The 49,364-nt window shown below is 41.0% G+C and carries 42 protein-coding genes and 2 pseudogenes (1 of these 44 cut by a window edge); 15 read left to right on the top strand and 29 right to left on the bottom strand.

The window, feature by feature from the left end; genetic code table 11:
• The 9 genes and pseudogenes from PG766_RS02465 to PG766_RS02425 all read left to right on the top strand — a co-directional run.
• Positions 1-1,350, top strand: a 1,350-nt coding sequence (locus PG766_RS02465) for an Rrf2 family transcriptional regulator (protein ID WP_270590339.1), incomplete at its 5' end; no start/stop codon positions are given.
• Positions 1,351-1,386: 36 nt separating this feature from the next.
• Positions 1,387-9,540 (top strand): Cna B-type domain-containing protein, encoded by an 8,154-nt coding sequence (locus PG766_RS02460; protein WP_270590337.1) that lies wholly within the window; start codon positions 1,387-1,389, stop codon positions 9,538-9,540.
• A complete protein-coding gene (locus PG766_RS02455; RefSeq protein WP_118199240.1) occupies positions 9,537-11,096 on the top strand; it encodes a SpaH/EbpB family LPXTG-anchored major pilin in 1,560 nt (519 codons plus the stop codon). Before PG766_RS02460 ends, PG766_RS02455 begins: the two co-directional genes overlap by 4 nt.
• Before the next feature lie 100 nt (positions 11,097-11,196).
• On the top strand, positions 11,197-12,063 hold the full coding sequence (locus PG766_RS02450) for a class C sortase (protein WP_118199239.1): 867 nt from the start codon (positions 11,197-11,199) through the stop codon (positions 12,061-12,063).
• Complete coding sequence (locus PG766_RS02445; RefSeq protein WP_118199238.1) at positions 12,060-12,791, top strand: hypothetical protein; 732 nt, start codon at positions 12,060-12,062, stop codon at positions 12,789-12,791. The genes PG766_RS02450 and PG766_RS02445 overlap by 4 nt, the downstream gene beginning before the upstream one ends.
• Positions 12,792-13,133: 342 nt before the next feature.
• Positions 13,134-13,286 (top strand): annotated as a pseudogene (locus tag PG766_RS17040) (DUF3427 domain-containing protein); the annotation flags it as partial.
• A gap of 44 nt (positions 13,287-13,330) precedes the next feature.
• A complete protein-coding gene (locus tag PG766_RS02435) occupies positions 13,331-13,729 on the top strand; it encodes a (deoxy)nucleoside triphosphate pyrophosphohydrolase (RefSeq protein ID WP_118199236.1) in 399 nt (132 codons plus the stop codon).
• 2 nt (positions 13,730-13,731) lie between these two features.
• A complete protein-coding gene (locus tag PG766_RS02430; RefSeq protein ID WP_118199235.1) occupies positions 13,732-14,742 on the top strand; it encodes an O-acetyl-ADP-ribose deacetylase in 1,011 nt (336 codons plus the stop codon).
• 169 nt (positions 14,743-14,911) lie between these two features.
• Complete coding sequence (locus PG766_RS02425; protein WP_118199234.1) at positions 14,912-15,574, top strand: vWA domain-containing protein; 663 nt, start codon at positions 14,912-14,914, stop codon at positions 15,572-15,574.
• A 62-nt stretch (positions 15,575-15,636) separates the two neighbouring features.
• Here PG766_RS02425 and PG766_RS02420 read toward each other — a convergent pair whose 3' ends face one another.
• Positions 15,637-17,523: an ATP-binding response regulator gene (locus tag PG766_RS02420; RefSeq protein WP_118199233.1), complete on the bottom strand. Its 1,887-nt coding sequence runs from the start codon at positions 17,521-17,523 to the stop codon at positions 15,637-15,639.
• 125 nt (positions 17,524-17,648) lie between these two features.
• On the opposite strand from PG766_RS02420, the gene PG766_RS02415 reads away from it, so the two are divergent.
• Positions 17,649-18,542 carry a NifB/NifX family molybdenum-iron cluster-binding protein gene (locus tag PG766_RS02415; RefSeq protein WP_117558367.1) on the top strand — a complete coding sequence of 298 codons (894 nt, stop codon included), beginning with the start codon at positions 17,649-17,651 and terminating at the stop codon, positions 18,540-18,542.
• A gap of 115 nt (positions 18,543-18,657) precedes the next feature.
• Positions 18,658-20,190 (top strand): hypothetical protein, encoded by a 1,533-nt coding sequence (locus PG766_RS02410; RefSeq protein ID WP_270590331.1) that lies wholly within the window; start codon positions 18,658-18,660, stop codon positions 20,188-20,190.
• Between the two features lie 89 nt (positions 20,191-20,279).
• Here PG766_RS02410 and PG766_RS02405 read toward each other — a convergent pair whose 3' ends face one another.
• On the bottom strand, positions 20,280-21,134 hold the full coding sequence (locus tag PG766_RS02405; RefSeq protein ID WP_118198268.1) for a LysR family transcriptional regulator: 855 nt from the start codon (positions 21,132-21,134) through the stop codon (positions 20,280-20,282).
• A 152-nt stretch (positions 21,135-21,286) separates the two neighbouring features.
• On the opposite strand from PG766_RS02405, the gene PG766_RS02400 reads away from it, so the two are divergent.
• Both PG766_RS02400 and PG766_RS02395 read left to right on the top strand, forming a co-directional pair.
• Positions 21,287-22,681, top strand: coding sequence for an MATE family efflux transporter (locus PG766_RS02400; RefSeq protein ID WP_118198269.1), 1,395 nt, complete (start codon positions 21,287-21,289; stop codon positions 22,679-22,681).
• A gap of 80 nt (positions 22,682-22,761) precedes the next feature.
• Complete coding sequence (locus tag PG766_RS02395; RefSeq protein WP_117834757.1) at positions 22,762-23,463, top strand: DNA alkylation repair protein; 702 nt, start codon at positions 22,762-22,764, stop codon at positions 23,461-23,463.
• Positions 23,464-23,487: 24 nt separating this feature from the next.
• Here the strand turns inward: PG766_RS02395 and PG766_RS02390 are convergent, their stop codons facing one another.
• From PG766_RS02390 to PG766_RS02375, 4 genes and pseudogenes are all read right to left on the bottom strand, one after another.
• Complete coding sequence (locus PG766_RS02390) at positions 23,488-24,564, bottom strand: tyrosine-type recombinase/integrase (protein ID WP_118198270.1); 1,077 nt, start codon at positions 24,562-24,564, stop codon at positions 23,488-23,490.
• Between the two features lie 175 nt (positions 24,565-24,739).
• A pseudogene (locus PG766_RS17035) lies at positions 24,740-25,738 on the bottom strand (Gfo/Idh/MocA family protein); the annotation flags it as partial.
• Positions 25,739-25,765: 27 nt separating this feature from the next.
• Positions 25,766-27,136: a sodium-dependent transporter gene (locus tag PG766_RS02380; protein ID WP_118198272.1), complete on the bottom strand. Its 1,371-nt coding sequence runs from the start codon at positions 27,134-27,136 to the stop codon at positions 25,766-25,768.
• A gap of 277 nt (positions 27,137-27,413) precedes the next feature.
• A complete protein-coding gene (locus tag PG766_RS02375) occupies positions 27,414-27,833 on the bottom strand; it encodes a LysM peptidoglycan-binding domain-containing protein (RefSeq protein ID WP_055157086.1) in 420 nt (139 codons plus the stop codon).
• A gap of 235 nt (positions 27,834-28,068) precedes the next feature.
• On the opposite strand from PG766_RS02375, the gene lexA reads away from it, so the two are divergent.
• Entirely contained in the window at positions 28,069-28,689 is a 621-nt protein-coding gene (lexA, locus tag PG766_RS02370) for a transcriptional repressor LexA (protein WP_055157087.1), read from the top strand.
• A gap of 272 nt (positions 28,690-28,961) precedes the next feature.
• On the opposite strand, the gene pepV is transcribed toward lexA, so the two are convergent.
• From pepV to PG766_RS02320, 10 genes are all read right to left on the bottom strand, one after another.
• The gene (gene pepV / locus PG766_RS02365; protein WP_117558351.1) at positions 28,962-30,329 is read right to left on the bottom strand and encodes a dipeptidase PepV; all 1,368 of its coding nucleotides are present in this window, start codon (positions 30,327-30,329) and stop codon (positions 28,962-28,964) included.
• Between the two features lie 78 nt (positions 30,330-30,407).
• A complete protein-coding gene (dtd, locus tag PG766_RS02360) occupies positions 30,408-30,857 on the bottom strand; it encodes a D-aminoacyl-tRNA deacylase (RefSeq protein WP_055157091.1) in 450 nt (149 codons plus the stop codon).
• Positions 30,858-31,000: 143 nt separating this feature from the next.
• A complete protein-coding gene (locus PG766_RS02355; protein ID WP_117558349.1) occupies positions 31,001-31,636 on the bottom strand; it encodes a cytidylate kinase-like family protein in 636 nt (211 codons plus the stop codon).
• A gap of 83 nt (positions 31,637-31,719) precedes the next feature.
• Positions 31,720-32,637 (bottom strand): RluA family pseudouridine synthase, encoded by a 918-nt coding sequence (locus PG766_RS02350; RefSeq protein WP_118198274.1) that lies wholly within the window; start codon positions 32,635-32,637, stop codon positions 31,720-31,722.
• A complete protein-coding gene (gene lspA, locus PG766_RS02345; protein WP_118198275.1) occupies positions 32,627-33,154 on the bottom strand; it encodes a signal peptidase II in 528 nt (175 codons plus the stop codon). Before lspA ends, PG766_RS02350 begins: the two co-directional genes overlap by 11 nt.
• A gap of 25 nt (positions 33,155-33,179) precedes the next feature.
• Complete coding sequence (locus PG766_RS02340) at positions 33,180-33,956, bottom strand: YlmH/Sll1252 family protein (RefSeq protein WP_008370265.1); 777 nt, start codon at positions 33,954-33,956, stop codon at positions 33,180-33,182.
• Between the two features lie 17 nt (positions 33,957-33,973).
• Positions 33,974-34,519 carry a cell division protein SepF gene (locus tag PG766_RS02335; protein ID WP_008370263.1) on the bottom strand — a complete coding sequence of 182 codons (546 nt, stop codon included), beginning with the start codon at positions 34,517-34,519 and terminating at the stop codon, positions 33,974-33,976.
• A 28-nt stretch (positions 34,520-34,547) separates the two neighbouring features.
• The gene (locus PG766_RS02330) at positions 34,548-35,246 is read right to left on the bottom strand and encodes a YggS family pyridoxal phosphate-dependent enzyme (RefSeq protein WP_008370261.1); all 699 of its coding nucleotides are present in this window, start codon (positions 35,244-35,246) and stop codon (positions 34,548-34,550) included.
• 17 nt (positions 35,247-35,263) lie between these two features.
• Positions 35,264-36,679, bottom strand: coding sequence for an HlyD family efflux transporter periplasmic adaptor subunit (locus PG766_RS02325; RefSeq protein ID WP_118198276.1), 1,416 nt, complete (start codon positions 36,677-36,679; stop codon positions 35,264-35,266).
• Between the two features lie 17 nt (positions 36,680-36,696).
• Positions 36,697-37,641, bottom strand: a complete 945-nt coding sequence (locus PG766_RS02320; RefSeq protein WP_118198277.1) for a TIGR01212 family radical SAM protein — start codon at positions 37,639-37,641, stop codon at positions 36,697-36,699.
• Between the two features lie 79 nt (positions 37,642-37,720).
• Between PG766_RS02320 and PG766_RS02315 the strand changes: the two genes are divergently transcribed.
• On the top strand, positions 37,721-37,927 hold the full coding sequence (locus tag PG766_RS02315) for a DUF378 domain-containing protein (protein WP_022221010.1): 207 nt from the start codon (positions 37,721-37,723) through the stop codon (positions 37,925-37,927).
• A gap of 122 nt (positions 37,928-38,049) precedes the next feature.
• Here PG766_RS02315 and PG766_RS02310 read toward each other — a convergent pair whose 3' ends face one another.
• The 13 genes from PG766_RS02310 to PG766_RS02250 form a co-directional block, all read right to left on the bottom strand.
• Complete coding sequence (locus tag PG766_RS02310) at positions 38,050-39,036, bottom strand: D-alanyl-D-alanine carboxypeptidase family protein (RefSeq protein WP_243014308.1); 987 nt, start codon at positions 39,034-39,036, stop codon at positions 38,050-38,052.
• Positions 39,020-39,415 carry a methylglyoxal synthase gene (locus PG766_RS02305; protein WP_008370250.1) on the bottom strand — a complete coding sequence of 132 codons (396 nt, stop codon included), beginning with the start codon at positions 39,413-39,415 and terminating at the stop codon, positions 39,020-39,022. The genes PG766_RS02310 and PG766_RS02305 overlap by 17 nt, the downstream gene beginning before the upstream one ends.
• A 14-nt stretch (positions 39,416-39,429) precedes the next feature.
• On the bottom strand, positions 39,430-40,554 hold the full coding sequence (locus PG766_RS02300) for an FtsW/RodA/SpoVE family cell cycle protein (protein WP_055157102.1): 1,125 nt from the start codon (positions 40,552-40,554) through the stop codon (positions 39,430-39,432).
• Positions 40,551-40,781, bottom strand: a complete 231-nt coding sequence (locus PG766_RS02295; protein ID WP_022221008.1) for a cell division topological specificity factor MinE — start codon at positions 40,779-40,781, stop codon at positions 40,551-40,553. Before PG766_RS02295 ends, PG766_RS02300 begins: the two co-directional genes overlap by 4 nt.
• 11 nt (positions 40,782-40,792) lie before the next feature.
• A complete protein-coding gene (gene minD / locus PG766_RS02290; RefSeq protein ID WP_117558341.1) occupies positions 40,793-41,584 on the bottom strand; it encodes a septum site-determining protein MinD in 792 nt (263 codons plus the stop codon).
• Positions 41,585-41,597: 13 nt separating this feature from the next.
• Complete coding sequence (locus tag PG766_RS02285; protein ID WP_242999992.1) at positions 41,598-42,242, bottom strand: septum site-determining protein MinC; 645 nt, start codon at positions 42,240-42,242, stop codon at positions 41,598-41,600.
• A gap of 19 nt (positions 42,243-42,261) precedes the next feature.
• Entirely contained in the window at positions 42,262-45,102 is a 2,841-nt protein-coding gene (locus tag PG766_RS02280; protein ID WP_416810409.1) for a penicillin-binding transpeptidase domain-containing protein, read from the bottom strand.
• Positions 45,103-45,163: 61 nt separating this feature from the next.
• Positions 45,164-45,691: a rod shape-determining protein MreD gene (gene mreD, locus PG766_RS02275; RefSeq protein ID WP_173826051.1), complete on the bottom strand. Its 528-nt coding sequence runs from the start codon at positions 45,689-45,691 to the stop codon at positions 45,164-45,166.
• Between the two features lie 2 nt (positions 45,692-45,693).
• The gene (mreC, locus tag PG766_RS02270) at positions 45,694-46,581 is read right to left on the bottom strand and encodes a rod shape-determining protein MreC (RefSeq protein ID WP_117823648.1); all 888 of its coding nucleotides are present in this window, start codon (positions 46,579-46,581) and stop codon (positions 45,694-45,696) included.
• Positions 46,582-47,604, bottom strand: a complete 1,023-nt coding sequence (locus tag PG766_RS02265; RefSeq protein ID WP_118198279.1) for a rod shape-determining protein — start codon at positions 47,602-47,604, stop codon at positions 46,582-46,584.
• Between the two features lie 21 nt (positions 47,605-47,625).
• Complete coding sequence (radC, locus tag PG766_RS02260; protein ID WP_008370231.1) at positions 47,626-48,336, bottom strand: RadC family protein; 711 nt, start codon at positions 48,334-48,336, stop codon at positions 47,626-47,628.
• A gap of 66 nt (positions 48,337-48,402) precedes the next feature.
• Positions 48,403-48,663 carry a DUF4321 domain-containing protein gene (locus tag PG766_RS02255; RefSeq protein WP_008370229.1) on the bottom strand — a complete coding sequence of 87 codons (261 nt, stop codon included), beginning with the start codon at positions 48,661-48,663 and terminating at the stop codon, positions 48,403-48,405.
• A 105-nt stretch (positions 48,664-48,768) separates the two neighbouring features.
• Positions 48,769-49,364, bottom strand: the 3' end of a protein-coding gene (locus tag PG766_RS02250; protein WP_118198280.1) for an NAD(P)/FAD-dependent oxidoreductase. It continues 1,057 nt past the right edge of the window; the window shows 596 of its 1,653 coding nt (coding positions 1,058-1,653); its start codon lies beyond the right edge, outside the window; it ends in the stop codon at positions 48,769-48,771.

Below are 49,364 nucleotides of genomic sequence, written 5' to 3'. Positions count from 1 at the left end.
CTAAGTGTTCCATCCAGTTATATTCCAAAAATAACAAAAAAGTTAAAGCAAGCAGGAATCATAAAAGCCTGTGAAGGTACAAATGGTGGCTATATGCTGGCAAAACAACCGGAGAATATTTCTCTGATGGAAATTATATCGTGTGTAGAGGAAACAATGGCAATTAATCGTTGTTTGGAAGAAGATCGTTTTTGTTCCAGAAATTTAGAAGATACCTGCAAGATACATAAAATATTGTTGAGTTTGCAGAATACATACAATAATAAATTAGAGAGCGTAAAAGTTTCAGATGTTATCCGCCCTGGAGAAGATGAATATTTTGGACGATTTTATGTTGTATTAAAACTGAACTTGAAGGAAAAAAGCTACGAGTGTGTATATTCACATATCCGTGAAGTGTATGAGAAAGTAAGGAAAACAAAAAGTTATGAAGAGTTCATAAATCAATATATAGAAAGATATGTGTATGCTTCTGATAAAAAAATGGTTCATGACTTCTTATCAAGTGAAGGATTAGAAGAAAAGCTGGTTGATGGATGTATGGAAAAAGATCTTCCATATCGCAGAATTACTGGAAAAGATAAGAATGCATATGTTTGGATGGAAGCAAAAAAATATATAGATGCAAATGAAAATACTGCAATTATTACCTTACACAATGAGAAGATTGTCCAGAACACGGTTATAAAGATGGAACAGGAACTTGTAAAGAAAGAGCAGGATATGGCAAAGCAGTATTGGGATATAGTATCACTTTTAACTACTGTATTGAATCATAATCAGCTAGTTGAAGCAGGGTATCAAGATGATATCAGCTTCTATACAAAACAGGTATATCTTCAATTGCAGAAAAAATATCCGGAATATGGGATTACAGATGAAGAAATTTCGTCAGTAGCCCATTTAGCGCCGATTCATGATATTGGAAAGATAAAAGTGCCAATTGAAATTTTAAATAAGAATGGGAAATTGACAGATGAAGAAATGAAGGTAGTAAAGCAACATCCATTAGTAGGTGCAGCGATGACCCAGAGATTCCCAGAGGGGATAACAACGGAAAAGCTGAACAAATATAGCTATGAAATATGCAGACACCACCATGAAAGATATGATGGATCAGGATATCCTGACGGTTTAAAAGGGAATGCAATTCCTATGTGCGCACAGGTCGTTGGAATTGTTGATGCTTACGATGCATTGATCAATGATCGTCCATACAAAAGAAAGTATGAACCTGAAGAAGCAATACGGATGATTTCAAATGGTGAATGTGGAGCGTTTTCCAATCAGCTGATGCAATGCTTTCAGGAGGCAGCAAAGCAGCAAAACTGGTTAAAAAAGAAAAATTAAAGTAACAAATGAAGGCAAAAGATTAGAGGTTCAGATATGAAGAAAAAAAGAAGGATAGAGAACAGAATTATCGCAGTAATACTATGTATGGCTATCTTATTTTCTCAAGTGAATATTGCGGATGCAGCAGATCTGAATCCATCAGGTACCAACACGAGTCAAGTGGTCCTTTCTGATGAAACCAATATGAGTAATGATGAAGCATCAACCGAATCTACAGTTTCAAATGAAATAAATGGCACCACGGAGTCCGAATCTTCGATATCGGAGGAAACAAATGAAAACTCGAAGAATAACGAATCGAAATCTTCCAATGAAAATGTTAAAGCAGAATCAACAGATAATATAGATGCTTATTATAAGGATAGTAAAATATGCATTTATAATTACGAGCAGTTAAAACAGATAGGTTCGGATGCCTATGTATATACAGGGGATAAGGACGGAACGATTGGTTCTGGAGATGTAGTAAAGAGTGAAGGCACAGAACTGAAATACGGTGCAGATGCTCAGTACATTTTGATGAATGACATCCAGATGAACTCGGAACAGATGTGGTTAGTACCGGATTCATTTACCGGAACTATCACAGGTACGAAACTAGAAGAAAACGAAACACCAACGCTGTATGATAAGGAAACGGATACAATCTACATATACAATCCATATCAGTTAATGGTACTTGCACAGGAAGAATCTGAAACAGAACCAGTTATGTCGCTGGATTATGATGCACCACAGTTTGGTATGGGGCAGATGATTTATCCGGATGGAGAAGATCAGGAGTATCTGACTTATAGTAAGTCTCATAATTATGTACTGTCGCAGAAATTTAATTCAGATAAGCCGGAACTGGTTGCAGATCAATTGACAGAAAAAGCGGCGGATGGAGTTCAATGGCTAGATGGTGAGCATGCGGATGGAAGAACAAAACCGGGGCAGTTATACGTGGAGGTTTCCGGGAAAAAATATATTTTGATTGGAAATGAGTCACAGCTGCGGGCGATTGGAAGCAATAAGAGCGTAACTCCGAGACTATATGTTTATTACAGACAGGGGGTAGTGAGCGGATTACTTGGTGAAAAGCCTTTCTACACACCATACTATCCAGGCGATGCGGATCTTGGACTTGATGCTGTTGCTGCAGAAGGGGCAACTACCCATCTTTCTGGATTACAACAAAAGCCAGATACAGTGAAAGGTAAGAACTCTTATCTATATTATGAAGAGAATGGTAAGTATAAGCTGGCAGATGTCGATTTGACAAGCGATGATATTGTTACGGGTCTGTTGAAGGGAGTAAGCGGACTGTTAGGGACATTATTGGGTAGTCTTACAGTAGGAACTGGTAGTTTATGTGGCGTTAACGACCAGGGGCTACCTGACAATAAAACAGCGAGTCTGACGAAGTTAAAGCAAGAATATGGTGGTTTAAAATATTCATCCAATGCAAATTACATCATTTTCCGAGATATTGACTTATCAAAGAATGGTGTGAACTCAAATAATGAAGATGATCTTTGGACGCCACTTATGGTATCTGGTGATATCGTCGGTGCCAAGCTTTCCGGCGGCGAGACGAAGTTAGCAGATGAGAACAGTATTCTGGCAACTGGAAGACCTGTAATTTCTAATGTGAATGTGAACCAGACAGAAGAAATGGATGGTTCTAAATATATAGGAATTGGTTTTTTTGGAACAGTTACGAATGAGGTTAATGTAAACAAGATTGGTGTCAGCGCCGGAACGGTCTCAGTATCAAACCTGGAATTACAAAATGTAAATGTACAAAACAATACGAATACGCATAAAAATACACAGACTATAATAAGTGGACTCACATCGGGGCTTGGATGGCTTGTAGGAGGTGTAGTTGATTTATTAGTAGGAGTTTTAACATTTGGAAACGTAAAACTGAATTTGCAAGATACATTATCAGCACTTTTAAATGCAAGAGCAAAGGATCCGACGATTTATGCAACAGGTGCATTTGCCGGAAGAATTGTTGGAGATGTTGCAATCGAAAATTGTGATGTGACCGGAACTGTTCAGGTATCGAACATCAATGACCGGACGGGTGGATTTGTAGGATATACAGAAGGAGTTACACAGTACAGTGGTTTATCAGAAGTGTTAGGTGTATCAGCAGATGCTTTATCATCTCTGTTAAATGCAATTCCAGGTCTTGGACTTGGAGATTTGATTACTATTCTTTTGAAAAACGCATTGCCAGTAAGCAAGCTTATCCCAACCGGATATAAAAATGTAAATATCAGAAACTGTAGTGTAGAGGGATTGGCAGGAACTATCGGACAAAACGATAAGAGTTATATCGGTGGTTTTGTTGGACAACAGGTTGGAACGGACATACAGAACTGTTCCGTAAAGAACAGCACTTATGCGATAACATCAAAAGAGTATGGTGGAGGTTTTTCCGGAATCTGTCGGGATGCAGATATTCAGGGAACATTGAGCGATGTAGGTATTGAACTGGTTCGTGTAACTCAGCCACAAAGTTTGCTTTTGAATTGCAATCTTACGGATAGTAATGTCACAGTAGAAGGCGAGAATTATCAGGGAGGAATTACCGGAGCACAGACGAATAGTTATGTCATTAACTGTGGAGCGACCGGAAGCATATCAGTCAAAGCAAGTGGAAATTATGCTGGTGGTGTTACCGGAATTGCAACAGTTGGATGGGTAACAAACCTTGGCAAAGATGAAGTGGCAAATACAAGTTTATTAAAGACAGTAGGAGATCTTCTGACAAAACTGTTATCCAGTAATCCGGATCAGGCAGGTATGCTGCTCTCCCTTGCAGGAATCGCTCCATCGGCAATTCTTGGATGTAATATGAATTGCCAGATGATATCAGTAGAAGCCGGTAAAAGTTATGCTGGAGGAATTCTTGGAGGTGGAGATGGCGTTTATCTTGCAGAATCCAGTGCCGATTATCTAAATAAACTGTCCTATTGGAAATACGGAGCTTTGGATACAGGAAATGTATCACAAAGAGAAAATATGTTAAATGGACTGGAGAGTGTAAAAGCAGGAGAACATCGTGTCGGAGGAGTTGCAGGAAGTGTAACAACTGCAAGTGTAACGGGTCTTTTAAATAACACATTAGGAGTTGGAAGCTTTCTGGGATTTACAGTACATAGTGTTACAGTAACGGGCGTGGATGCCGGGTATGCAGTAACAGCAACCGGTAATTATGCCGGAGGTGCTTTGGGAGAAGCGATTGGCGGCGATGTACAGAGTGTTACTTTACATCAGTTAAAGTCAGTGACAGCTAAAAACCGATGTGGAGGTTTTGTAGGCTGTGCTGGACCGGGTGATCTTGCCGGGGCAAATGGATTGACAGTGAATCTGTTAGGACTGAATCATTTATTAAATGTCAGCAATCTCCTGTCTGTTGCAGAAGGAATCCGGGTAAAAATCACAGATGCTCATGTTGATGGAATTACGGGCGGATTTACGGTACAGGCAAAAGGAAGTAATGCTGATGGAGAATCGGTTGATTATGTAGCTGGAGGATTTATTGGAAAGAGTAATAGTTGCGAAATCAGTCAGTCAGATGTAAAGAATTTAAAAGAAGTGACAGCAAATGACACAGATGGAAATGCTGGAGGTTTTATAGGAACATCTTCAACAGGTGGACTTGCTGATGTAGCAGATGAGACAGAGATAAAAGCTTTGATTAGTGCGAATGGATTATTAAATGCAGTGAAGTATTTAATCCCTTCCTATACACAATGTACAGTCAGTTATGTGTCTGGTGGTGGAGTAACTGCTGATACAGCCGGAGGATTTGCTGGGAGTTTTCAAAGTGGAACTGTAAACAATCAGGCAGCAGGCGAGGGCAATTATTACAGCGTATACAATCTGGATCACGTCAACGGACAGTCCTATGCCGGAGGATTTGGTGGAAATGTTTATTCTGGAGCACTGGCTCAGGCAGGAAAAGGAATTAGTATTCTTGGAAGTATCAACGGGCTGAATATTAACATCGGAGATCTGGTAAATCTGATCAATGCATATATTCCGTATGTTCAATATGCAGGAATACAATCAAAAGAAGGATTTACCGTTACCGCAAATACGATAAAAGCAGCTGACAGTAATTCTGGAAGTGCCGGAGGATTTATCGGATATGGAAGCGGTGTACAGGTAAGCACCTGTGATGTATCGAACCTGAAACATACAACTGTAACTACACCGAAAAATTTGGAAGATACAGATGGTTCCAGCTACTTTAATACAAAGCAGAGTGCATATGCAGTAACCGGTGCAAGATATGCCGGAGGATACATTGGCTATATGGATATCGGTTCGGCTGCATCAGTTGGAAAAGGCTTGAGTGTTCTTGGAACAGCAATCGGAATCAACGATGTACTGGATGCATTAAATGTTGTGGTTTCAACGGTAGAACATTCCAATGTTACTGGAAATGCTGGAGGCTTTGCGGTTATAGCATCTACAAAGAATACAGAGTCAGATGCAAGTGCAGATGATGTACTTGGAGATGCCGGAGGATTTGCCGGAAAGATATCAGGTGGACACATACAGGATTCAAATTCTTATAATTTCTCATATGTGATCGGGCAGATTACTTCGGGCGGTTATGTTGGAGATCTGGAACCAGGAAATGTTGCCAGCGTTCTCGGAGATGCCAGCATTTTGAATGGACTTGTCAGTGTGAAAGATAGTCTTGCATCCGTTGCACAAGATTTTGTACCGACAATCCGGAATAGTTCTACTACATGTATTCCATGTGGTGGCGCAGTAAGAGCAGAAGCAGAATCCACGAAATCTGTTCAGCGGGGATTAGCCGGTGGTTATGCAGGACATAACGAAGGCGGTCATATCTGGGGAAACAATACTAAGAACTGGAAAGGAAACAAATATACAGGACCGACAAGTACCTGTGAAGCAGTTCGTATCCGTTCGGTCTATGGTGCAGAAATTGCCGGTGGATTTACCGGATTGATGGAAGCAGCCGATACCGCAAGTGCAGGCAATCTTTCCCTTTTGTGGGGACTGGTTAAGGCAGACAATATTCTGGGAGCATTGAGTATTGTATACCCGACAGAAGAAAATACAGCCGTATATGGTCCACTTGCCAAGATGGATTACAAGACTTGGAATTCATGGGTGGAGCATGTAGGAAAATACGGTGGCTATGGAAGTGACCTTGCGAAAAATGGAACGGTGGAAAATCAGGAAGCTTTAGATGCAATTTTAAGTAAATATGCTTATGGCTATCAAGTTGTCGCAGGAAGAAGCCAGTATCGGGATGAAACAACATTAGCCAATGGAGGAGCCGCCGGAGGTTATGTTGGTTCTATGAAGACAGGCACCATTACCAACGGAAATGCTTATCAGACAAAAGCAGTAAAAGGATTACGTTGCGCTGGAGGGTTTGCCGGAGAGATGGTAAACGGAGGAGCAGCGAACCTTGGAGGAGTCAGTATCCTCGGATTAAAATTAGAACTGGGACAGATGCTGAATGTACTGGATGTGTTTGTACCCGTCATTAAGCAGTCTTCCGTGGAGGGATATCAAAGTGGTCTGTCTGTTCAGTCGAATGGAACAGATACCAGAAAAACATGCGGATATGCCGGTGGATATATCGGACGCATGATCGGTGGACAAATCTGGGGAGCTGATACAGCAACTGTCTGTCAGGTCAGCAAACTGCGACGTGTAGATGGAACCAGTTATGTAGGAGGATTTGTAGGAAGTTCCAAACCGGGAAGCGTTGCTTCTGTTAATACGACTGCGGGAGAAGACTTATTAAGTAAATTGCTGAATAGTCTGATCAGTGCACCAGCAGATTTAATTAAAGTTTTGGATGCGACAGTTTCCACCATCCGATATGCAGATGTAAATGCCTGGGATGATTGGGGAATCATCGTAAATGGTGCTTATGCGGATGGCAGTAAAAATACAGCCTATGCAACAGCCGCCGGAGGATTTGCCGGAAGCCTTTCTGGAACAGTATTGGGAAAGAAAGATACCGAAGGTTCAGGACCGGTAGTAAATGGCATTCGATCTGTAGTTGCTGGAGAATATGCCGGTGGATGCTTTGGTGTTGCTGACGTGGCTGGAGTTGCCAATATCAGTGCAGGAAATGAGACCTCGCTTCTTGATAAATTATTAAAGCTTGGAAGAACCGATGTGCTGGATGCGTTTAGAAGTTATGTATATTACGGAACTGTAAGCGGAAGTAAGGATGCTGGTTTAAGTGTCAGTGCAAACACAGCGATAAAATCCGGACAGAACAACCAGGTTACATATAGCGGAACAGCCGGAGGTTTTGGCGGCTCATTGCTAAATGCTTCTGTGAAAAACAGTAAAGTAACAGAATTAAGTAATGTAACCGGACCAAACAGTGTCGGTGGTTTCATTGGTTATTCTGGTAAGAGTGGCGTAGTAGATGTCAACAAATTAGATGTTCTGGGCGATAATATGGGACAGCTTTTAGGCGGTGCACTAGGTGTTTTGGACGTTTTTGGCTCTCATATTGATGACAGCATGGTAACTGGTATTGATGGCGGTTATACCGTACAGAGTACTGGCGGAGAAGAACAGATTGCCGGAGGATTTATCGGATATGCGAATCTGGCTCGAATGGCAGGTTGTAATGCCGGAGATCAGAAGGAGCAGACACATGGATTGAAACAGGTCGCATCCGGTGGAACAGCCGGAGGATTTGCCGGAAGAACGAGTTTTGCTTATCTGGCAGATGTAAAACTGGATTCCACAGTTGTAAAAGCAGTGGTTACGATTTTAAATCAACTTGTGAAAGCATTGTATCTGGATAAGATACAGGAGTCGGATTTATTAAATATCAATCTTGGTATTATCAAAGTACAGGCTCTATATGAAGGAAATCTTCTTCATGTGAATTTGCTGGGACTTGATATTTCCGTGGCTCTGGTAAAACAGTCGGCAGAAAATAAGCAGGAAACCGATTTTGCAGTGATTACGATCGGAGATTCTACCATCAAGCTGCCATGCAACAGTGATGGAATTATTGATAAAGACAATGATTTAGAGTCTACCATTAGTATCAACTTAATCAAGGCAAACCGGACGAAGATTACAGACAGTAATGTCTATGGTATTTCTACAGGATATGATGTCTATGCCGGTGGTGCCGGAAATGATGCTGATGGAACTGCGGAAGATGGACGAAGCGGAGGATTTGTCGGGTTCAACGATGAAGGACTTCTTCAAGATAATAACATGTATTACTGTGATGTGGTCAGGGGAACAAAAGACTTGGTTGGACCGTTCAGTGGAAAGAGTGATCTGAGTTCTGTCTACAGTTTCAATACAAAGAAAAACGTGGAAGGCGAAAATAATATTTATCGTATTTACAGAAAATTAGATGGAACACTGGATGAGATTAAGAAAAGCTCTCATATCCTGAACAGTAAATATGAAAAGGATGATGCAAGTGGATGGAATATTTATTCCATTGAGCATATGCAGACCGTCGAAAGTTATGACACTTTAAAGGATGCAGAGCTTGCCAGTGATCAGGGAACGAAAACAGCAAATCTGGACGCCTATGTGTCACCAGCAAAAGCAGTATTGATGGCAGATACTAAAACAACATTGAACACAGGAGAAAGTGATACTCCGGAGCCATCCGAGTCACAGGATCCATGTGATGAACATATCAAGCTGACAATCAATAAAGTTTGGAAGGATCTAAACAATCTGGATAAAAAACGTCCGGGTAACATTACGGTAACGATATCTCGTACATGGAAAGATAAGGCAGGAAAGGAAATGACAGAAATAGTACCAGATTACGAGAGTTACAAAATAGAAGGTTCCATCGATAAATCTAAATGGCAGGAGGTGATAAAGGAACTCCCGGCATACAAGACAGATGGAGATGAAATTTATTATTACACGTATTCCATCACAGAAGCAAAAGTGGATGGTTATACAACAACGGTAAATACATCCGATGATGGATTTACGTTCAATATAACCAACAGACATTTTCCAGGACTCCCGGATACAGGAGGTTATGGAAGCTATCTTATTTACCTGATAGGTATCCTGCTCTTACTGGTTTATCTTGCAATGCGATACAAAAAAGCAAAGGAAACCAGAAGGCAGAACAGCTATAAAAACTTTATTCTAAAGAAAAGGAGAAAACAGCTATGAAAAGAATGAAGAAAATCATGGCAATGCTGCTGGCAGCAATTATGACAATGGCTATGGCAGTAACGGCATTTGCCGCAGACACAACAGGAAAACTTACAGTAAATGTAAAATCAGGACAGACACTCACCGGACAGACAATTTACCTGTATAAATTATTTGATGTAACAGAATCTGGCAGTGGAGCCACAAAGAACTATGCTTATACGATAAATACTGCAACTGGTTACAAAGATGCAATTAAATCAGCACTTGGAAGTAGCACTATTACTGACACTTCTACAGATGCAGATTATGCGGATGAAGTAGCAAAACTTGGAAAAAATGACCCTGTTGAAGTGCAGAAGTTTGCCAATGCATTTACAACTTACGCATTAACAAATAATGTAACAGCAACAGCAAAATCTGGAAAACTCACAGATACAAACAAAGATTCTTATGATTTTTCAAACTTAGCATACGGTTATTATCTTGTATATGTAACCGGTGGAAAACAGATTCAGGCTTCATTAGTAACAGTTGACTCTGATTCAGCTACAGTTAATCTGAAAAGTGAAGCTCCAAGCATCGAGAAAAAGGCAGACAAAACTTCAGTAGAAATCGGAAATGTAGTTACCTATACAGTAACAGGTTCTATTCCGGATACTACAGGATATGCTCAGTATACATACAAAATTAACGATACATTATCAAATGGTCTTGATTTTGTGAATGATGTTAATGGAACTGCACTTGCAGAAGATGCTACAACAGTTAAGGTTGCAGTTGCTTTTAAAGATACAGATGTAACAGATGCATCTACAGCACCTACAGCAGCAACACTGGATACAGACAATCATAGAAAGATGACACTTGACCTGTCCTCATGGGTTAGAGAGAATCAGGGAAATAAAGGCAAAGAATTTACTGTAACATATTATGCAAAAGTAAATGATAAGGCTGTTGTAACAGAAAAGAACAGCGCTAAATTGGAATATGGTAATGATCCAGACAATACAACAGAGACAACACCAAGTGAAGCAAAAACACCTACATATCCACTGAACATTAAGAAAACAGATCATAAAACAACTGAATTATTAGCAGGTGCAAAATTTAGCCTTTATACAGAAACAGAATATAAAAAAGATGCGGCTACAAGACAGGCTATTAAAGTTACTGGAACAGATGGAAACTATGTAGTAGATCCAACATCTGAAAACACAGTATTTGAATCTGCGGCTACAAAAATTGGCGAGAATGAATGCAATCTTCATGTCAATGGTCTTGCAGAAGGAACATACTATTTAGTAGAGACAGAAGCTCCAGAGGGTTATAACAAACTGGCAAAAGATGTAAAAATTGTCATTACAAAGAGTACAACAGGTGATGAAACAGAATGGACTCTTTCCAAAGATGACAATGACGAAGCTGATAAGATCATCGATATCGAAAACAGCACAGGTTCTCTTCTTCCATCAACTGGTGGTAAAGGTGCAATCGCATTTGGTATTATCGCTGCAATCCTTGTATTTGGTGTAGTAGTAAGCTTTATCCGTGATAAAAGAAAAGCAGCATAATGTTAAGAATAATGGGCAAGAAACATAAGACAGAATAAATGGAATCTGCGGGTATCCTTTTGGATAGCCGCAGTTCCGATATAACGATAGGGAGAATGCAATGAAAAGTAAGAAAAAAGGTAAGATTACAATAAAAGATATTATTCGTTTACTTGTGCTTTTGGTTGCATTCGCCGTGTTATTATATCCGACATACAGCAGATACTTGAACGAAAAGAATGGTTCCAAAGTTGTATCCTATTATGATGAGGAAAGTGTAAAGTTAAGTAAGGCAGAAAAAGAGCAGATGTTGAAAGAGGCGAGAGCATATAATAAGGAAATGCTTGGAAATATTGATTTGATTGATCCATTTTCGCAAGAAGATGTGGAAATAGATGCTCGTTATGAGGGACTGTTAAACGTAGATGGTTCTGGAATGATGGGATACATTCGTATTCCTAAGATTAATATAGAACTTCCAATTTATCATGGAACAAGTGAAGCTGTGCTACAGGCAGGTGTCGGACATTTCTGGGGTACGTCTCTTCCTGTAGGTGGAGAAAGTACACATACAGTTCTGACCGGACATAGAGGTCTTCCGACAAAAACACTATTTACCAATATGGATAAACTAGAAGTAGGGGATATTTTTTACATTAAAGTTTTAGATGAAACCCTAGCATATCAGATTGATCAGATATTAACGGTTTTACCGGAAGAGACAGATGGGTTATCTATTGAATCAGGCAAGGATTATGCTACACTTGTTACTTGTACACCATTTGCAATCAACACACATAGACTTTTAGTACGTGGAGAGAGAATACCTTATGAAGAGGCAACGAAGCAAGAGCCGGATACAAATATAAAACCAGAGTTATCTTTTACTGCTAAAGTCCTGATTGTAACAATTATAGTAATTTTTATAGGGCTGATGATTGCTATAATTTATAGTATACGAGATAGAAAAAGGAGGAAAGTAAGGTGAGAAAGAAGATAAGAAGTATTCACATTATTTTATTCGTTATGCTTTTTCTTGTCGGTAGTTTTATAGATATTTCAACAATCCATGCTGAAGCAGGAAGCAGAACAGGAAGCATTCAAATTATTTACAAGGGGAGAAATAGTTCGGATAAAGAAGTGACTCTTTCCGGAGCAAAGTTCTCGATAATTCCAATTCAATATATGAAAAATAATGAGCTGGTCTGGGAAGATGGTTTTAAAGATTCAGGTATATCATTACAAGATACCAGTGCAGAAGCAAGAGAAAAACAGGCAAAACAATTGTTTGCATTTGCGAAGGAAAATGATATTTCCGGCTTAATGCAAGAAACAGATAGTTCGGGACGCACGAGTTTTGGAGAATTGGATGAAGGAATTTATCTGATTGCACAGATTGGAAATGTGGAAAGTGGTACAGATAAATTTGAATCTGCGCCATTCCTTGTTAATATTCCATCTGAAATCAATGGGAATGTAGAATATAATGTAACGATAGAGCCAAAAGCTGAATGGGTTTCACCAGAAACACCACCGAACAATCCAGACAAGCCAAAGGATCCGGCACCTTCAAAACCTGATAAGCCAAATACTATTCAGAAAATAATAAACACGGTAAAAACTGGAGATACAACAAATATAGTTGCATGGTTTTTAATAGCGTTTGTTAGTCTTGGGTTGATTGCAGGATTTTATAAAAAGAGAAAAATGAAGTAGCTATTATTTAAAGAAAACTGATCCATTACGGTGGAATCAGTTTTCTTGTATTATACGTCTTAAAACGTTGCAAACACTAATGTTGAAGTGTGGATGCAACGGTACGATTGATATCGTTGTTTGATATTTGAGGAGCATTGAGTAGTGCAGTGAAATTCTGCTGGATGATATCTAGTGTCTTTTGTTTTTTCTGTAATTCCTGTATTTGTATAAGCAGAGAGCTGAAAAGATAAGTGGACAGCTGGATGAAATCAAACGAAAAATAGAAGATGCGGAGAATAGCAAAAAGCTTCTTGAACAAAATGAACTTTCTGATAAAATAAAACTAAAAGATTTCTTGGGAATTCAGAAGTTTATTATCTTGGACGCGTGAATGCGACCGGGCAGGTGAAGGAATTCATTATGCCGAATACGGATAAGACAGCAGTGGAGATCGAATGGGTTCTGGATACACCGGTGAGAGAAGATATTTATGAATATATTGTAAATGGATAAAACGAAAACACTTTAACACTACTATACAACAGGAGACAACTACCATGAAAACAATCAGAGTCGTTGCAGCAATCATTCTTGCTGACAATAAAATATTTGCAACCCAGCGAGGTTATGGAGAATTTAAAGACGGCTGGGAATTCCCCGGTGGAAAGATCGAACCAGATGAAACGCCAGAACATGCCATCATAAGGGAAATTAAAGAGGAATTAGATACGGAAATCGAAGTCATTCAGCTACTTGACACCGTAGAATATGACTATCCAAAATTCCACCTATCAATGGATTGTTTTATCTGTAATGTAAAATCCGGCGATCTGATCCTAAAAGAGCATGAAGCTGCCAAATGGCTCACAAAAGAGACTCTTTACAGCGTAGACTGGCTTCCGGCAGATCAGGCGCTGATTGGAAAGATTGAAAATTATTTAGAGGAGCATGCCTAATTATGCCATTACAAATCGTCAGAAATGATATCACCAAAATGTCCGTAGACGCCATCGTCAATGCCGCAAATTCCTCCCTGCTCGGCGGCGGTGGAGTGGATGGCTGCATTCACCGTGCAGCAGGGCCCAAGCTTTTAGAGGAATGCCGCACATTAGGCGGCTGTCAGACCGGAGATGCAAAGATTACAAACGCCTATGATCTGCCTTGCAATTATGTCATTCACGCAGTAGGTCCTATATGGAGAGGCGGACAGTTTCATGAGCGGGAGTTGCTTACTTCCTGCTATGAAAATTCCTTGGCACTTGCAAAAGAAAAACATTGTGAAACCATAGCATTTCCACTGATTTCTTCCGGAATTTACGGCTATCCGAAAGCTCAGGCGCTGAAGGTTGCAATCGACGCGATCAGCGCATTTCTTATGGAAAATGATATGACGGTATACATCGTCATTTTTGATAAAGCAGCTTATCGGATCAGCAGCAAACTGTTTTCTGATATTGCATCTTATATCGATGATCATTATGTAGAAACACACATTAACAAAACATCCGAAGCAATGAGGCGTCAGAAGCAGTTCCGGAAAATGGATCTCTGTGAAAGCATATCTTTACCAGAGCCATCAAATGTACCGTTAAATAAGGCTGCGACTTTGGAAGATGCCTTGCAGCAAATGGATGAAAGCTTTTCTGAAATGCTGCTTCGGAAGATTGATGAAAGTGGAATGACCGATTCTCAGTGTTATAAGAAAGCCAATATTGACCGGAAATTATTTTCCAAGATTAAAAATGACAAGTACTACAAACCATCCAAACCGACCGTTCTTGCATTTGCGCTGGCACTTGAGCTTCCGCTTCCGGAAATTCAGGATATGCTGATGAAAGCAGGATTTGCCCTGTCTCATTCCAGCAAATTTGACGTAATCGTTGAATATTTTATCTTGAAGCAAAATTATAGTATTTACGAAATCAATGAAGCACTCTTTGCCTTTGATCAAAGTCTGATTGGAGGCTAAAAAGAAAATAGTTTGGCAATTTGGCACATAGCGTTATTCACCTGATATGATTCTGTAGAAATTTTCTGATCCATAAAAAGTGTCGCTTTTCATGCGACCATTTCCCCTGAAAATGGCAGTATCCTATAGTTACAAACAAAATAAGCCATTACTTAGGAGGAAATTTAGTATGAGAAAAAATCAGACAGAAGTTGTATTTATTTTAGATCGCAGCGGATCCATGAGCGGACTGGAAAAGGACACCATAGGCGGCTTCAATTCTATGATTGAGAAGCAGAAAAGAGAGGCAGGGCAGGCGCTGATTTCTACCGTGCTTTTTAACAATAACAGTAAAGTCCTTTATGACAGAGTAGAGGTGCAGAAGATTCCCTCTATGACAGAAGACGATTATTCTGTGTACGGCTGTACGGCTCTCCTGGATGCGATCGGCGGTGCTATCCATCACATTGGAAATGTCCACAAATATGCGCGCACGGAAGATGTACCGGAGCATACCGTTTTTATCATCATGACAGATGGTATGGAAAATGCAAGCCACATTTATCGCATTGATAAAGTAAAGCAGATGATCGAACGACAAAAAGAAAAATATGGATGGGAATTTCTCTTTCTTGGCGCAAATATTGATGCGATTGAAACAGCCAATCATTTTGGAATTAACGCAGATAAAGCTGCCAATTATCAGTGTGACTGCGAAGGAACTGCATTGAATTATGAAGTATTAAATGATGCCATATCTGCTGTTCGGTGCAATGCAGCGCTTGATTCTAGTTGGAAGAAGCGAATTGATAAAGATTACCAAAAACGTGGACAACATAGCCGCGTAGATTGATGAAACACACAAAGAGCAGGGGATGAACTTTCCAAAGTTCTTTCCCTGCTCTTTCCATTCATTTATTCCATCACTTCCCCGATCACCTTCATCATCTCATCCACCCGGAACGGTTTCATAATAAACCCATCCATCCCGGCATCCAGCGCATGTTTCCGGTCTTCCTCAAATGCATTTGCAGTCATGGCAATGATTGGAATCTGTGCCTTCTTCACATCTGCAAGCTGACGGATTTTCTGTGTCGCTTCGTATCCATTCATCCGTGGCATCTGTACATCCATCAGGATAAACTGATATGTGCCTGCTTCCTTATCTTGAATTTCTTCCACACAGGCGCATCCATCCGGAACCCAGTTCACAAGAATCCCTTTATTTTTCAAAACTTCCATGGCAATTTCTGCATTTAATTCATTATCTTCCACCAAAAGTACATGCATTCCGTCAAAACCTATTTTGTATTCCTTTGCTTTATCTGATTGATGAAGCTGATTTTCCGTTGCAATCCGAAGGGGAAGTGAAATCTGTATTTTGGTTCCCTGACCGGAATTACTTTGGATTATCACATCACCATGCATCAGATCTACCAGTTTCTTCACAATCGCAAGTCCAAGCCCTGTTCCTTCAGTCTTGCTCTCGGTAGAAGTTCGCTCTCGTTCAAATGCCTCAAACGCATGTTTCTGAAATTCTTCAGTCATACCGATTCCGGTATCCTTTATCGTGAATTTGTATTCGGCAAATCCAGGTGCGATCATTCTCTGGACGCAGCTAAATGTGATCGTTCCTCCCGCTGGGGTAAATTTAACTGCATTATTCAGTACATTTACCAGTACCTGCTGCAGTTTTGTCGCATCACACCATACCAGTGGATTCTCTATTTGATCCTCAACTTTGAAATCAATCATTCCCTTTTGGATGCTGTATTCGAGCATCATTTTCAGATTTTCTTCCATTTGCTTCAGGTCAGTTACCATCTCCACAATTTCTGCCTTTCCACTTTCGATTTTAGACAGATCCAACACATCATTGATGATCTTCAGAAGAATCTCACCAGATGCCTGAATTTTGGAAATTGCATTTTTTACAATTTCTTCATCATCCGGATGTTCTGCAATGATATCAGAAAATCCAATGATCGCATTCATCGGGGTACGGATATCATGGGACATATTTGCAAGGAAAGCATTCTTTACCTCACCGGCTACTTTCGCTTTCCGTGTCGATTCTTTTTCCAGTTCCAATGCTTTGGACAGTCTTTTCCGGTGTTCAAACTCCATCTGATCTTGCTGGTGCTCCACCATGAACAGGTAGGAGAGCAGTGCTCCGATTACCAGGCAGTACGGTTGGAACGGATATGCCCCATAAAGTGGAATGATATAGGTATTTGCCAGAATTCCGATCAGTGGGACTGCTGAAAACAGTGCCGATTTTATGAGATATCTGACACCCTTTGTATTGTTCATGAATAAAATAAAGAATGTCTGTGCAAATGTATAAACGTAATAAAACAGATTGAGTACGGCAAACACTCCGAAAAATGTACCGCGTATATAGGTCCGGTTCCGTGAAAATCTCCAGACAATTCCCGTCGGAACTGAGAGAAGCACCATCAGAACCAGGAGAATGAACGGAATCATTTCCGCAAATCTTTGCTTCTTTGAACGGTTAATCCCCATATAACTCTGCATAAACAAATGCCACACATATGGCATGATTACATAAACCAGATAAAAGAAAAACACAACCAGCTTAAACTGCAAAAAGTTTCCTGACTTACCTAAGAGTTCTTTCATAAACAATGCATCCATTAACACATAAAGCTCTACCATGCCAATAAAGATCATCGTATATTTTTTACTCGGGCTCCATGTAATATAATACCGGATCCTTAAAAAGATGATCGTCAGTATTATCATCATAAATATTGCGTTGCTCAAATAAATACTACTCATTTTCCAGTCCCTTTTTTCTTTCGTTTTGTCTCATTATTTCTTTCATTATTGTATACTTTTTCTATGCGTTTCGCAATCCATATGTTATACTATTGAGTAAAGGTATCTCAAGGAGGATTTTACAAATGAAAATAGCAGTAACATACGAAGGCGGATCTATTTTCCAGCACTTCGGAAAGACAGAAACTTTTAAAATGTATGAGGTAGAAGACGGAAAGATCACTTCCATGCAGATTGTTCATGCTGGTGGCGCCGGACACAGTGCGCTTGCAGGATTCCTTTCTGAGCAGAGTGCAAATGTTCTGATCTGTGGCGGTATCGGAGAAGGTGCACAAGAGGCGCTGAAAGAAGCCGGTATCAAAGTTATATCCGGTGCAGCAGGAGAAGTAGATGCGGCAGTGAATGCCTATCTTGCAGGAGAACTGGAATCTGCAGGTACAAATTGTGACCATCACCACGAAGAAGGTCATTCCTGCTGTGGACAGCATGAAGAAACAGCAACAGAAGAAGCTTCTGCTGAAGAAGAACATTCCTGTGGCGGACACTGCAGTGGATGCAGCGGATGTGGTGGCGCACATGTGCCGGATTTTGAAGGTCCGAATGTCGGAAAGACCTGCCGTACCCATTACAGAGGTACCTTTGATGATGGTACCCAGTTTGATTCTTCCTATGACCGCGGAGAGCCATTGGAATTTGTATGCGGAGCCGGACAGATGATCCATGGTTACGATAAAGCCGTTGCAACAATGGAAGTAGGACAGACCATCAACATCCATCTGATGCCGGAAGAAGCTTACGGCATGCCGGATCCACGCGCCATTTTTACGCTGGAAATCGCACAGCTTCCTGGATCAGAAGATCTGGAAGTCGGTGCACATGCATATCTGACCAACCAGTACGGACAGCCATTCCCGGTAACCGTAACCGAAAAGACAGAAACCAACATCACATTTGATGCCAACCATGAGATGGCTGGAAAAGAACTGAACTTCCAGATCGAACTGGTAGAAGTAAAATAGTAAATATGAAAAGTGATTTAAGCGCCCCTTTTATTTCGTCATAAAGGAGGCGCTTAAATACTAAGATTATATTTTTGAAAATCGATAATTTAGACAACGGAAGGGAGATTTGCCCGTGCTAGATTCAGAATTAAAAACATATCCATGGAATCCAACCGTAAAAAAGAAAGCCCGCCGCGTGTTCATGCTGAGATGGTTGTTCGTTATCCTGGCTGCCGCTGCAATCTTTTTTCTGACCTATCAGAAACTCACTACCAATGTCTGGGGACTTACGGCTTTCCTTTGCCAGCTTCTTGCCGTTATCGAACTTGCTTTCGGGCTCCAGTTTGTAGAAGCCGGATGGAGCAGAAAGATATCGAGTAGAATGCCACTGGACGAACACTATGAGTACGCGCTTTATATGTATCATATACAATCTGTCCGCGATCTTGCTACGAATAACCGCATGCTGCTCCTGATTGCAAGCCTTGAAATCCAGCTTGGAAAATACGATCATGCTACACAGACAATTACACAGATTTCTGTTGGAAAATGCACACCGGTCCAGTTAAAACAGTTGTATTATATGCAGATCTTACTGGCAGCAGAAGCGGGAGATACTGATACAAAAAATCAGTTTTTAACCCGTTATACAGGAATTCCTGACACAAACGGTGAATATCCATCTGAAGCAGAACTTACCACCTGGATTGAAGCAGAAGAAATGGACAGACTTATTTCTGCATTAAAAAAATTCACTCCGACAAGAAAAGAGCATATCCTGCGTACTTGTCTGATTACAATCGTTCTGGCATACAGTACCTTTTTCTACGGTGCATGGTATGGTATCAATAGAAGCGCAGGATATGCAATCCGCTATTATTTTGCTGAAATATCCGTCATCTTCGTTTCCGTCACCTTGTCCTGCCTGCTGATCTGGGGCATGATCTGTCTGTATAAAAGGCAAAAAAGTCTCCTTAATAGGAAAGCAGCCAGACGAATAATTGCCGTTTCTTATGCCGCACTGACTCTTTTCTTACTTTCTCTGATTGGTTACAGCTTTTTAATTGTGAGCTTTGGCGTAGAAGGAACGGAAACCGTAACCGGTCAAGATCAGCATTATATTTATCTTTCCGTACAGCCTGATTACGGCATCGCTACACAATACCGAACTGATAACCTGATTTATATGCAAAAAACGGGTTTGTTTTTACCGAATACAGACACTTTAACAGAATCCTCTGTACCAGATTCCGACCCGAATGATTCGGAAACCCAAGATAGTAGTATCTCAGATTCCTCCGAAAATTCTCCGGCACAGGAATCCCAGAAAGCTTCACCGCTTCAGGACGAAATGCGTGCTGTGTATCAATATATCCAGCAACAGAATCCCCTTCCGGATATGAATTTCACTTACACGGCAAATGCAAAGGGCGAAAATTACGCGATCCTCTCTGAGACAACAGAAGAGAAGGATGGCACAACAGTAAATGTCAATTACTGTCTGTATGATAACGGTTCTAAGACAGATGAAAATAATAATACTTTCGAAGAATTGGTTCTGGAAAAGGTATATCCGGATGGTGGATATGAGACAGAACTGGTTGATTTCTATCTGGTAAATTCGGAGACTTTGGAAGTTATAGATGAGCAGAAATCAAGCTGGTAATTCTATTTATCCTATTAAAAAAATACTTACCAAATGATAAAATAAAGTAAAAGAGCAGAGTCATTCGAAGGTATCTCTGCTCTTTTACTTTATATTTTCTCCTCAAATAATGTCAGAAAATCCTGTAATTCCGCCGGCATCCTGCCTTTCCTCCATGCAAGAAGAATTTCAGTTGTAAGATCAGCTCCAGTAATATCATATGCTTTTAATTTATTAGTGAGCTTCAGCATAGACTCCGGAAGAATCGCAATTCCCAGTCCCTTTTCTGCCATCGTCATTGCAGTGCGGGCATCCTCACAGGCAAAATAAATATCACAGACCAGTCCGGCACCCTCAAATGCGGCAAGCATATATTTGCGGTAGCGGTGGGAGAGGATTAAGGGTTGTTCGGAAAGTTCCCGCAGACTAATGGATGTATGTCCCTGCAACAGAGGGTGATCAGGAACTGCCATCACAAGCAGCTTCTCCCGGGAAAGAGACTTGGTTTCACAGCCATTTAACACAATTGGTGTGCGGAGTGTAGTCAGATCGATCATTCCATTTTCCAGCTGATCTTTCAGTGTAAATGTAGATCCTTCATGTACATCAAAATGAATTTGAGGATACTTTTTTGCAAAGCAAAGCAGATATTCGGACATCATCGATACAGTGGATGGTGTGATCCCTATGTGCAGGGTAGCTGCCTGACCGGATTTGACAACCTCCTGTTTGGTCAGATCTGCAAGCATTAGAAGATTACCGGCCTGCTCATAAAGCGTCTTTCCGGCATCTGTAAGCGTAATTTTCTTTGTACCTCGCAAAAAGAGTGATACCTGTAATTCTTCCTCCAGCATCTTCATCTGATAGCTCAGCGGTGGCTGGGTCATGTGAAGAACTCTTGCTGCACCGCTGATCGTTCCGGCATCTACGATCGCACGAAAATATTCCAACTGTCTGATTTCCATAAAAATGTAATTCATCTCCTGATTATTTAAAAATGAAAACATATTATCCATATGATTTTTATCGAATTATCATATAAAAACAATAATTTACATATATATTACATCATGTTAGAATTAAAAAGCAAGAAAAATAAAAAGGAATGAATTTACAAATGAAACGAGTCGATTTTGAAAATGGAACGATAACCAGCAATATCCTTGGAGCATCGCTCCCGATGCTGGTTGCCCAGATTTTAAGTTTACTTTATAACATTGTAGACCGGATTTATATTGCACGTATCCCGCACATCGGAACTGCAGCACTTGGTGCAGTCGGTCTTTGTTTCCCGGTAATTGTTATCATTACCGCATTCAGCAATCTATTCGGAAGCGGCGGTGCACCATTATTTTCGATTGAGCGCGGCAAAAATGAGCCACAGGAAGCGAAAAAAATTATGAATATTTCTTTTTCCATGGTCTGTATCTGTGCCATTGTACTCATGGTAATTGGGTTTTTATTTGCCCGCCCGATCCTGGTACTGTTTGGTGCTTCAAAAGACGCTCTAATCTATGCATATCCGTACCTGATGCTTTACCTGATCGGAACTCTGCCTTCTATGATTGCAACCGGTATGAACCCGTTTATCAATGCACAGGGATATTCAACCATCGGCATGTTTTCAGTTACCATAGGGGCAGTAACGAACTTGCTGCTTGACCCGTTGTTTATTTTTGTGTTCGGGCTTGGCGTGTGCGGTGCCGCAATTGCAACGGTCATTTCTCAGACACTTTCTGCTGCATTTGTCTTTTTCTTTCTTACAAAGAAAGCAGAACTGAAAGTGAGGCTCCTCAAAAAAGAGGAACTTGCCAACTGTACAGCTTATGCAAAAAACATTGTAAGCCTGGGAACTGCCGGATTTATCATGCAGTTGACAAACAGTCTGGTAACGATTGTCTGCAACAATGTACTTTCCGTCACAGGCGGAGATATCTACATTTCTGTTATGACCATCGTATCCAGTGTCAGACAGCTTGTAGAAACTCCGATTTATGCAATCAACGAAGGGACTTCGCCAATCCTGAGTTACAATTATGGTGCAAGACGCCCATGCCGTGTAAGAAAAGCCGGTGCCATGATGGCACTTATGATTCTCGGATACACAGCTGTGATGTGGAGTATTATCATCATCGCGCCGAAAACCCTGATCGGAATTTTCAGTTCGGATACTACGTTGATGAAAGATGCAGTTCCTGCCCTGAAGCAGTATTTTGCAGCGTTTATCTGCATGGATATGCAATACATTGGCCAGACGGTCTTTAAATCCCTGAATAAGAAGAAGCATGCAATCTTTTTCTCACTACTTCGGAAGGTATTTATCGTCGTGCCTCTGACATATCTGATGCCGTATGCCCTGCATATGGGAACAGACGGCGTATTTCTCGCTGAGCCGGTTTCTAACGTCATTGGTGGAGGATTATGCTTCATCACCATGTTACTTACCGTATTGCCGGAATTAAAGCGTATGGAGCGGAAGAATGCGCTCTATGAGACAGGCACGATCTTATAAATACTTAAACCACTGTCAAGCTGTAGCAAATTTCGTTATACCGAATTATAAATCTACAATATTTCAGGAGGAAATGACAAATGAGCAGTAGAGAAGTAATAGAAAATGTACAAGCAGATCTCTTTGCAATACAGGATCTTGCTTATCGGGATTTTCAGGCAAAACTGATGCCGACAGTCAATAAGGAAACCGTCATCGGTGTGCGGACTCCTTCTTTGCGCGCATACGCAAAAAAATTCGGTAAAACAGACAATGTTTCTGCATTTCTTGAAGTGCTTCCACATAAATATTATGAAGAAAACAACCTTCATGGACTACTGATTGAACAGATTAAAGCGTACCCATCCTGTATTGCCGCACTGGACCGTTTTCTCCCGTATATAGATAACTGGGCAACCTGTGATATGATCGCGCTCCGGACAGTAAAAAATCATCTGGACATATTTATCCAGGAAGTCTGCCGCTGGATAGCATCGGATCACCCGTATATCGTCCGTTTTGGAATTGGAATGCTGATGCGGTATTATCTGGATGAACAGTTTAAACCGGAATATCCCAAAAAGGTAGCCGAAGTTAAATCGGACGAATATTATGTAAACATGATGCGTGCCTGGTATTTTGCTACCGCTCTTGCAAAGCAGTATGACCAGATCATTCCTTATCTGGAAAAGAAAAGGCTGGACACCTGGACACATAATAAGACGATTCAGAAAGCAATTGAAAGCTACCGGATCACGCCGGAACAGAAGATCTATTTAAGGACATTAAGAGTAAAGAAATAATAAGTTTTACCGAGCTTTGACAATTTACGGTTCCCGCAATTTTACCACATTTGCAGCACTACGTCGTCTGTCTTCATCGATTGCAGCGTAGTGCTTTTTCGTTGTATTGACATCTTTGTGCCCCAGAACATCCGCTACCAGATAAATATCCCCCGTTTCCTTATAAAGGGCAGTACCATAGGTACTTCTGAGCTTATGTGGCGTGATTCTTTTATTTGTAATCTGACTGGCATACTTTTTAACCATATTTTCAACCGCCTGCACACCGATCCGGCGTCTTTGGGTTGATAAAAACAGAGCATTTTCATAGCCAGCAATGGGCGTTACCGCTTTACGGTATGTCTCCAGATAATTGCGAAGTGCTTTTTCCACCTCTTCACCAAAATAAACAACCATCTGGCTTCCACCTTTTCGTGTCACCATGACCCCATTATTGTTAAAATCCACATCTGACAGGTCCAGTCCAACTAACTCTGATACCCGAATACCCGTTCCCAATAGGAGAGTAATGATCGCAATATCACGTTCTTTCGTCTTATTATAATAGGAGAGTGCCTGTCCTGTTAATTTGGAACCACAGGATTCCACATAATCCAAAAGCTTTGCAACCTCATCGGTATCCAAACGTATGATCGCCTTGTCATGTAACTTCGGCATATCTACAAATAAGGTCGGATTTTTCTGAATTATCTGTCTTTTAAAGAAATAATTATAAAAGCTGCGTAATGCAGACATTTTGCGAAATAAGCCGCGTTCAGAGTTTGTAACCTGTTTGGTTTCTTTGGTATGAACATCTGTAGTATCATAGACCTTCAGATATTCCAGATATTCCTCAATATCAACCGGCTGAATAGCTTCCAGATCCTGTACCTGAAAGTCCTTAATTGAGTGATGTTTATAAACAGGATTTTCTTCAATTAAAAACTGAAAGAACAAACGGATGTCATATGCATACGATATTCGTGTCTTTGGTGATGTGGTTGGTTCAATGGCACGAAAATAATCACGTGCAAAGTCAGGCATGGTGTTTAAAACACCACGAAGACGAATAGTATTATCAATATAAGTTTCTTCCTGGTATGTTTTTGTATCAGATGGCATGATCCTAAGAACCTCCTAAATTCCATAAATTTCCCCGATATAGGTATGATTATAGCATGGTTTCGGAAGATTTGTCTATATCTTTTGGAAAAATCGGTATTTGTCGTATAGATTGGTTATTCAAAATACAGCTGTCCCAAGACAACTTTTTGCCAGGGACAGCTGATTATAATTACTAGCACGGTCTGTTTCCTTTTTCAAATGGATATTCAATCCCCCAGTCTTTTCTAAGTCCATCCATCTGTTCCATGATGCGAATACTTTCTTCATGCGGCATTTCCGTACATTCAAGTTTTCCTTCACGGATAGCCTTCATAGAAGCGCGTACTTCATATTCAAACCCAGTGATCTGTTCTGGCATTGTAATTTCCCTTACAAATTCCCGATCCGGTGTATATACTTTTACCGCCGTAATATCATTAATATTTTCCGCAATCAGATACCCCTTGGTCCCATATATCATACCATATTGTTCTGTACCGGTAAGTGCACTGCTTTGTATAGAAGCCATCGATCCATTTTTGTATTTCAAAATAATGGAATTCTGTGCATCCACTCCACTGTCAAATTTTACGCAGGAAGAAAGCGTTTCTTCAACATCATCGCCTAAAACCATGCTTGCAAAATTCAGTGGGTAAATACCTACATCTAATAGCGCTCCACCGGCAAGCTTCGGATCGATCAGACGTTCTTTTGTATGCATATCATATCCGAGATTTGCTGAAATCCCCTTTATTTCTCCGATTTCACCACTTGCAATAATATCATCGATTATTTTACGGGATGGAAGGTATCTTGTCCAAATTGCCTCCGTAATAAAGACTTCTTTTTCCTTTGCGAGAGCAAATACTTCTTTTGCTCCAACAGCATTTACAGTAAATGGTTTTTCACAAAGTACCGGTTTCCCATGATTGATACAAAGTTTGGCATGTTCTATATGAAACGGATGTGGTGTCGCGATATAAATCAACTCTACTTCCGGATCATTTACCAGTTCTTCGTATGAGCCATATGCCTTTTCAAATCCCCATTCTTTGGCAAATTTCTGCGCTCTGTCAAGATTTCTTGCAGCAACGGCATATGCAGCCGCATCGTCCATACCGTCCAGTGTTTTCGCCATATTTGCTGCAATTCGCCCAGCACCGATAATTCCAACTTTCATCTGTTCCATTTCTTTACACTCCTTTTTTCACATATTATTCTACATGGAAATCCATCCAAATGCATTCGCCACAGAACTGATCAAAATAATCAGAACAAAGATTGGACACAGATATTTAATCATAACAGCAAAAATCTTCTTTCTGCGGAATGCATTTTCTCCATGAATAATCTCTTCTTCTATCTTCTTTACCCCAACAACTCTAGCTACCAAAAGGCTTGTCATCAGTGCCGCGATCGGCATCATTACCGAATTAGTCAGAAAATCAAAGAAATCCAGGAACTGCATACCAATAATTTTCACAAATGCAAGTGGTCCATATCCAAGTGAAGATAAACTTCCTAATACTATCATAATCACACCAACAAGCACAGTAGACTTTTTACGACTCCAGCCGATTTCATCTTCAAATGTAGATACTGCACTCTCTGTCAATGCGATTGAGCTTGTCAGCGCAGCAAAAAGAACAAGCAGAAAGAACAGAATTCCAATTGCTGTTCCCAATCCCATATTCTCAAACACCTTTGGTATTGTAATAAACATCAGTGCCGGCCCTGCCTGTAACGTATCCGGATTTCCACCTGAAAACGCAAATACGGCTGGGATGATCATAAGTCCTGCCATAATTGCAATCGCTGTATCAAATACTTCTACATTTCTTGTAGAATCTTCAATCGAAATATCTTTTTTCATATAAGAACCAAATGTAATCAAAATTCCCATAGCGATCGATAGGGAATAAAACATCTGTCCCATAGCAGCTACCACAGACATCCATGAGAAATTCTTTAGATTTGGCACCAGAAAATACTTCACGCCTTCCATTGCACCTGGTCGTGTTACTGAGTAAATGGTAATGATCAGCGAAAGCACGATCAAAATCGGCATCATAAACTTTGAAACACGCTCAATTCCATTCCGAACACCTGCATAAATAATAATCAGTGTAATCAGACAGAATATGATAAAACAGATTTCTGTAGAAAATCCATTTGAAATAAACTCTGAAAAATATCCATCTTGAGCCAGACTACTGCTGTTCCCTTTTATATATTCCAAAAGGTACTTGATAACCCATCCTCCAATTACAGAATAATATGGTACAATCAGAACCGGAATAATCGCATTAATCCATCCACCAAAAGAAATCCATTTTGACTTTCCGAAAGATTTGAACGCACCTACCGGACTTTTTCTTGTCATACGGCCAATTGCTGATTCAGCAATTATCATCGTATAACCGAAAGTAAGGGCTAACAGAATATAGATAAGCAGAAAAATTCCTCCGCCATATTTCGCCGCAAGATAAGGAAACCTCCAGATATTTCCAAGACCTACAGAAGCTCCTGCTGCTGACAGTACATATCCTAATTTACCGGAAAATGTACTCCTTTTTTTATGATTATCCATAACAAAATCTCCTCTTTTATTCTAAAATTAAATACACCTGTTTGATTTTATCATGATAATCCTTTAAAGTCACTAGTAAAATCAAGTATAGCCTTAAAAATATAAAATTTCTTAGTATAAAATTAAAAAGTCCGGAAAGACTAAGACGGGGTGAGCGATGGGATCTTGGTTAGAGACCTTAAGAATGTCTTAGTCTTTTAGACTTTTATAAAAATAGAGTGTATATAATGTGCTGTCAGGCAGATTATTCGCTGCTACCTGACAGCACAGATGGTCTTTAATAAACAGAATCATCTCCATAATACGAAACAACCAGATAGTCTCCTTCCTGGAGATTATTCCTGTCTTTTAAACTTAAATGATTTGCTTCTGCCAGCTCATCCATATATTCATATATGGAATCTTCTGTTCGTCTGTATCTTTGTGCAATGCTCCAGAGTGAATCCCCTTTTTCAAGCTGGACACTTTTATAATATCTCTCTCCGGAAGGTTCTTCAGCTTTGCTATCGTGCGCACTGGAGAAAAAGCTTCCAAATCCAAAACTCAATGACATAACCATCACCAGAGCCGCAATCCCTGTCACAAACCGTCTGATAGAATTCGTCTTACGGTGCTTTGCATAATGACAGTGCTTCTGTCCTTTTGCTCCTGCATGATATCGATCTGCATACATATCTTTTCTTTTCTCTGATCTCATGATAATGACCTCCCTTTTCTTCTGTAATCTTTTCAGTTCTCCTATATACCAGAAAGCATGTTCTCGAACAACTGTTCTGTTACCAATATACAGCAAGAACATACGTTTGTCAATATGTAAATCGAACGTATTTTCTAAACATTTGTTTGCTATTTTTTCTTCTGTATGATATGATAATTTTAATAGTTCAGATAATAATTCAAATTGATATAGATACAGATTTAGGAGGTCTTTTATGAGTAAAGGTAATATTAGTAAGAAGCAGGAAGAGATACTTGAATATATTAAGTCCCAGATCCTGCAACGTGGTTTTCCACCGGCTGTACGTGAGATCTGTGATGCTGTGAATCTGAAGTCAACTTCTTCTGTACACTCTCATCTCGAGACTCTTGAGAAGAACGGATACATACGACGTGACCCAACCAAACCACGTGCAATCGAGATTCTGGATGATTCATTTAATCTCACAAGACGTGAGATGGTTCAGATTCCGATCGTAGGCCATGTAGCTGCAGGAGAACCAGTTCTTGCACAGGAGAATATTGAAGATTACTATCCTGTTCCTACTGAATATATTTCATCAAATAAAGAACTCTTTATGCTGAAAGTTCAGGGTGAAAGTATGATAAATGCCGGTATACTGGATGGAGATTATGTCATTGTGGAAAAGCAGGCAACTGCAGAGAACGGTGACATGGTTGTTGCTCTGATTGATGACGGTGCAACGGTAAAGACGTTTTACCGAGAAGAAGGTGTGATCCGTCTTCAGCCGGAGAATGATGCAATGGAACCATTTATCCTTGAAGATGTTACGATTTTAGGGAAAGTTGCTGCTGTTATGCGCTTCTTCCGTTAATTTAAAAAAACAGGTGAGTACACTTGCAGAAGCATCTCAGATAGAGGTGCTTTTTGCAAGTACTCACCTGTTTTTTATATATGTTCTTCTCCATATCCCTTTTTCTCTTACTATCATAAATATTTTTTTAATGCATCAAAAAAGCCGGATAAGATGTACAGGTATTCTCAACCTGTCATCTTATCCGGCTTTTGTTCCATTGAACAGCTCACCCTTCGATGCTCGTATCTATATATGACATATTCAGATGATTCAGTCAGTACTGTTTTCTACTATTTTTTTGCAAGTTCGTACATTGCTGCTGCCGTAATCTGCAGTGCACGGAGAAGCTTTTCTACTTCCACATGTTCATCTGGCTGATGGATCACGTCTGCTTCACCTGGAAATACCGGTCCGAATGCAACCATGTTCGGGAATTTCTTTGCGTAAGTTCCACCACCGATTGCAAGTGGTTCCAGGTGCTCGCCAGTCTCTTCTTCATATACATGAACGAGCTTTGTCACCAGTTCAGAGTCTTTTGGTACATAGAGAATTTTGTGGTTATTTTTCCGGAGCACATCGAATGTGTAACTGTTGATATGATTGATCAGTGTATCATCAACAACTTTCGGATCTGCATTTTTTGGATAACGGACATCTAATGTAAAATAGGTCTCTTCTCCATCATAATAAACAATACCAAGGTTTACGGTTGTCTCACCAGTTTCTTCATCCACATAATGTACTCCCAGTGATTCTCCATTTGTCTCCGTTCCGATCTCTTTCAGAAGAAATTCCATCAGTTGCTGGAATTCTCCACCAAATTCATTTTCTTTCACTGCATTCAAAAGAAGAATTGCTGCATTTACACCAAGATGCGGGGTACTTCCATGTGCACTTCTTCCCACCGCTTCAACGATTGTTTTTCCGTTTTCATGCGTCACAGTAATTCCTTCTGTCTCTGTTACCTTAATGTCTCCTTTTACGACCAGTTTACAAGTTGGAATCACGACATTATCAGCGATTCCACCGCCGAAATATTCCACTTCGATATGCCCTTTGTCATAAACCTTAGAACCACCTTTGATACCGGTCGTTCCTTTTTCACAGAAAATAACCGGAAAATCTGCATCCGGAGTAAATCCGATCGTCGGCATCTCATATCCGTTCTCTACGTAATACGCCGCACATGAAGAGCCACATTCCTCATCAGATCCAAAAATAACACGGATTCTACGGTCAATTGAAAGATTCAGGTCACGGATCGCCTTCAATGCATAAATCGATCCAATGATAGGTCCCTTATCATCCAGACATCCTCTTCCCCAAAGGATTCCATCGTGGATCTCGGCACCATAGGCAGGATAAGTCCAGCCGGTATCACCAGCCGGTACAACGTCTACATGACCGAGAACGCCTACCATCTCTTTTCCTTCTCCATATTCTACCCAGCCGATACGATTGTCTGCCTGCCCAACCTTGAAGCCAAGTTTGCGGCCAAGTTCAAGGGCATCTTCCAGAGCAGCCTTCGGTCCAGGACCATATGGCGCGTCTGGCTGTGCCTCACCACGCACGCTTTCAATTCTCATGTTCTGTTGAATTCCAGCAAGAATTTCATCCTTCATCTCCATAATCCTGCTGTTTAATGCTTCATAACTCATTATTACATTCCCCACTTTCTTGTGTATTCCATCTGTATTCTATTATACACGATACATCTTTAGAAACCAAATAATATTTTAACAAATCTGTTCCGAATCCAGCACGATCGTAAATGGACCGTCATTTAAAAGAGACACCTTCATATCCGCACCAAAGCTTCCTCTTTCCACAACCGGGATCACTTTCTTACATTCTTCAATAATATATTCATACAGTTCATTTGCCATATCCGGTGCACCTGCCTCAATAAAACTTGGGCGGAATCCTTTTTTACAGTTTGCATATAAGGTAAACTGGGAAATCAGAAGAAGTTCTCCATCCACATCCTTCAGGGCAAGATTGGTCTTTCCGTTCTCATCTTCAAAAATACGAAGTCCTGTCAACTTCTTTACCATTTTGTCTGCAATCACTCTGGTATCATCCTGTGCCACTCCGATCAGCACCATAAATCCTTTTCCAATCTTTCCGATCACTTCTCCTTCTACCGCAACCTCGGCATGTGTTACTCTCTGAATTACAAATTTCATGTTTTCTTGTCTCCTCTTTCTTCTCTTTATTTGACACTATAATGCCTGTGTTCCGAAATTATCAGAACATAAGTATTTTGCTACAGGTCTAAAAAACGGGGGATTTTTATTTCCCCCGTCTTATAACATTATAATCGCTGTTCTTACTCTTCCAAGCTTGCCTTTAATTCAAGAAAATCTTTGATAGCTTTCACACATCCGTCAACCCCAAACTTGGAACTGTTTATACAAATATCATAACTTTCGGCATCGCCCCATTTTTTGTTGGTATAATAATTGTAATAGCTTGCCCTGCGTTTATCTGTCTTATGTATCAGATCTTTTGCTTTGTTATCTGTCAGTTCATTCAGCTTTGCTACATTTTTAATCCTGTCTTCCAGATCTGCATGAATGAATACACTTAGTACATCATCCCGCTCTTCCAGTGCATAATCCGCACATCTTCCTACCAGTACACACGGTCCTTCCTCCGCAATCTTTTTGATCGCATCAAACTGCGCAAGGAAAATCTTGTGATTTAGTGGCATTTCATTGACAGAACCGGATGCAAATCCCATAGAATATGTATCCATTACCAATGAATAGAGAAAACTGTTCGTCGGTTTTTCATCATGTGTCTCAAAAAGCTCTTTGCATATCTTACTGTCCTTTGCTGCCCGTGACAACAATTCTTTATCATAAAACTCAATTCCCAGTTCATCTGCCAGACGTTTTCCAATCTCGCGTCCTCCGCTTCCAAACTGACGACCTATTGTTATAATTGTATGTGTTTTACTCATAAACGTCACGCTCCTTTGCAGGTCATTATTCCATGATTATCCTATACATATTATATAACAATTCATAATAAATGTATAGATTTTTATGACATTTTGCGTAGTTTTTTCAATAAATTTTCAAAATATTCCGGAAGTGGGGCATCAAATTCCATATATTTTCCCGTTCTCGGATGGATAATTCCAAGTATTTTCGCATGAAGTGTCTGCCCCTGTAGTGTCCACGGACATTTTGCCGGACCATATACACAGTCTCCAAGCAACGGATGATGGATACTTGCCATATGCACACGGATCTGATGTGTGCGACCGGTTTCTAGCTCACAGGCAATATAAGTATAATCGCCAAACCGCTCCAGGACCCGGTAGTGTGTCACTGCATTTCTGCCGTTTTTCTCATTGATACTCATTTTCTTCCGGTCAATCGGATGGCGTCCGATCGGCGCATTCACAGTACCGGAATCCTCTTTGATATTACCGTGTACAATCGCATAATAAATCCGCTTAATGCTGTGCTCTTTTAACTGCTCTGCAAGGATCTGGTGTGCGGTATCATTTTTACATACCAGAAGAGAACCGGTAGTATCCATATCGATCCGGTGTACGATTCCCGGACGCATTACACCGTTGATTCCTGAAAGCCGGTCTTTGCAATGATACATGATCGCATTGACCAGAGTTCCGGTATAATGACCTGCTGCCGGGTGCACTACCATACCTTTCGGCTTATTAACCACCAGGATATCATCATCCTCATAGAGAATATCCAATGGTATATTTTCCGGCAGGATATCCGGTTCCGTCAAATCCGGTATCGTAATCTGAATTTGATCTCCTTTTGCAACCTTATAGTTGGATTTGATTACTGTGGAATTTACCTTTACATTTTTTTCTTTTATCAGTTTTTGAATATAAGAACGGGAAAGCTCCGGCACTTTCTCTGTGAGAAATTTGTCGATTCTCTCCCCTGCATTTTCTTCACTCTGAAATTCTTTAATCTGCATGTTTCTGCTCCTGTCTGCGCGAATAAATAGAAAAATCTTCGTCCTTATAATAAAAAAAGATCAGCAGAACCAGAACGATAAACGTCACAGTCACATAAATATCCGCCACATTGAAAATCGGAAAATCAATCAGTGAAAAATAAAAAAAGTCAACCACATATCCTCTGGTCAGACGGTCAATAAAATTCCCGATTGCTCCGGCTGTCAGAACGATCATACAGATTCTGAGTGGCAGATATCTTTTTTCTACTGGAGTTCTGCCATAAAACCAGCTCACAATAACAAGGATCACAACGGTCATGATGACAAAGAACCATCGCTGGTTCTGAAAAATCCCAAATGCAGCTCCTCTGTTTTCAAGATAATGCAATTCAAAAACATTATTCCACAACACAAATGCAGACTGATCCTTCAAATGTGCAATTGCCAGAAGCTTTGTATACTGATCCAGAAGCACCAGGATTACGATTCCAAGTGCTGCAAAAATATATTGTTTTAACCCTGGTCTGTTCTTCATATGCTCTCCTTTACTGCTAATGCCATTAGATATACTTTCGGATTGTAACATAATAACGTCCCTTTTTTGTCTCGGAAAGAACTCCTTCGTACTGAAAACGTCCCATCTGTCTTACGGAAATGATATCATTGTCCTTTACATGATATCCATTACTGGTAATCAGCTTTCCGTTTACATATACACGCCCAGCCTCAATCAATGCAGTAAGTTTACTTCTGGACGAAGAAAAAGCCAGTGAAAGAAGGGAATCCAGGCGTACTGACGCAACAGTCCCCTTAATCTCTTCGTACTTTGGCTCCCATTTAAAATCTGCATTTTCTACTTCTACGGCACGAACGGTTGTATGACGTACCCTGGTCAGTTCTTTTACAAGAAACTCCGTCAGTTCCTGATGTACAAAAACATAAGCTTCCTTATCGTGAATCAGAATATCTCCCGTCTTTGCCCGTGTGATCCCAAGGTTCAGAAGTGCACCCAGATAATCTCTGTGTGATAATTCCTCAGCAAATTTCGGCTGTAGCGGACTGATCTTCAGAATGCGGATCGGATATGTACTGCGGATACTTTCCTCATCCATATACATATAAAAAGCATCAGGTAGAAATGCTGCCATCTGACGCTCTGACGGATCATACCCGCCAAAGGTCCTGTATGGAACAGGGAAAGAATCCTTCGGCGTAGTATGTAATATATTCAGTTCATTCAGGTTCAGGAAATCGGAATACATAATGATTCCTCTCTGATAAGCATTGTTAGACAGCTCAATCAGACGTTTACGAAGTAAAGTCTCTTCTTTTTCCATACCCTGTCTTCTTTCTTCTAGTAACGGTTCTGGATCGGCACATCGAACGAAGTATTCAGAAGATCCTGCATATCGCCGGAAATATCAACATTTGCCGGTGTTACCAGAAAAATATAACTTGAAATCTTCTGAAGATTACCATCAATTGCAAAAGCAGATCCTGATGTGAAATCAATAATTCTCTGCGCGATCTCAAGATCCATACCTTCCAGATTCAAAATAACAGTTCTTCCCGCGAGAAGAGTCTCTGTAATCTCACGTGTATCATCCATTGCGTTTGGTTTGATTACACAAACTTCCATTGCAGGAGCATTTCTGCGTGTAGAAGGCTGGCGCATCGGGGTGACTTTATTTGAACGACCTGATTTTTTAAGCTGATAATCTTCCTCTTCTTCTTCGTAAGCAGCCGGTTTATCTTTCTTTCCAAAAATATTCTTTTTTGGCTTCTCTTCTTCATATGACTCATCTTCAAAATCGTCATCTTCATCGTAGAAATCATCATCATACTCATCATCGTCGCCGTTTAATTTCATAACGTCTAAAAACTTATCTAATACTCCCATTTTTCTTATACACTCCTATCTGTGGTATCTAAATCTGATGAGCATAATTTCGCTCGCCAAAAATTGCTGTCCCTATCCGAACCATGGTGGCTCCCTCTTCTATAGCAACTTCAAAATCATTGGTCATCCCCATTGAAAGAATACTCATGTTAACATTATCAACTTTTTCCTTTGCAATGTCAACAGATAATTTTCGTAAGTTTGCAAAATGTATACGATTTTCTTCCGGGTTTTCTACAAACGGAGCAATTGTCATCAATCCTTGTACTTTTATGTGTTGAAATCTGACAATTTCATGAATAAAATCCATAACTTCCTCTGGCATCAGACCGAATTTTGTATCTTCTTTTGCCATGTTTACTTCGAGAAGCACATTTACAACAATACCTTTTTTCGCTGCTTCTTTATCAATTGTTTCCGCAAGACGAATAGAATCAACAGAATGGATCAGCTCTGCCTTATCGATGATATATTTTACTTTGTTGCGCTGCAGATGACCAATCATCTGCCAGTGAATATCCTTTGGCATTATGTCATATTTTTCATCCAGTTCCTGCACTTTATTTTCACCAAAATAACGGCAACCGTAAGCATACGCTTCTTCCAGCATTTCTACCGGTTTGGTCTTGCTGACAGCAATCAGTGTTACATCCTCCCGTTTTCTGCCGGAGCGTTCGCATGCAGCGCATACACGCGCTTCCACATCTTTTAAGTTTTCTGTGATCATTTCTTTCACTCCATTTCTTATTGACTTACTATCTGATTATCCCGAACAGAATCTCCGTTCAGGGCAATATGATCATAATTGGATAGACTGTAGCTGTTTCCTTCTGCAATAATATAGTATTCATCACTCTCACTCAGGATCTGAACCTGCTTGAATACAGCATAGCCTTTATTGACATTATAAACTCCTTTGATGCTTTCGGTTTTCAAAAGATCCATCGTATCGGAAGATTCCGGCAACAAAAGAGTATCTCCTTTTTTCAGATTCTCTGTATCCAGATATGCAATACCCGATTCCGTATCCTCGTTAATGATCGTCACCGGAATAAATTCCGTTGTCGTCTTTCCTTTTTTGGTCGTCTGCCTGTAGACACCTTCGTTCTGAGAAGCCCCGCCGCTCGTGATATAATCTATCGGAACAGCATAACAGTCTTTCTCCGTTACCGAGGTTTTCGGAATCTTAAGCCCGGACTCGTCTTCCAGGATCAGTTCAATATTCACGAACCGTTCATCTGCATACCGGATCATGGAATCCTTAAAAGTAATATTGACATAAATATCATTTTTCTTTTCCGTAAGTCGCATAGTTCCCCACAGGTCCTTATTATCCTTCAGGAATCTGACCTCAACAGAAAGGGAATCTTCCCCGTTCATTTTTTTCTGGAAGGTTTGTGCCAGATCAGAGGTCAGGCGTACCGTTACCGTCCACTCTTCATCTGTGACCAGGCGATATACCGGCTGCCCTGCATCAATCTTCTGGTTGCCTGAAAGCTCTGTGACACTGTAATTTGCTTTATCAAACATCTCATCCGTGATATTATCTGTCGTCAGATTTTCATAGCCATCTACCGAAAGCTCCACGATTCCGTCATCCGGGCTTTGAAATGCATCTACATTTCCGGACTGCAGAATAGAATTCAGCTGTGCAACCCTGCTCTGTGTCGTATTGTTCTGTAAGATCGCTGTTACTTCACTTTTCAGATTTGATGCCGTCTTAAACTCCTCCGGTGAATAGGATTCATTAAATCCCTGTGCCTTCAGCAGAATACTGTTCCATTCATCTGCATTCAGGGAAACTTCTTCATTGCTGTCCTGATCCGTCTGTGTCTCGAGCTTGGAAGACGTAATGGTGTAAATATTGGTTCCAAGTGCAACCTTCTGTGCATCGTCTACAAAATAATTGACATATCCGCTTTTTTCAGCATTCACCACCGTTTCTTTTCTGAGAACTATTCCGGTAAGATTCCTGTCTTTTAAAATGCTTCCTTCCCGTACCTCATATACACTCACTCTGTCTTTTGTAAAATAGATCAGAACGGTAAAAACAAGATACAAAAAAATAATTCCAAACAGAATCGTACCAATATTTAAATGTCCTTTTCGTTTATATTTCTGGAGGCTGACGACCTCCGTATTCTTCTTTTTCCCAGCCAAAAATCAAGCCTCCAAATCTATTCGGATTTTAACAGACATAGTGCCGCACCATTCAGATAATCACAGCACCTGCCCTGATACCTGCCTTCCTCTTCCATCTTCTGCAGCAGTTCGTCCCTCAGCCTCCACCAGCTGCATCCCCAGTTACAGAACACCGCATCTTTCTCAGGAATTCTTGAAAACATTCGTTCTACTGCCACGGTTTCCGGAATCTGTTCAAGAAACGTAATCACTCTTTCAAAATATTCTTCCTTTGAACATACCGTTATTTTACCATTTTCATACCAATCGCACAACCGTGTATTTCTGGCAATATAAAGCGAATGCAGTTTCACAATATCCACACCAAGCGCAGTAAGGATTCTTGCAGTCTCTTTTGCATCCGCTGCCGTATCTCCCGGAAGATTAAGAATCACATGGGTACAGATTGAAATACCAGTATATCTTTTAATCCGCAGTACTGCATCGATAAATTCTGCAAGACCATGTCCCCTGTCGATCATCTGCAGTGTATGATAATTTGCTGTCTGTAATCCAAGTTCTACATTCATCTGAATTCCGGTCATCGCGCGGATATCTCTCATAATATCAAGATACTCAGCCGAAACACAATCCGGTCTTGTGGAAACAGATATCTCCACGACACCCGGAATCTTGGTAGCCTCCATCAGATAACTGCGAAATCTGTCCGGAGGAAGAAAGGTATTGGTATAATTCTGAAAATATGCAATATATTTGTTGGCATGGTATTTTCTCGTGATCATCTGTCTGGTCCGTGTCAACTGTTCTGTGACAGAAACTGCAGCCGACATTGCCTCAAATCCGGTTCCTGCACCGGCACAGAATGCACATCCATCTCCGTTAAGACGGTTCGGACATGTGACCGGAAGGTTCACCGGAAGCTTGTATACTTTTTCACCATATTTGTTTTTCAGGTAATCCGAATATTTATAATATAACATATTTTTCCTCTCATTTATGAATAATTACAAAATTTTAACACATACTAACCGCATAGAATCGTATAAGGAGGATATTTACATGAAATGGTTTGATAATACAGCACTCACCGTCGTGATCATCGGTGCTGTGAACTGGCTTCTGATCGGTATATTCCGTCTGGATCTTATTGCCTGGCTTTTTGGAAACATGTCATGGCTCTCACGTATCGTCTACACGATCGTCGGACTGTGTGGACTCTACCTGATCAGTCTTTTTGGTAGAATCGGATCCATGTCCGAATCTTAATACGCCCAGGTAATGTACCTGATACCATCTCGGTGTATTTTCTACATGCTTGAAAAAAAGAAAGGGGCTCCCAGACAAGAGATGCCCCTTTTTGTGTATACGATAAGATTCACACACCACATTTACTGCTGACCAGACGGGATTGCCTCGATCAATGATGTCATATCCTCATACAGAACCGGTTTTTCTGAGGCTCCCATAACAATCGATATGTATGGATTGTCACTGGAATCTTTTTCCATCAGAATCAGACAATATCCTGCTTCATCCGTTGTCCCGGTCTTCCCGCCTACGATCGTAACATTCTCCGGCACATCCACCTCTCCCTGCGCATAGAGATTGGTCGGTGTAAACAACGCCTCCTGGCTGTTACCGTCCACATCTGTATAATATGCGGTATATGCTTCACTCTGTATGATATTTACAAAATCTTCATGCTTTATGCACTCATTAAATATCAGATAAAGGTCATACGCTGTTGTATAATGATTGTCATCATGCAGTCCGTGCGGATTCATAAAATGAGTCCCGTTCGCCATCAATTCCTGGGCTCTGCGGTTCATCATATTAACAAACGCTTCTTCTGATCCACCTACATATTCCGCGATTGCAGTTGCTGCATCATTTCCAGAATACAAAAGAAGAGCTCCCAAAAGATCCCTGAGTGTCCAGACTTCTCCTTTCGCAAGACCGCACACCTGTGCATCCGCCGAAAAACTGGATGCATCTGCGTTTCCACTGATCGTCACCTGGTCATCCAAATTTGCATTCTCAATAGCGAGAAGTGCCGTCATGATCTTGGTTGTACTGGCAGGATACAGTCGTTCATGCGCTTTATAAGAATATAATACACGTTCTCCTGTAAGATCAAATAATGCAGCACTGTGCAATTCAGTATCTTCTGTATATCCCTCTAACGCCACATCATTTTGTGCTACACACAGCTCCTCTGCATAAAGCTTTCCCTGGTATAAATCCTGATTATAATTTTTAAGTTCATATGCTGTCACAGGTGTTGCTCCTTTTCCTCCGATGCAACCACCTGTAAACAGACTTATCGATGCCACACATACCAGTGCGGCACTTTTTGCTCTACTTATACATCTCACGCCAATCCAAGTCTCCTCTGTCTAATGCAAGTATAATGATTTCTGCCGTTGCAAGATTGGTAGCCATCGGGATGTTGTGCATGTCACAAAGACGAATGACATCATTTACATCCGGTTCATGTGGCTTTGGATTCTGTGGATCCCGAAGAAAGATCAGAGCATCAATTCCATTCTGTGCAATCTGCGCACCGAGCTGTTGTTTGCCGCCCAGCGGTCCCGCAAGATATTTGTGAATAGAAAGATTAGTAACTTCTTCGATCAGCCGGCCGGTTGTACCGGTCGCATACAACTCATGCTTGCTCAAAATCCCACGATATGCAATACAGAAATTCTGCATCAGTGTTTTCTTAGAGTCATGCGCAATAAGTCCGATATTCATTTTCTCAGCTCCTTTTACTGATATTTTTTAGGCTGAAGCCCTATATTTAATACAATGCCAATTCCCATATACAAGCTGATAAGCGAAGTCAGTCCGTAACTAACAAACGGAAGGGGAATTCCTGTATTTGGTAAGATTCCTGTTGCCACGCCGATATTGATAAACGACTGAAATCCTATCTGCGCGGCTACACCGCAGCAAATAATCCGCCCCGCCAGATCTTGTGCCCTGAGTCCTATCAATATGCATTGTACTACAATCAATAATAACAGACCAATCACGATACAGCAACCCACAAAACCTAATTCTTCACCTACAATTGCAAAAATAAAGTCTGTCTGTGGCTCAGAAATAAAATTTCCATTCTTCACGGATGTGGTTGTATTATTATTCAGTCCTTTACCGGTAAGCTGTCCGGAACCAATCGCCATAATTGCATTATTCTGCTGGTAAGCTTCATCACTTGCATATTTCTGCGGTTCCAGCCATGCCAGAATACGCTTTTGCTGATAATCGTGCAGAAATGGCTGATTTGGCTGTACAACAATACTGATAAAAATAATCGTAACCGGAACCAGAATCGCAATCAGGGTTCCGATAAATCGATAACTCAGTCCCGCCAGATACATCATAGCACAAAAGACAAGCGCTATGGATAAGGTTGTTGAAAGGTCTGGCTGAAGAACGATCAGGATCAGTGTTGGTGCAATCAGTCCTACTGCTTTCAGGATGGTTGCAGCACTGTTCAGATCATCCTCATGATTCATCAGAAATTTTGCAAAGAATACGACAACCAGTATTTTGCTGAGCTCTGATGGCTGAAAATTCGTCACTCCGATATCGATCCACCGCTGTGCACCATTTACATTGGTTCCAAACAGCTTTACACATACCAGTGCAATGATATTGATCCCGTATAAAATCCAGTAAAAGTTCAGAAGCCATACATAGTCTATCATCGAAAGAATGATCATCAGGATCACTCCGGCGACAAGTCCTATGATCTGTCTTCCCTGTACTGCCTGCTTTGCACTTCCGATTACCATAACTCCGATAATCGATATAGCAATAACAGAAATGACCAGACCGAATTTCACATCTTTTAAATGATAAGGTTTTGTCTTTTTTGGTAATCTCACGATTTTTCTCCTGTCAAGTTGATTCTAATCTGTGAACGTGTTATTTCCACTTTAAAATTATCTTCGGTTATCTTCATGTATTTTCCGATTGTGTGGTATAATTCTCCGCACAAAAGTTCATAAGTATCTGGCTGACACTGCACCCGGTCCGAAACAAGAAGGCTTTTCAAACGTTCTTTTGCAATGCGGACAGATGAATGGTGCATACCTCTTTCAAATACATGCATGATACATCCTCCTAATTTCTTTTAAACATATGGGAAAGTTTGTAAAACAGACCTTCCTGTTTATCCAGATCGAGAAATGGTACTTCTTCACCGGTTATACGCCGGCAGATATTGGTATATGCTTTTCCTGCCAGCGAATCCATATCTACAACCGTCTCTCCCTGGTTCGTTCCGATCACGACCTGTTCATCATCCGGAATTGCTCCGATCAGATCGATAGGAAGAATCTCTGTCACATCTTCTACTGACATCATCTCTCCTCTTTTCACCATATCCATCCTGATACGGTTAATAATAAGATTCAGTTTTTTCATGTGATTCTGCTCCAGCAGCCCAATGATGCGGTCAGCATCACGAATGGAGGATACTTCTGGCGTTGTCACAACAAATGCTCTGTCAGCTCCGGCAATCGCATTCTGGAATCCCTGCTCAATTCCTGCCGGACAATCCAGTAAAACGTAATCAAATTCATCTCGAAGCTCATTTGTAAGCTTGATCATCTGCTCCGGTGTGATCGCTGACTTATCCTTTGTCTGTGCCGATGGCAGCAGATACAGATTTTCATGACGCTTATCACTGATCATCGCCTGCTTCAAACGGCAGCCACCTTCGATCACATCGACCAGATTATATACGATCCGGTTTTCAAGTCCCATGACAACATCCAGATTCCGAAGGCCCAGATCCGTATCGATCACCAGTACCTTTTTCCCGAGCCTTGAAAGTCCGGCACCTATATTTGCTGTCGTTGTTGTTTTTCCGACACCGCCTTTTCCCGATGTCACTACAATAATTTCACCCATTTTTCAGATCCTCCTACCACTCCAAATTCTCCAGTGGATCGATATAAATGCGCTTGCCGTCAAGACGGGCGATACTTGGTCTTACGGTTTCGTCCTGAAGATATGTATGTGTTGATACAATATCTGCAATCTTCATCACATGCGGTCTCATCGACAACGCCGTAATAAACGCATTCCGATCTCCTGTTGCCCCGGCATGTACCGTTCCCCTTACCGCACCCAGCACAACAATATTGCCCTTGGATACTACGGTTGCACCAAACTCTACATCGCCAAGTATAATAATACTCTGCTCTGTCTCCAGTACCTGCCTTTGTCTGAGTGTACCTTTGTAGAACTGACCTTCTTTTCTGGTTAAACTGTTAAGAGAGTCTTCTACTACTTTTTTGTATAATCTTTCTGTATTTTCATTAGTATCAAAAATACAGACAATATGGATATGAGCGACATCAGTGATCAGACCAATGACCTCTTCTTCCTGTGGTTTTGTAAGAATCCGCCCTTCAAACGTAACCGCCATGGTCGCATCTTTGAAAAAGCGGGCAGATTCGGTAAATTTTTCTCTCAATTCCTTCAGAATCTCTGTATACTCTGCATCAGGATCCATATGAACAATCAGACCGTATTTATTACTTTTAATGATGACTTTCTGTTTCATACCTGTGATCCCCCTCAATCTAGTCTCCATGTGTCGATGATGAACCTGCTGCCGATGCATGCCCTGTGATCAGCTCATCACGGCTTGTCTCTCCATAATAATAGCGCATCAGGTCTCTTCCAATCTCTGACGGATATAAAGATTCATAACCATTTTTGATACGGATCGCAAATGCGACTTCCGGATCGTCACTTGGCGCATAGCCAACAAACAGACCGTGATCCGGATGTGTAGTACTCTGCTGTGCCGTACCGGTTTTACCTGACATTGTAATATTTCCCAGCGAAGAATATGTACTGTTGCTGGTAACAACTGCCCGCATTCCCGACTGAACAGCATCCCATGTATTTCCGGAAACACCCTCTATCTGGTTCAGCACATCCGGTTCGTAAGTTTTTGTTACCTTACCATCCTTATTTTCCACATGATCCAGAAGGGAAAGATTATAAACAGTTCCTCTGTTTGCAATTGCTGTAACATATCTTGCAAGCTGAGTTGTCGTATAGTTATTAGTACCCTGACCGATTGCAGAACGTACAGAGTCCTGATCAGATACCTGAGGTGACGATTCCGGAATTTCGATTCCTGTTGTCTGGTTCAGTCCAAACATAGTCGCATATTTCAGAAGCGTCTCACATCCCTGGTCAGAAGAATATCCCGACTCGCTGCTCTTTGCATTACTGAGCATCTGGTTTGTAAGTCCCAGACGGTATCCAACTTCATAGAAGAACATATTGCAGGAATGCTGGATCGCACTCGTCACATTCAGACTTCCATGCGACCCCGGATAAATCCAGCATCGTGGACTCGGTGAAATTTTTTCATAGAGTCCGCCGCAGCTGATATACGTACTGGTATCAATGACATCTTCTGTCAGTCCGGCAACAGCAACCAGTGGTTTGTAAGTAGATCCCGGTGCCGTCTTCTCCTGCGTCGCATTATTATATAACGGTGCTGACTGATCATTTAAAAGCTTTGTATAATAGCCTGAATCCATGGTATTTGCAAGCCGGTTATTATCATATCCCGGGTAGGATACACAGGCAAGAAGCTGTCCGGTCTTCGTGTCAGTTACTACGACCGATCCGGTAGATGGTTCCAGTCCAAGCTGTCCCGGTGTGATTTCCAGATCTTCAATCTTGGAATACATGAAATCATAGGCGGTCATTGTACCATCCGCAAGCTTATTATAAACATCTGCATCATAATTCAGAATTCCCTGCTCATAAAGCATCATACCAATCTGGCTTCCTGTGATTTCTTCATTGCGTATCATATACTTGTAGATCAGTTTGTCAAATCCGGAATCCTTAGGAAGATTTGCACTGATATACGCCAGAATCCCCTGATATACTTCATTCTGATCCGAATACTCACTGTCACTGTTCATATAATCAGTCAGTTTTGATGTATCGATCCAGTTCTTGGAGATCGCATAATTCAGATAAGTATAGAGACTGATGCTCTCATCATTTTCCCACGCAATATATGTAGAATCATTGGTATCAATCGAATCTTTCTGAATGATTGCTGCATTCTGGGTAAGTACAGTACTGATAATATAACTGAGATATGCCTGCATATCCTCATCACAGTCTTTATATGCCGGCGCACCTGAATCACTCAGCTGTGCCATCACATCTGCAAGCACTGCCTCCTTTTTGGAGGAAAATGACGCATACACACTTTTCTCAGTCTCCCCGGCATCCGCAGCCTCAAAATGTCCCACATTCAGAACCTCATTGGAAATAAATGCATTGTAAACATCACCAATCGGTATCTTCACATCACTTCCCTCTTCTGCCTGTGTACGGTCATAGGTCAGAGACGTAGTCAGATTGGAAAGGATGATTCCGGCAAGCTTTTCTTCCAGGAGATCATAAGCTGCCTTTTGCAGATTGGCATCAATAGAAAGATAGACATCATTTCCTGCTTTTGCCTTTTTCCCCTGCTTGGACTCAATGACCTTTCCCACACTGTTAACATAAAGTTTGATTTCACCTTTTTCACCTTGAAGTGTTTTATCCAGTGTCTGCTCCAGCCCTGCTTTTCCAACCACATCCGTAAGAGAATACGAGTCCGACTCCTTTTCATCCAACGCATCATATTCATCTTGTGAAATTACGCCCGTATAACCAAGAATAGACGCAAAATATTTGCTGTCCGGGTAATAACGGATTGAATCCTCTTCAATATTAACTCCCTGAAGAGTATCCAGGTTTTCCATAATAGCAGCTGTTGTACTTTCACTGACATCACTTGCAATCGTTGTAGCCACATACTTCTGATAGCGATTCAGTCCCATGGAATACCGGATTGTTACCAGCTTCAGGATTTCTTCTTTGGACAGTTTCTGTTCGTCCAGCCCATAACCGTAGGTCTCATCTGTACAGAGATAATGCATCAGATCTGCCGCACTGTATGCCTTCTGCTTGTTACTGAGCTTATCAATGGTTGCTTTTCCAAACACATCCGCAAGGAACCGCAGACGCTGCACCTCGCTTGTCATGGAATAAGCATATTCTCCATTATCATTGAGAATAATTTTGAAATCATTGACAATAGAATCTCCATTCGATTCAACAATACTGATCACTTTCTCAATTGTTGCATTGATGATTTTATTTTTCTCTTTAACCGTATCATAGTCACCGTTGTCTTCAATCGTGACGGAATATGCGAGCTTGTTATCTGCCAGAACCACTCCGTTCCGGTCCAGGATACGACCTCTGGTTCCCTGTACCTCTTTTGTTTTCTGGATCTGAAGCTTATAGTCATCCAGATATGCCTGTCCGTTTACGATCTGTAAAGCAAACACACGCTGTATCAAAATTGCAGAAAGCACAATAAACACAAGCATCAGCACAAACACTCTAGATTTTACCAAGTCGATAAACCATCTTTTCAGACGATCCAATAAATCAAACAAATCTGCTAGCACTCCTTTTTTCTTCTTCTTCAAGTCTTCGGTTAATATGCAGAATGATCTGATACAGAACCAGTGTAACCAGAATCGTGTAAACCAGTTCCGGCATGATCACATGTCTCAGATAATTCAAAAAATGGAAATCACTTTTTAACATGAATAAAAGGACATAAATCACCATACCATATAGAAACTCACTGCCGGCAATAAGTGCCAACGGGAGTTTAATGTCTTCGTCATAAAATACTCTCTGGAAAAATCCGTTGCCATATCCGATCAGCATATAGATCAGCGCATAAAATCCAAGCAGATTTCCACCTAGTATATCTTTTAAAAGTCCACAGAAAAAGCCGATGATCATCCCTTCTTTTTGTCCCCTCATAAATCCAAATGAGGACGTCACGATAATCAGGAGATTCGGAATAATCGAGGCAAACGCCAGCTTTTGAAACACCGTTGTCTCCAGAAGAAAACAGACAGTGATCAACACAGCACAGATCAGGATCCTTTTAATCTTTTTCATGTCTATTCGCCTCCGTTATCGCTTCCACTTTCACCTTTTCCATCGATCAGATCCTGCTTTGTTGTTGTAATAACAAGAACTTCCTGTAATTCCTTAAAATCCGTAGCAGGAATGATATATCCGGATCTTGTCAGGTTATTGGAATCTACATTTACCTCTGAAATATATCCAACCAGAAGTCCCTGCAGATATTTGCTGCTGATATTCGATGTTACAACCTGTTCTCCAACCGCCACTTCATTTTCATTATTGGCAAGCTGTTCAAATTTTAAAAGTCCGTCCTGCACCGTCTGCAGATCTCCGCTTACAATACATTTGTCAAAGGTTGTCAGGATCATGGCACTTACATTTTTATCATCGATAATCGAACTTACTGTTGCCCAGTTCGGTCCGACTTCTGTGACGATTCCAACCAGTCCGGTTCCAGATAGGACATTCATATCTTTCCTGATCCCATCATTGCTTCCCTTATCAATCGTAAATTTCGAAAACCAGTTGCTATTCTCGCTGGCGATTACATTTGCAGCAACTTTCGGATAATCCGCTGTATTCTGATCCATCTTATATAGTTCTTTATATCTTTCCAGCGTTGCTGAATTCTGCTGCAACCGGTTATTCTCAGTCGTCATCTCTTCCAGGCGGGATTTCAGTTCTTTGTTTTCTTTTTTTATTTCCTGAAGTGTTGCAAAATTCTCTGAAACATCGCCGATCCACATCCCGACACGGTTGATTCCTTTCTGCATCGGCACGATCGTGTAACCTGCTGCCCAGGAAAGCGGTCCTTTCCCGGACTCTGCAAATCCGGAAAGTCCCATCAATACAATACATATGATAGCAAGGATCAGCAACCAGTATTTATTTGATGTCGAAAATTGATTCTTTCTTTTCATCTATCTTATCCACCTATAATTTTCATCCAACATTGAGTACGAAATTTTTTTAAGTTCTTTTGAATTGATCATCCGTCGCAGCCCTTCTACTGCACACAGATCCGGCTTAGCAGCCACATGCACCGGATATCCAGTCACAGCTTCTATGTACCGGTCAAGCCCCGGTAGCCTGGAAACACCACCCGTCAGACAGATTCCATTCTTTTTGATTGAACGGGCTACCTCCGGTGGGGTCCGTTCAATCAACTGACCAATCTGCGAAGTACAGGTTTCCAGAGATTCTTTCATCGCAGCCCGTACCGCACTGCTTGGGATTTCCTGGTATCTTGGTACACCAACAACCAGATTACGTCCGGCAACCACCATGGAAGCTTTTCCGTTTCCGCCAAGCACTCCAAAACGTTTTCTGAGAGCCTCGGCTGTCTGTCTTCCGATCAGAAAATCATAATTCCGGCGGACCATATTCTGAACTGCCACATCAAATGTCATACCACCAATCTTAAGCATTTTATTAAGTACCATGCCACCTGAACCTACTACAGATAATTCGGTTGTAGCCGCACCAAAATCAACGATCAGCATCCCTTTTGTCTTCCGGACATCAATTCCCATTCCGATACACTGCGCAACACCGCGTTCTACAATACTCACTTCTTTTGCTTTCGCCGTTGAATGAACAACCAGATCAAAAAACGCCCGTTTTTCAACTTCTGTGACATCCGTAGGTACTGCGATCAGATATTCTGATCCTCTTGTAAAACGGCGCTCTTTCTTCAGCAGATTCTGAAGAAGATACTGCATATCCGTAAATCTGCTGATTACACCTTCTTTCATCGGAAACACCACTTCAATATTTCCCGGTGTTCTCTCGAACATCGCATATGCTTCATCGCCGACAGCCAAGATCTCTTTTCCGTCCACAATAGCAATTACATTCTTCTCTTTCCACGTACTGTCCTGCTTTTTATCATACACCTTGATCTCATAAGTTCCGAGATCAAGACCGTAAATATTTCGCGCCATAATCTAAAGTTCCTTTCCATACTACTTTTCCTTAAGCAGCTTCTGCTCTGCGAGTGATACATAGCAGTTATCACCAATAATGATATGATCCAGAAGTTCAATTCCAAGAAGGCTTCCGCCCTCCCGGATGCGCTGTGTCACAAGAATATCTTCCCTGCTCGGCATCGGATCACCACTTGGATGATTGTGCAACAATATAATATAGACTGCGTTCTTTTGCAATGCCTCTATAAAAAGCTCTCTCGGGGAAATTACGGACATGTTTACTGTCCCTCTCGAAATTTCGCTTTCTCCGATCAGTCTGGAACGCGTATTCAGCATCAGCAGTTTCAAATGCTCCTGCCTGTAATAGCGCATATCTTCCATATAATATGCTGCAATTGTATCCGGTCTTGAAAAATCCAGATCTTCTCTGGCTGAAAGCTGGGACATTCTCTTGGAAAGTTCACAAAGGCATAAGATCTGAATAGCCTTTACTCTTCCGATTCCACTGATTTTCAGCAGTTCTTCTTTTGTCCAGCTTTGAAGATGGGCTTTGGCTTGTGGCTGTGTACCTTCTCCGGGATAAAAAAGCTTCCTGGCAAGATCCAGTGCACTCTCTCCCTTTGTTCCAGTCCTTAACAAAACAGCGAGCAATTCAATATCTGTTAAACTGCCCGCCCCAAAGCGTTCACATTTTTCATATGGCCGCTCTTCTGATAACATTTCTCGAATGGTATTTTTTTGATTCATCCTTTTGCAGGATTTGTTGATTCACACCAGACTCTCCACCCTTGTATATGGGATGCTTTATACATCCTATAAGAAACGATAAATGAATATGGAGATAATCACTCCAATAATGCTTGCGATCGTGATCTTAATCGTAAGACCAAACGTAATAACGACAAGTCCGAGGTTCAAAACAATCGGTGTCTCTACCCCGAAAGTCTGTCCATAAGAAAGCCAGCTAAGTGCTGGAACCCCTTCTGCAAGCACACCGATAAAGCCACCCAGAACAATCCCTGCCAGAATCAGCAGAAATAACGCCCAGGCATTCTTACTTCCGGCTCCTCTCATCTGTACTCCTCCTCTTTTGAATCACAAACTGGTATCATTTTAGCATATTTTAAAAAACGTGTATAGACTTTTTAAATATTATTTTTTTCTTAACACAGCTGTTTTCTATAAAAACGGTGCATATTTTTGTCGAATTTTCTCTGCGATTTTAATACCGTCTGCTGCCGCCGACGTAATCCCGCCGGCATATCCTGCGCCCTCTCCGCAAGGATAAAGTCCTCCAATCACGCTTTCCAGCGAATGATTATCTCTTACGATCCGTACCGGCGAAGAGGTTCTGCTCTCCACTCCGGAAAGAACGGAAAGAGGATGCGAAAATCCTCGAATTTTCTTGTTAAAATCTTCCATCCCATCCACCAGCGCACTACTGATCTTTGCCGGGAAAATCCCCGCCAGGTCTGTCTCTTCATACGCACCCTTCATACATGGCTCATGTCCCTGATACCAGACTTCTGCTTCGGTCTTTTCCTTTTCTTTTCCGGTCACACTCCGGTAAAAATCCCCGTATCTCTGTACCGGAATTTTTCCTTTTCCTGCTTTGTAAGCTGCCTTTTCCAGTTTTCTCTGGAATGCAATTCCGGCAAGCGGATGGTCGCTTTCAAAATCCTCCGGTGTAACCGTCACAACGATTGCGCTGTTGGCATTGTGGCTGTCGCGGGCATGATAGCTCATTCCGTTGACCGCAAGATATCCCTCCTCCG

The organism is Coprococcus sp. LG101-27 (genome assembly GCF_027695515.1).
Taxonomy (GTDB): Bacteria; Bacillota; Clostridia; order Lachnospirales; family Lachnospiraceae; genus Allocoprococcus; species Allocoprococcus comes.
Note: the sequence above shows the minus strand (reverse complement) of the source record. Positions and strands in the feature narration are given on the sequence as shown.

Excerpts from the sequence above, each read along its gene's own strand:
- minD (WP_117558341.1), bottom strand. The coding sequence starts at position 41,584 with ATGGGTGAAATTATTGTAGTGACATCGGGAAAAGGCGGTGTCGGAAAA.
- PG766_RS02415 (WP_117558367.1), top strand. The coding sequence starts at position 17,649 with ATGAAAATAGCAGTAACATACGAAGGCGGATCTATTTTCCAGCACTTC.
- PG766_RS02255 (WP_008370229.1), bottom strand. The coding sequence starts at position 48,663 with ATGAGAGGAGCCGGAAGTAAGAATGCCTGGGCGTTATTTCTGCTGATT.
- PG766_RS02460 (WP_270590337.1), top strand. The coding sequence starts at position 1,387 with ATGAAGAAAAAAAGAAGGATAGAGAACAGAATTATCGCAGTAATACTA.
- PG766_RS02315 (WP_022221010.1), top strand. The coding sequence starts at position 37,721 with ATGAAATGGTTTGATAATACAGCACTCACCGTCGTGATCATCGGTGCT.
- PG766_RS02435 (WP_118199236.1), top strand. The coding sequence starts at position 13,331 with ATGAAAACAATCAGAGTCGTTGCAGCAATCATTCTTGCTGACAATAAA.
- PG766_RS02425 (WP_118199234.1), top strand. The coding sequence starts at position 14,912 with ATGAGAAAAAATCAGACAGAAGTTGTATTTATTTTAGATCGCAGCGGA.
- PG766_RS02405 (WP_118198268.1), bottom strand. The coding sequence starts at position 21,134 with ATGGAAATCAGACAGTTGGAATATTTTCGTGCGATCGTAGATGCCGGA.
- PG766_RS02390 (WP_118198270.1), bottom strand. The coding sequence starts at position 24,564 with ATGCCATCTGATACAAAAACATACCAGGAAGAAACTTATATTGATAAT.
- PG766_RS02420 (WP_118199233.1), bottom strand. The coding sequence starts at position 17,523 with ATGAGTAGTATTTATTTGAGCAACGCAATATTTATGATGATAATACTG.
- PG766_RS02295 (WP_022221008.1), bottom strand. The coding sequence starts at position 40,781 with ATGCATGTATTTGAAAGAGGTATGCACCATTCATCTGTCCGCATTGCA.
- PG766_RS02305 (WP_008370250.1), bottom strand. The coding sequence starts at position 39,415 with ATGAATATCGGACTTATTGCGCATGACTCTAAGAAAACACTGATGCAG.
- PG766_RS02400 (WP_118198269.1), top strand. The coding sequence starts at position 21,287 with ATGAAACGAGTCGATTTTGAAAATGGAACGATAACCAGCAATATCCTT.
- radC (WP_008370231.1), bottom strand. The coding sequence starts at position 48,336 with ATGAATCAAAAAAATACCATTCGAGAAATGTTATCAGAAGAGCGGCCA.
- PG766_RS02330 (WP_008370261.1), bottom strand. The coding sequence starts at position 35,246 with ATGATCACAGAAAACTTAAAAGATGTGGAAGCGCGTGTATGCGCTGCA.
- PG766_RS02380 (WP_118198272.1), bottom strand. The coding sequence starts at position 27,136 with ATGGATAATCATAAAAAAAGGAGTACATTTTCCGGTAAATTAGGATAT.
- PG766_RS02455 (WP_118199240.1), top strand. The coding sequence starts at position 9,537 with ATGAAAAGAATGAAGAAAATCATGGCAATGCTGCTGGCAGCAATTATG.
- PG766_RS02285 (WP_242999992.1), bottom strand. The coding sequence starts at position 42,242 with ATGAAACAGAAAGTCATCATTAAAAGTAATAAATACGGTCTGATTGTT.
- PG766_RS02350 (WP_118198274.1), bottom strand. The coding sequence starts at position 32,637 with ATGCAGATTAAAGAATTTCAGAGTGAAGAAAATGCAGGGGAGAGAATC.
- dtd (WP_055157091.1), bottom strand. The coding sequence starts at position 30,857 with ATGAAATTTGTAATTCAGAGAGTAACACATGCCGAGGTTGCGGTAGAA.
- PG766_RS02450 (WP_118199239.1), top strand. The coding sequence starts at position 11,197 with ATGAAAAGTAAGAAAAAAGGTAAGATTACAATAAAAGATATTATTCGT.
- PG766_RS02375 (WP_055157086.1), bottom strand. The coding sequence starts at position 27,833 with ATGAGATCAGAGAAAAGAAAAGATATGTATGCAGATCGATATCATGCA.
- PG766_RS02265 (WP_118198279.1), bottom strand. The coding sequence starts at position 47,604 with ATGGCGCGAAATATTTACGGTCTTGATCTCGGAACTTATGAGATCAAG.
- PG766_RS02340 (WP_008370265.1), bottom strand. The coding sequence starts at position 33,956 with ATGGAAAAAGAAGAGACTTTACTTCGTAAACGTCTGATTGAGCTGTCT.
- PG766_RS02430 (WP_118199235.1), top strand. The coding sequence starts at position 13,732 with ATGCCATTACAAATCGTCAGAAATGATATCACCAAAATGTCCGTAGAC.
- pepV (WP_117558351.1), bottom strand. The coding sequence starts at position 30,329 with ATGAGTTATGAAGCATTAAACAGCAGGATTATGGAGATGAAGGATGAA.
- PG766_RS02280 (WP_416810409.1), bottom strand. The coding sequence starts at position 45,102 with ATGCTTGTGTTTATTGTGCTTTCTGCAATTTTGATACAGCGTGTGTTT.
- PG766_RS02395 (WP_117834757.1), top strand. The coding sequence starts at position 22,762 with ATGAGCAGTAGAGAAGTAATAGAAAATGTACAAGCAGATCTCTTTGCA.
- mreD (WP_173826051.1), bottom strand. The coding sequence starts at position 45,691 with ATGAAAAAGATTAAAAGGATCCTGATCTGTGCTGTGTTGATCACTGTC.
- lexA (WP_055157087.1), top strand. The coding sequence starts at position 28,069 with ATGAGTAAAGGTAATATTAGTAAGAAGCAGGAAGAGATACTTGAATAT.
- PG766_RS02320 (WP_118198277.1), bottom strand. The coding sequence starts at position 37,641 with ATGTTATATTATAAATATTCGGATTACCTGAAAAACAAATATGGTGAA.
- mreC (WP_117823648.1), bottom strand. The coding sequence starts at position 46,581 with ATGAAAAGAAAGAATCAATTTTCGACATCAAATAAATACTGGTTGCTG.
- lspA (WP_118198275.1), bottom strand. The coding sequence starts at position 33,154 with ATGAAGAACAGACCAGGGTTAAAACAATATATTTTTGCAGCACTTGGA.
- PG766_RS02355 (WP_117558349.1), bottom strand. The coding sequence starts at position 31,636 with ATGAGTAAAACACATACAATTATAACAATAGGTCGTCAGTTTGGAAGC.
- PG766_RS02335 (WP_008370263.1), bottom strand. The coding sequence starts at position 34,519 with ATGGGAGTATTAGATAAGTTTTTAGACGTTATGAAATTAAACGGCGAC.